At 48.5% G+C, this 57,671-nt stretch carries 54 protein-coding genes, 1 tRNA gene and 3 pseudogenes (1 of these 58 running past the window's edge); 20 read left to right on the top strand and 38 right to left on the bottom strand.

The genetic code is table 11. The annotated features are described in order from the left end of the window. Together B5F38_RS06785 and B5F38_RS06780 are read left to right on the top strand one after the other, a co-directional pair. Positions 1-1,212, top strand: partial view of an MATE family efflux transporter gene (locus B5F38_RS06785; protein WP_087408535.1) — the 3' portion only. The gene continues 153 nt to the left of window position 1, outside the view; 1,212 of the gene's 1,365 nt are visible here — the last part of the coding sequence; the start codon falls outside the window, past its left edge; the stop codon is at positions 1,210-1,212. Between the two features lie 12 nt (positions 1,213-1,224). Beyond that, positions 1,225-1,668, top strand: coding sequence for a methylglyoxal synthase (locus B5F38_RS06780; RefSeq protein WP_087408534.1), 444 nt, complete (start codon positions 1,225-1,227; stop codon positions 1,666-1,668). Positions 1,669-1,753: 85 nt separating this feature from the next. Here the strand turns inward: B5F38_RS06780 and B5F38_RS06775 are convergent, their stop codons facing one another. Next, positions 1,754-3,643, bottom strand: a complete 1,890-nt coding sequence (locus B5F38_RS06775; protein ID WP_087408533.1) for an ABC-F family ATP-binding cassette domain-containing protein — start codon at positions 3,641-3,643, stop codon at positions 1,754-1,756. Between the two features lie 179 nt (positions 3,644-3,822). Between B5F38_RS06775 and B5F38_RS06770 the strand changes: the two genes are divergently transcribed. The 3 genes from B5F38_RS06770 to B5F38_RS06760 all read left to right on the top strand — a co-directional run bounded on the left by B5F38_RS06770 (position 3,823) and on the right by B5F38_RS06760 (position 5,236). Continuing rightward, entirely contained in the window at positions 3,823-4,092 is a 270-nt protein-coding gene (locus tag B5F38_RS06770) for a hypothetical protein (protein ID WP_087408532.1), read from the top strand. A gap of 483 nt (positions 4,093-4,575) precedes the next feature. Then, entirely contained in the window at positions 4,576-5,046 is a 471-nt protein-coding gene (locus B5F38_RS06765; protein ID WP_087408531.1) for a hypothetical protein, read from the top strand. Next, positions 5,036-5,236, top strand: coding sequence for a helix-turn-helix transcriptional regulator (locus B5F38_RS06760; RefSeq protein WP_087408530.1), 201 nt, complete (start codon positions 5,036-5,038; stop codon positions 5,234-5,236). Before B5F38_RS06765 ends, B5F38_RS06760 begins: the two co-directional genes overlap by 11 nt. Positions 5,237-5,370: 134 nt before the next feature. Here B5F38_RS06760 and bioB read toward each other — a convergent pair whose 3' ends face one another. Continuing rightward, positions 5,371-6,330, bottom strand: coding sequence for a biotin synthase BioB (gene bioB, locus B5F38_RS06755; RefSeq protein WP_087408529.1), 960 nt, complete (start codon positions 6,328-6,330; stop codon positions 5,371-5,373). A 325-nt stretch (positions 6,331-6,655) separates the two neighbouring features. Here bioB and B5F38_RS06745 point away from each other — a divergent pair. From B5F38_RS06745 to B5F38_RS06685, 11 genes are all read left to right on the top strand, one after another. Beyond that, a tRNA-Thr gene (locus B5F38_RS06745) sits at positions 6,656-6,729 on the top strand. A 68-nt stretch (positions 6,730-6,797) separates the two neighbouring features. After that, positions 6,798-7,706, top strand: coding sequence for an AEC family transporter (locus B5F38_RS06740; protein WP_087408527.1), 909 nt, complete (start codon positions 6,798-6,800; stop codon positions 7,704-7,706). A gap of 57 nt (positions 7,707-7,763) precedes the next feature. After that, entirely contained in the window at positions 7,764-8,300 is a 537-nt protein-coding gene (locus tag B5F38_RS06735) for a TspO/MBR family protein (RefSeq protein ID WP_087408526.1), read from the top strand. Positions 8,301-9,222: 922 nt separating this feature from the next. Next, complete coding sequence (locus B5F38_RS06720; RefSeq protein WP_087408525.1) at positions 9,223-9,438, top strand: hypothetical protein; 216 nt, start codon at positions 9,223-9,225, stop codon at positions 9,436-9,438. A gap of 12 nt (positions 9,439-9,450) precedes the next feature. Further along, positions 9,451-9,672, top strand: coding sequence for a hypothetical protein (locus B5F38_RS06715; protein WP_087408524.1), 222 nt, complete (start codon positions 9,451-9,453; stop codon positions 9,670-9,672). Positions 9,673-9,684: 12 nt separating this feature from the next. Continuing rightward, positions 9,685-10,098: a PcfK-like family protein gene (locus B5F38_RS06710; protein ID WP_007840032.1), complete on the top strand. Its 414-nt coding sequence runs from the start codon at positions 9,685-9,687 to the stop codon at positions 10,096-10,098. 2 nt (positions 10,099-10,100) lie between these two features. Continuing rightward, on the top strand, positions 10,101-11,384 hold the full coding sequence (locus B5F38_RS06705; protein ID WP_087408523.1) for a PcfJ domain-containing protein: 1,284 nt from the start codon (positions 10,101-10,103) through the stop codon (positions 11,382-11,384). A 24-nt stretch (positions 11,385-11,408) separates the two neighbouring features. Next, positions 11,409-11,666: a hypothetical protein gene (locus B5F38_RS06700; protein WP_087408522.1), complete on the top strand. Its 258-nt coding sequence runs from the start codon at positions 11,409-11,411 to the stop codon at positions 11,664-11,666. A 19-nt stretch (positions 11,667-11,685) separates the two neighbouring features. Continuing rightward, the gene (locus B5F38_RS06695) at positions 11,686-11,916 is read left to right on the top strand and encodes a DUF3873 domain-containing protein (protein WP_072546546.1); all 231 of its coding nucleotides are present in this window, start codon (positions 11,686-11,688) and stop codon (positions 11,914-11,916) included. Beyond that, positions 11,856-12,161: a hypothetical protein gene (locus B5F38_RS06690; RefSeq protein WP_087408521.1), complete on the top strand. Its 306-nt coding sequence runs from the start codon at positions 11,856-11,858 to the stop codon at positions 12,159-12,161. Before B5F38_RS06695 ends, B5F38_RS06690 begins: the two co-directional genes overlap by 61 nt. Positions 12,162-12,214: 53 nt before the next feature. Further along, on the top strand, positions 12,215-12,523 hold the full coding sequence (locus B5F38_RS06685) for a hypothetical protein (RefSeq protein WP_072546548.1): 309 nt from the start codon (positions 12,215-12,217) through the stop codon (positions 12,521-12,523). Between the two features lie 102 nt (positions 12,524-12,625). Here the strand turns inward: B5F38_RS06685 and metK are convergent, their stop codons facing one another. The 22 genes and pseudogenes from metK to B5F38_RS06575 all read right to left on the bottom strand — a co-directional run bounded on the left by metK (position 12,626) and on the right by B5F38_RS06575 (position 30,836). Then, positions 12,626-13,684, bottom strand: coding sequence for a methionine adenosyltransferase (gene metK / locus B5F38_RS06680; protein WP_072546549.1), 1,059 nt, complete (start codon positions 13,682-13,684; stop codon positions 12,626-12,628). Continuing rightward, entirely contained in the window at positions 13,671-14,462 is a 792-nt protein-coding gene (locus tag B5F38_RS06675; protein ID WP_087408520.1) for a hypothetical protein, read from the bottom strand. The genes metK and B5F38_RS06675 overlap by 14 nt, the downstream gene beginning before the upstream one ends. A 161-nt stretch (positions 14,463-14,623) precedes the next feature. After that, entirely contained in the window at positions 14,624-15,151 is a 528-nt protein-coding gene (locus B5F38_RS06670; RefSeq protein ID WP_087408519.1) for a glycoside hydrolase family protein, read from the bottom strand. Continuing rightward, complete coding sequence (locus B5F38_RS06665) at positions 15,148-15,660, bottom strand: DUF3872 domain-containing protein (RefSeq protein ID WP_087408518.1); 513 nt, start codon at positions 15,658-15,660, stop codon at positions 15,148-15,150. Before B5F38_RS06665 ends, B5F38_RS06670 begins: the two co-directional genes overlap by 4 nt. Before the next feature lie 18 nt (positions 15,661-15,678). Then, complete coding sequence (locus B5F38_RS06660) at positions 15,679-16,557, bottom strand: toprim domain-containing protein (protein WP_087408517.1); 879 nt, start codon at positions 16,555-16,557, stop codon at positions 15,679-15,681. An 8-nt stretch (positions 16,558-16,565) separates the two neighbouring features. After that, positions 16,566-17,141, bottom strand: a complete 576-nt coding sequence (locus B5F38_RS06655; RefSeq protein ID WP_087408516.1) for a conjugal transfer protein TraO — start codon at positions 17,139-17,141, stop codon at positions 16,566-16,568. A gap of 2 nt (positions 17,142-17,143) precedes the next feature. Next, positions 17,144-18,130 (bottom strand): conjugative transposon protein TraN, encoded by a 987-nt coding sequence (traN, locus tag B5F38_RS06650; protein ID WP_087408515.1) that lies wholly within the window; start codon positions 18,128-18,130, stop codon positions 17,144-17,146. Positions 18,131-18,197: 67 nt separating this feature from the next. Then, positions 18,198-19,622 (bottom strand): conjugative transposon protein TraM, encoded by a 1,425-nt coding sequence (gene traM, locus B5F38_RS06645; RefSeq protein WP_087408514.1) that lies wholly within the window; start codon positions 19,620-19,622, stop codon positions 18,198-18,200. Further along, positions 19,603-19,911: a TraL conjugative transposon family protein gene (locus B5F38_RS06640; protein WP_087408513.1), complete on the bottom strand. Its 309-nt coding sequence runs from the start codon at positions 19,909-19,911 to the stop codon at positions 19,603-19,605. Before B5F38_RS06640 ends, traM begins: the two co-directional genes overlap by 20 nt. A gap of 5 nt (positions 19,912-19,916) precedes the next feature. After that, positions 19,917-20,540: a conjugative transposon protein TraK gene (gene traK, locus B5F38_RS06635; protein ID WP_004308925.1), complete on the bottom strand. Its 624-nt coding sequence runs from the start codon at positions 20,538-20,540 to the stop codon at positions 19,917-19,919. Between the two features lie 31 nt (positions 20,541-20,571). Next, complete coding sequence (gene traJ / locus B5F38_RS06630; protein WP_087408512.1) at positions 20,572-21,576, bottom strand: conjugative transposon protein TraJ; 1,005 nt, start codon at positions 21,574-21,576, stop codon at positions 20,572-20,574. Positions 21,577-21,579: 3 nt separating this feature from the next. After that, positions 21,580-22,209 (bottom strand): DUF4141 domain-containing protein, encoded by a 630-nt coding sequence (locus B5F38_RS06625; protein ID WP_036867171.1) that lies wholly within the window; start codon positions 22,207-22,209, stop codon positions 21,580-21,582. A gap of 26 nt (positions 22,210-22,235) precedes the next feature. Continuing rightward, entirely contained in the window at positions 22,236-22,619 is a 384-nt protein-coding gene (locus B5F38_RS06620; protein ID WP_206422482.1) for a DUF3876 domain-containing protein, read from the bottom strand. 44 nt (positions 22,620-22,663) lie between these two features. Next, positions 22,664-23,677 (bottom strand): annotated as a pseudogene (locus tag B5F38_RS06615) (TraG family conjugative transposon ATPase); the annotation flags it as partial. Positions 23,678-23,787: 110 nt separating this feature from the next. Continuing rightward, entirely contained in the window at positions 23,788-25,593 is a 1,806-nt protein-coding gene (locus tag B5F38_RS06610) for a reverse transcriptase domain-containing protein (protein ID WP_087408509.1), read from the bottom strand. Positions 25,594-26,160: 567 nt separating this feature from the next. Beyond that, positions 26,161-27,651 (bottom strand): annotated as a pseudogene (locus B5F38_RS06605) (TraG family conjugative transposon ATPase); the annotation flags it as partial. Beyond that, a complete protein-coding gene (locus B5F38_RS14495) occupies positions 27,648-27,980 on the bottom strand; it encodes a DUF4133 domain-containing protein (RefSeq protein ID WP_087408508.1) in 333 nt (110 codons plus the stop codon). The gene B5F38_RS14495 and the pseudogene B5F38_RS06605, both read right to left, overlap by 4 nt. 10 nt (positions 27,981-27,990) lie before the next feature. Beyond that, the gene (locus B5F38_RS06595; RefSeq protein ID WP_007656423.1) at positions 27,991-28,302 is read right to left on the bottom strand and encodes a DUF4134 domain-containing protein; all 312 of its coding nucleotides are present in this window, start codon (positions 28,300-28,302) and stop codon (positions 27,991-27,993) included. Between the two features lie 201 nt (positions 28,303-28,503). Then, the gene (locus B5F38_RS06590; protein ID WP_005867737.1) at positions 28,504-29,244 is read right to left on the bottom strand and encodes a hypothetical protein; all 741 of its coding nucleotides are present in this window, start codon (positions 29,242-29,244) and stop codon (positions 28,504-28,506) included. Then, positions 29,241-29,603, bottom strand: a complete 363-nt coding sequence (locus B5F38_RS06585; RefSeq protein ID WP_032596655.1) for a DUF3408 domain-containing protein — start codon at positions 29,601-29,603, stop codon at positions 29,241-29,243. Before B5F38_RS06585 ends, B5F38_RS06590 begins: the two co-directional genes overlap by 4 nt. 22 nt (positions 29,604-29,625) lie before the next feature. Next, positions 29,626-30,075, bottom strand: a complete 450-nt coding sequence (locus B5F38_RS06580; RefSeq protein WP_087408507.1) for a DUF3408 domain-containing protein — start codon at positions 30,073-30,075, stop codon at positions 29,626-29,628. A gap of 5 nt (positions 30,076-30,080) precedes the next feature. Continuing rightward, on the bottom strand, positions 30,081-30,836 hold the full coding sequence (locus B5F38_RS06575; RefSeq protein WP_032596657.1) for a ParA family protein: 756 nt from the start codon (positions 30,834-30,836) through the stop codon (positions 30,081-30,083). 232 nt (positions 30,837-31,068) lie between these two features. Between B5F38_RS06575 and B5F38_RS14585 the strand changes: the two genes are divergently transcribed. The 4 genes from B5F38_RS14585 (at position 31,069) to mobC (ending at position 35,216) form a co-directional block, all read left to right on the top strand. Beyond that, a complete protein-coding gene (locus B5F38_RS14585; RefSeq protein WP_087408658.1) occupies positions 31,069-31,248 on the top strand; it encodes a hypothetical protein in 180 nt (59 codons plus the stop codon). Positions 31,249-31,516: 268 nt separating this feature from the next. Further along, on the top strand, positions 31,517-31,945 hold the full coding sequence (mobA, locus tag B5F38_RS06560) for a conjugal transfer protein MobA (RefSeq protein ID WP_087408506.1): 429 nt from the start codon (positions 31,517-31,519) through the stop codon (positions 31,943-31,945). Beyond that, positions 31,924-33,174: a conjugal transfer protein MobB gene (gene mobB, locus B5F38_RS06555; RefSeq protein ID WP_087408505.1), complete on the top strand. Its 1,251-nt coding sequence runs from the start codon at positions 31,924-31,926 to the stop codon at positions 33,172-33,174. The genes mobA and mobB overlap by 22 nt, the downstream gene beginning before the upstream one ends. A gap of 32 nt (positions 33,175-33,206) precedes the next feature. After that, positions 33,207-35,216, top strand: a complete 2,010-nt coding sequence (mobC, locus tag B5F38_RS06550; protein ID WP_023056957.1) for a conjugal transfer protein MobC — start codon at positions 33,207-33,209, stop codon at positions 35,214-35,216. Positions 35,217-35,357: 141 nt separating this feature from the next. On the opposite strand, the gene B5F38_RS06545 is transcribed toward mobC, so the two are convergent. The 14 genes and pseudogenes from B5F38_RS06545 to B5F38_RS06480 form a co-directional block, all read right to left on the bottom strand. Beyond that, on the bottom strand, positions 35,358-37,139 hold the full coding sequence (locus B5F38_RS06545) for an ATP-dependent helicase (protein WP_087408504.1): 1,782 nt from the start codon (positions 37,137-37,139) through the stop codon (positions 35,358-35,360). A 4-nt stretch (positions 37,140-37,143) separates the two neighbouring features. Then, entirely contained in the window at positions 37,144-38,925 is a 1,782-nt protein-coding gene (locus B5F38_RS06540; protein ID WP_023056982.1) for an AAA family ATPase, read from the bottom strand. A gap of 20 nt (positions 38,926-38,945) precedes the next feature. Next, entirely contained in the window at positions 38,946-40,076 is a 1,131-nt protein-coding gene (locus B5F38_RS06535) for an ATP-binding protein (protein WP_023056866.1), read from the bottom strand. 296 nt (positions 40,077-40,372) lie between these two features. After that, complete coding sequence (locus B5F38_RS06530) at positions 40,373-40,990, bottom strand: RteC domain-containing protein (protein ID WP_087408503.1); 618 nt, start codon at positions 40,988-40,990, stop codon at positions 40,373-40,375. A gap of 239 nt (positions 40,991-41,229) precedes the next feature. Beyond that, positions 41,230-41,652, bottom strand: coding sequence for a dihydrofolate reductase family protein (locus B5F38_RS06525; RefSeq protein ID WP_087408657.1), 423 nt, complete (start codon positions 41,650-41,652; stop codon positions 41,230-41,232). A gap of 276 nt (positions 41,653-41,928) precedes the next feature. Further along, the gene (locus B5F38_RS06520; protein WP_087408502.1) at positions 41,929-43,251 is read right to left on the bottom strand and encodes a sigma-54 dependent transcriptional regulator; all 1,323 of its coding nucleotides are present in this window, start codon (positions 43,249-43,251) and stop codon (positions 41,929-41,931) included. After that, positions 43,244-45,553 (bottom strand): ATP-binding protein, encoded by a 2,310-nt coding sequence (locus B5F38_RS06515; protein WP_087408501.1) that lies wholly within the window; start codon positions 45,551-45,553, stop codon positions 43,244-43,246. The genes B5F38_RS06520 and B5F38_RS06515 overlap by 8 nt, the downstream gene beginning before the upstream one ends. Before the next feature lie 5 nt (positions 45,554-45,558). Then, a complete protein-coding gene (locus B5F38_RS06510; RefSeq protein WP_087408500.1) occupies positions 45,559-46,176 on the bottom strand; it encodes a CatB-related O-acetyltransferase in 618 nt (205 codons plus the stop codon). 12 nt (positions 46,177-46,188) lie between these two features. Then, positions 46,189-47,478: an MATE family efflux transporter gene (locus B5F38_RS06505; protein ID WP_087408499.1), complete on the bottom strand. Its 1,290-nt coding sequence runs from the start codon at positions 47,476-47,478 to the stop codon at positions 46,189-46,191. 250 nt (positions 47,479-47,728) lie between these two features. Next, positions 47,729-48,349, bottom strand: a complete 621-nt coding sequence (locus B5F38_RS06500; RefSeq protein ID WP_087408498.1) for a CatA-like O-acetyltransferase, family 2 — start codon at positions 48,347-48,349, stop codon at positions 47,729-47,731. 79 nt (positions 48,350-48,428) lie between these two features. Continuing rightward, positions 48,429-49,250 carry a helix-turn-helix transcriptional regulator gene (locus B5F38_RS06495; protein ID WP_087408497.1) on the bottom strand — a complete coding sequence of 274 codons (822 nt, stop codon included), beginning with the start codon at positions 49,248-49,250 and terminating at the stop codon, positions 48,429-48,431. A 101-nt stretch (positions 49,251-49,351) separates the two neighbouring features. Further along, positions 49,352-55,204: an N-6 DNA methylase gene (locus B5F38_RS06490; protein WP_087408496.1), complete on the bottom strand. Its 5,853-nt coding sequence runs from the start codon at positions 55,202-55,204 to the stop codon at positions 49,352-49,354. Beyond that, on the bottom strand, positions 55,194-55,646 hold the full coding sequence (locus tag B5F38_RS06485; RefSeq protein WP_162611675.1) for a DUF1896 domain-containing protein: 453 nt from the start codon (positions 55,644-55,646) through the stop codon (positions 55,194-55,196). Before B5F38_RS06485 ends, B5F38_RS06490 begins: the two co-directional genes overlap by 11 nt. Positions 55,647-55,812: 166 nt before the next feature. After that, positions 55,813-57,567 (bottom strand): annotated as a pseudogene (locus B5F38_RS06480) (DNA topoisomerase); the annotation flags it as partial. Between the last annotated feature and the right edge of the window lie 104 nt (positions 57,568-57,671).

Below are 57,671 nucleotides of genomic sequence, written 5' to 3'. Positions count from 1 at the left end.
GCTATCGCCGGTCTGGCCATTACCTTCCCGTTGATGAACCTGGTGGTTGCCTTTTGTACGCTGGTGGGTATAGGCGGTGCCACCATCAGCTCCATCTTCCTGGGGCAGGGCGACCAGGTGCGGGCTACCGAGGTAGTGCACAATGTGTTGTTCATGTGCATTGTCAATGCCATCTGCTTCGGTGGGTTGACCTTCCTGTTTCTCGATCCCATTCTGCTCTTCTTCGGTGCCAGTCACGACACGTTGCCCTACGCCCGCGACTTCATGCAGGTGATTCTGCTGGGTACCCCCATTACCTATGTCTTTATCGGTCTCAACAACGTGATGCGGGCCACGGGTTATCCCCGCAAGGCCATGCTCTCGTCGCTGCTTACGGTGGGGTGCAACGTGATATTGGCCCCTATCTTCATCTTCTCGCTGGGTTGGGGCATCCGGGGGGCTGCACTGGCCACGGTAGCTTCGCAAACGGTAGCCATGGTGTGGGTGCTGGTGCACTTTTCCAATAAAAACAGTTTCGTTCACTTCGACCGCCGTTATGCCCGGCTGAAGGCCCGGGTGGTAGGCAAGATTTTCTCGATAGGCATGTCGCCCTTCCTGATGAACGTGTGTGCCTGCGTGGTGGTGATCTTCATCAACAACGCGTTGCAGCGTACGGGCGGCGACCTGGCCATCGGTGCCTATGGTATCGTGAACCGCACGCTCATGCTCTTTGTGATGATTGTGATGGGTATTACCCAGGGCATGCAGCCTATCGTGGGTTACAACTTCGGTGCCAAGCAGTACGACCGGGTGCGCAAGGTGTTGCGCTACGGCATCACGGCTGGAGTGTCGGTAATGACCGTGGGCTTTATCTTGAGCGAGTTGTTTCCCCATGCCATCGTGGCCCTCTTTACTACGAGCGAAGAGTTGGTAGACTTGTCGGTGGTGGGGTTGCGCATCTGTTGTGCCATGTTCCCCTTTGTGGGTTGTCAAATTGTGATTTCCAACTTCTTCCAGTCGATAGGGCGGGCGCCGGTGTCGATATTTCTCTCCCTGTCGCGGCAGTTGCTTTTCCTGCTGCCGTTGCTGCTGATATTGCCCGATTACTGGTCGACCAACGGGGTGTGGTGGAGCATGCCCATATCCGATTTCATTGCATTCGTGATAGCCGTCGTGGTGCTGATGATACACCAGCGGTCTATCCACAGAAAATATCAAAGTGTTCAATCTTAAAAGTAAGGAGCTATGAAAAAGAGATTAACCATTGCGCTGGTTGCGCATGATAACCGCAAAGCCGATATGGTGGAGTGGGTGAAACACAATGCCGAGTTGCTGTCGCACCATCATCTGGTGTGTACGGGTACGACGGGACATTTGGTTAAGGAGGCTTTTGAGGAGTTGAATATCCCCGCCGATGTTACCTGCATGAACTCGGGCCCGTTGGGTGGCGATGCCGAGATTGCCGCACTGGTGGTACGCCATCAGGTCGACTTGGCCATCTTCCTTATCGACGATCTCAACCCGCAACCGCACGAGGCCGATATACAGATGCTGTTGCGTCAGTGTCGGGTGCACAATGTGCCTATTGCCTGCAACCGGTACAGCGCCGATTTGATGATTACGAGCACGCTGTGGGACGACGATAGCTATGTGCCCAGCGAACCGAAATACATCTATTTCAAACGATAAGAGGTTCTTTGGATATATACGTCAAGCGGGCACGGCCGTTCTCCAGTGAGACGGTGCCGTGCCCGCTTCGTGTATGTGTAGGTGGTTATCCCTCGATTTCGCTCAGTTCGAGCCAGCGCAGGGTCTTCTCGTCGAGCAGGTCGTTGACCTCGGGCAGCCGTTTCGATTTTTCGGTCAGCTCGTCTACCCCGAGGGTACCGCTGCAGAGGGCGGTCTCGATGCTCTTCTTCTCTTCCTCGAGTGCGGCAATCTCTGTTTCGAGTTGCTCGAGCTCCTTCTTCTCCTTGAACGAGAGGCGCCGGCGGCTGTTCTCGGCAGAGGTCCGTTTTTCGGGGGCCGCCTTTTTGCTCTCCTGGCGGGTGCGTTCGGCCTGTTCGTTGCGGGCCTTCTGCTCCTGAGCCTCGCGCCATTCGCGATAGTCGGTATAGTTGCCGGGAAAATCCTTTAGTACGCCATTTCCCCGGAATACCAGCAGGTGGTCGACCACCTTGTCCATGAAATAGCGGTCGTGCGAGACGACAATCACACACCCCTTGAAGTTGCGCAGATAGTCTTCGAGCACGTTGAGGGTGACGATGTCGAGGTCGTTGGTGGGCTCGTCGAGCACCAGAAAGTTGGGGTTGCTGATGAGTACCGTGCAGAGGTAGAGTCGCCGCCGCTCGCCGCCGCTCAGTTTGTAGATGTAGTTGTGCTGGGTCTCGGGGGTGAAGAGGAAGTGTTGCAGGAACTGCGAGGCCGAGAGCTTGCGGCCGTCGCCCAGTGAAATCTCCTCGGCGATGTCGCGCACGGCGTCGATTACCTTCATCTGGTCGTTGAACTGCATGCCCTCCTGGCTGTAATAGCCGAACTTGACCGTCTCGCCGATGTCGAACCGGCCCCGGTCGGGCTGTACCTGGCCTATAAGCATCTTGATAAAGGTCGACTTGCCCGTACCGTTATTGCCCACGATACCCATCTTTTCGTAACGGGTGAAGGTGTAGTCGAAGTCCTCGATAATCTTCAGGTCGCCGAAGCTCTTGGTGATACCCTTGGCCTCGAAAATCTTGGAGCCGATGTACGACGATTTCACCTCGAGCCGCACCTGCCCGGCGGCTTTTTCGCGGCGGGCCTTCTCCTGCAGGTCGGCAAAGGCGTCGATGCGGTATTTGGCTTTGGTGCCCCGGGCCTGAGGCTGCCGGCGTATCCACTCCAGTTCGGTACGCATGAGGTTGCGGGCGCGGTCTATCTCGGCATTGTGTATCTCGATGCGCTCCTCGCGCTTCTCGAGGTAGTAGCTGTAATTGCCCTTGTAGTTGTAGAGGGTGCGGTCGTCGATTTCGACAATCTGGTTGCACACTCGGTCGAGGAAGTAGCGGTCGTGGGTGACCATGAGCAGTGTGGTGTTGGAGCGTCGCAGAAACTCCTCGAGCCACTCGGTCATATCGATGTCGAGGTGGTTGGTAGGCTCGTCGAGAATCAGCAGGTCGGGTTCGGTAATAAGCACGTTGGCCAGCGCCAGACGCTTCAACTGCCCGCCCGAAAGCTCCCGTACCGGTTGGTCGAAGTGGGTGATCTTGAGTTGCGAGAGTATCTGTTTGGCCCGTTGTTCGTAGTCCCAGGCCTTAGCGTGCTCCATGCGGTCGAGCAGCTCTTGCAGCCGGTCGGGGTCGTTGGCCTGCAGGGCCCGTTCGTAGTCGGCGATGAGGCGCACCGTCTCGTTGTCGGACTGGAAGCAGGCTTCGATGACTGTCAGCTCGGGAGCGTACGAGGGCGACTGTTCCAGATAGCCTACCCGCAATCCGTTGCGGCAGGTGATTTGCCCGTTGTCGTAATCCTCCTTCCCGGCCAGTATATTGAGCAGAGTGGTTTTGCCCGCTCCGTTTTTGGCAATGAGTCCCACGCGGTCGCCCTCGCCGATACCCAACGATATGTTTTCGAACAAGATGCGGTCGCCAAACGATTTGGTAAGATTCTCTATCTGTAAGTAACTGATCATAGTCTGATGTTAAACGGACTCAAATTTACGACAAAAGTAGCGATTGGGCAAATGACTCTGTCGGTCGGTGGTGAAAAAGGGGAGGGTGGGGCATGGTCTCGTGTGTTTGGGTTGTGCGGTATGTTTGGTAAAATCGTCATGGAATCCATTCTGTCATTGAGTCTGAAGATAAAAACCGAATGAAAAATCTTTTTTTTGCAAAAAAAATAACGATAAAAATAGTTGCAATTAAGAATAAAGTCCTATCTTTGCAAAGTTTGATTGTGCTCAGTGACGCAATCGTCGTGAGTGCTACCAATCTTGTTATCCTATCTATCTACCTGAAACACAAAAAAACACACACAACGCCGACATTATCCGTTATTGCAAGACTGTTAAGCATTTGGTCGGAAGTGCAAGGTCTTGCGGGAAATCCTTCTCGCCTTTATCTTTTTTCATGGGAACAGTAAAAATCAGCGGGGAAATAGACAAAAGAATATTTTTCCGTTCACTACCAGACTCTCATAAGAATAATAAATGGATAGTTTTAAGTTTCTCCTCTATGTCGCATCGGCAATAGAGGAGAGGTGCCACGCCGCGAGGGGGTGAAAAAAGGAATGAAAAAGGAGGCTGACAGGGAATATATTAAAACTCCTCCCCCTGTATTTTCTGCAAGAAAATACAGGGGGAGAGTTTAAATGTAACTTCTTGGCATTTACAGGAAGCGCAGAAGAGGAAACCCTTCGTTACTGCGTGCCACCACCCCTATATTTTCTTGCAGAATATACAGGGGGAGAGGTGAATTTCCCTTTACATCACCCGCACAGGAACTATTCCGGGTTAAATTTTTTAATAATAATTTTGTCGTGTAAGTTTGTCAAAATGTAAAATAAACTTTACATTTGTGGCGTGAGAGAAATCCATCTATTTACAAACCGAAATCAGTCATGCTTATGAAAAAGATTTTTCTGTTGCCCCACAGCTTTAAGAAAGTCGGTTGGGCTATTCTCATTCCCACCTTTATTATCGGGCTTATGATGTTTGTCGACGGTTGCAACGGTTTCCCCACCTATTTGCTGAAGGGGATAGACCCCGCCAGCGGGTTGTATCGGGTATTGACATCGAATGTGATGATCGGTCTCCTCAACAACATAGCCATCATAGGCATCAGCGTGGGCAGTCTGTTTGTGGTCTGTTCGCGCGAGCCGATTGAGGACGAGCTCATCACTCAGGTGCGGCTCAACTCGTTGCTGGTTGCGCTTTATTTGAATACGGCCTTTGTGGTCGTGTCGGCTCTCTGTTTCTATGAACTCGACTATCTGTATGTCATGATCGGGAATATATTCACGGTCTTGCTGGTCTTTTTGGTAGTGTATGAGGTGAAGTTGTGGCGCCTTAAAAAATCGTTGAGCCATGAAGAATAGGATACGGGCCGAACGGGCCGAACTTCGCATGACCCAGCAGGCACTGGCCGAAGCTACCGGTGTGAGCCGGCAGACCATCAATGCCATCGAGACGGGGCGGTTTGTCCCCTCGACCATCTTGGCTTTGAAGATTGCCCAGGTATTCCAGAAACCGGTCGAGCAGATTTTCCAGCTGGAACCGGGCGACTGAACGGCGGGGGAATACCCCGAGAGATTGAATTTGAATAAACGGCAAAAGGCTGCTGCCTCGCGAGGGGCAACAGCCTTTTTATGCAGTGTGGGGCAGAGTGGGGAGCCCCGGTTGTTATGACCGTCTGTCGCTTTTTACAGCGGGTCGTATCCGGCCTCGGCAATCAGGGCCTTGTCGTCGTTGACGCCCGACCCCAGAGTGGTGAGCATGTCGCCCATGAGCAGACCGTTGAGTCCGGCCTGCAGGGCCTGTTTCTGAGTGTCGCGCGAGAGGCGTGCCCGGCCACCGGCAAAGCGGATGAAGGCGCGGGGCAGCACGAAGCGGAAGATGGCGATGGTCACCAGTATATCTTCGTCGCTGATGGGGGCCGTGTGTTCGAGCGGGGTGCCCGGTATGGGGCTGAGGATGTTCATGGGTACGGAGCAGACGCCCAGCTCCTTCAGTTCGAAGGCCAGCTCGATGCGTTGCTGCAGAGTCTCGCCCATGCCGATGATACCGCCCGAGCAGATTTCGAGCCCCACCTCCTGGGCTGCGCGGATGGTCTCCTTTTTCTGTTCCGAGGTGTGCGTGGTGCAGAGTTCGGGGAAGTAGGACGAGGCGGTCTCGAGGTTGCAGTGGTAGCGCTTCACGCCGGCCTCTTTCAGCTTTTGCAGCTCCTCCCGCTTGAGCAGACCCATCGAGGCACACAGCTGCAGGTGGGTTTCGCGACCCATGCGGCGGTACAGGTTGCAGAAGTAGTCGAGGTCGGAGCCCTGCACGCTGCGGCCGCTGGTCACGAGCGAGAGCCGCTTGATGCCCTGCGACTCGTGGAGCCGGGCCATCGTCATGGCCTCCTCTTCGGGTATGGCGTCGTAGGTTTCGATGTGGGTGTTGTAGTGAGCCGACTGGGCACACCACTTGCAGTTTTCGGGGCAGTGACCCGAGCGGGCATTGATAATGGAGCAACTGTCGAGGGTGCGGTTGCAGAACTTCCGGCGAATCTCGTCGGCCGCGGCGTAGAGCTCGGCGCGGTCGGCATGCAGAGCCAGGTCGATGGCCTCGTCGGGAGTAATCTCTCCGCCGGCCAATATACGGTTTTTAATCTCTTGTAGCATGGTTTTCGGTTTTATGTCCCGAATCACAATCGGGTTTCGGGAGTACAAATGTAGATTTTTTTGTTGAACAATCGGAGTAAATGTCCTCGATAAAATGGACTGTGGAAAAATGTGAGAGACTTAGGCCTAAGTTAAATGTTTTGTTCTTAGGAAGATACGAGAAAGTGGTAAATTTTTTTGTACAATACTATTGCTATCTGCGAAAAAATATCTACTTTTGTGCCCGGGTAAGTCCTATACGGCCAGCTCCTTGTGAATCCCCCAGGGCTTGACCGCAGCAAGGGTAGCCGGTTGTAGCGGCGCGATGTAGATAGCTTACCCACCTGCCTCTTTAGCTCAGTTGGCCAGAGCACGTGATTTGTAATCTCGGGGTCGTTGGTTCGAATCCGACAAGAGGCTCAAAAGATAAGGCACCAGAAACGGGTGCCTTTTTCTTTTATAGGGTATTTTTTAAGGTAGAGTATACGATGGAGGCTATAATCACACAGATGATTATCCTGTTCATCCTGGTAATCGTCGGTTATGCTTTGAGCAAGATGAATATGATGGATGCGGATTTTGACCGCAAGTTGTCCAACTTGGTAATCAATGTCACTTGTCCCTGTCTGATACTCTCGTCGGTGATGGGCGACACGCTTCCCGACAAGACCCTGATTCTGCCTCTGCTCGTTGTCGGTTTTGCCACCTATATTCTCTTGATTGGGGCGGCGTTTCTGTTGCCGCACTATATGCCGGTCAAGCCTATGGAACGGGGCATATACAGTTTCATGCTGGCCTTTGGCAATGTGGGTTTCATCGGGTACCCCATCGTGGCCTCGATTTTTGGTCCCAGTGCCGTATTTTATGCCTGTATACTCAATTTCCCCAGTACGTTGCTGATTTTTGTTTTCGGAACCCTTTTCATTTCGGGCGACCAGGGAAAGATGCGCTTCGACTGGAGTACGCTGTACAGTCCGGCCATGATTGCGTCGTATCTTTCGATTCTGATAGTGGTGACCGGCTGGATTCCTTCGCGGGTCATTACCACACCTTGTCTTCTGTTGGGCAATATCACGGTCCCGGCTGCGCTGCTCATTATTGGTTCGTCGATTGCGCAAGTCCCCATCCGCCGGATGTTCGGCAACCCCTCGATTTATCTGATGTCGGCTTTGCGTCTGATGTTGATACCGTTGCTCATCCTGTGCCTCTCGCGTGTATTCCGTGTCGATGAAACCATAGCCGACATCAATGTGGTACTGTCGGCTATGCCTGTAGCCTCGTATGGCACGCTGTTCTGCATCAAATACAAGCGGGGCGAGGTGATTATGGCCGAAGGCACCTTCATCACCACGCTGCTCTCGGTGGTGAGCATTCCGCTGCTGACGATGTTTCTGTAACCAAACTTTACGCCCGCCGGTTTGTTGAAGAGATAAACTCTTTAACAACAAGCAAAGATGAAAAGAATCGTCTATTATCTGCTCCCGGTACTGGTGTGTCTGGGGGTAGGATTTGCGGGCAGTCTGTTTCAGGCCCGGTCGATGGTCGAGTGGTATCCGTGGCTCGACAAGTCGGTGCTTACCCCTCCCGGTGTGGCCTTTCCCATAGCCTGGACGTTGCTGTATGTGTGTATGGGCGTCTCGTTGGGACGCTTGATCGATCGGGCCCGCGACCGCATGCTCTTCACGATATGGGGTGTGCAGTTGGTGCTCAACTTCTTGTGGAGTCTCTGTTTCTTTACCTTCAGGTATCCGTTGCTGGGGCTGGTCGATATTCTGCTGCTCGATGTGCTCGCGCTAATCTATATCGTGGGGGCCTATCCGCGCGACAAGGCGGCATCGTGGCTCTTTGTCCCCTATTTTTTGTGGCTCTTGTTTGCGACTTATCTCAACGGGTATATATATTTGTATAACGAAGTTACGAAAAGAGTGTATTTTATTGGGAATGAGCGTATGTTAATCGCTCATGATAGTAATAGGTTACGATTTAGTTAGTTATCTGCTGCATTATTCTTCTGCGCGTTGCGTAACCTTCAAAGAACTCTTCGTATGCAAAAGTAACAATAAAACGGGAGATTTTGATATGAATCTCCCTGATTTTTTCTATCTCATACAAGTTTTTCCGTAAAAGCGGCTTTATTCGTCGGCACACCATCGTACAAAAGGATTTTGAACGAACGTCTGCCGACTATCGCATAAGCGGAGAAAAGGGCTTTGCCTCACGCCTAAACAATAGTTTAGACTGATGAGGCAAGGCCCATTTCTTTTATGCTTATGCCAAAGAGGTGCTTTTACGGCTTTTCAGATGATTTTTCATTTTCGTTGTTCTTTTGAGCCGGAAGCGGAAAGCCGTGTATGACCGCTTGTCCATAAATGTAACAAGCCGTCACCCACAGCAGGCAAACCGGGAAGAAAAATTTTATCTGCCCACCCCGACACGTCTGACCGGACAGATAAAACCATACTTCCTTACAGGTGGTTTGCCCGGTTTCACGTTGCCGGCTATGTTCTTTTTTTGTTGGGAGCTTCCTGTTTTCACGGATTTCTCTTTTGAAGTTTTCTGTCTAATCTGCCTCTACTTCCGTTTACCTCCATTTTCGCGCCTTTCAGTGAGCCGCATCAGGCTGTCATTTCCGTTCTGGGCGCAAAGGTAACTCCGGGATTTGACGGGAAAGCAAGGTCAAGCCTCCTGTTTTCTGGAAAAATCTCCAGCCCTCTGGGTAGTATTTTTCCCGAAAAACTTTGCATTCCCTAATCCCTACCTTTTTAAGCACCCGAAACGAAAACGACCGATGCGACAGAAAGACGCATTAAAAAAAATGTCGGATAAACGAGAGGCAGATAAAATAGTTTGAAACTCAACTCCCTCAGCTCTTGAATCCGCATTAAAAAACAAAAAATCAAAAACAGCAAAGATATGACAGCAACAGCAGATTTCAGACAAATGGCGCAATACATTGGGCTTGCGATGTGCAGCTTAATCATGCGCACCGCCTTTTGGGTGTTCGGCATCATTTGGGATATCGTCAGAGAGATAGTAAACGGAGTGTTCCGAGTGGCGATAGGTGTAATAGTGGCTATCCTTTCCACAATCGTCTTTTTCGGATTCATCCTTTGGTTATTCACCCTTTAATCCTTAATCGACATGGCAAAGAGAAGAAGCAAGACAGTAGAGCAACAATGCAGATACTATGAGGTGGACAACATATTCGAGTACATGGTGGAAACATACATCAACGGCAATATATCCGTGTTCCGTGAACTCTACCACGAACTGAACAGGGACGCACGGAAGGACTTTACAGACTTCCTTTTGAGCGAGGTTGAGCCGACATATTGGAGAGAGATACTGAAACAGACAATCTAAAGCGACAGCGATATGAAAACGACAGACCATTTCAAGAGAACGATACAGATGTATTTGGAGCAACGTGCAGCGGAAGATGCGCTCTTTGCGAAGAACTACCGCAACCCTGCCAAGAACATAGACGATTGTGTGACCTACATTCTGAACTATGTGCAGAAAAGCGGTTGCAACGGCTTCACGGACGGCGAGATATACGGACAAGCCGTACACTACTATGACGAGAACGAGATAGAGGTGGGCAAGCCTATCCAATGCCACATAGCCGTGAACCATGTGGTGGAACTCACCGCAGAGGAAAAGGCGGAGGCACGGCAGAACGCTATCCGACAATACCAAGAGGAGGAAGTCCGCAAGTTGCAAAACCGCAACAAGCCTAAGACCGCCAAACAGACAACCCAAGTTCAACAATCCTTATTCGACTTTTGATTATGAAACCGAGAACACGCATACAGCAGGAAGTCGCACGTTTGAGCAAGCGGCTACCGAGATTGAACGCCACACAAAAGGCATACGCTTTCCGCCATTGCTTCAAGCATTATGCAATCAAGAGAGCGGACGGCACGAACATCTGCACCGAGTGCGGACATTCGTGGAAGAGCGACCACGACCTTGCAGACACCCTTTGCGGATGTATCTGCCCACATTGCGGTATGCAGTTGGAAGCGTTGCGCACCCGAAAGAGTGTTTTCAGCGAGAACGAGTACTTCTCCATCGTCACCACCAGCAAGCAGTACCAAGTGATACGCTTCTTCTTCGTGAAGTCCCGATACAAGGCAGGGCAAGCAGCCGAGTATTCCATTTATGAAGTGGTGCAAAGGTGGATTTCACCCAAAGGCACAACCACCACCGTTGCCCGACTGCGAGGTATGTCAATGTTGTATTACGACCAATGGGCGGAATACAGCGACATGGAGGTACGCAAGAACAACAGACTTCACGCATACGATATAGCACCTATGTGTACCTATCCCCGACAGCGTTTCATCCCCGAACTGAAACGCAACGGCTTCAAGGGGGATTATCACAACACACTGCCGTATGACCTTTTCACGGCTATCCTTTCCGACAGCCGAGCCGAAACACTCTTGAAGGCAGTACAATACCCCATGTTGCGCCACTACATCCGCAGTTCCTTCGACATGGAGAGGTATTGGGCATCCGTGAAGATATGTATCCGCAACGGCTATACCATTTCGGACGGCTCAATGTGGCGTGACACCATAGACCTGCTCCGTCATTTCGGCAAGGACACGAACAGCCCGAAATACGTCTGCCCTGCCGACCTCAAAGCCGAACACGACATATTGGTGGCAAAGCGTAACCGACAAAGGGAGCGCGAGCGGACGGAACAGCAACGGCAAAAGGCGATTGAGGACGAGAAGAACTATCTGAAAGCCAAAGGCATCTTCTTCGGACTTGTGTTCTCTGGCAGCCTTATCTGCATCAAGGTCATAGAAAGCGTTGAGGAAATGGTAGAGGAAGGGCGGATGATGCACCATTGTGTGGGCGGTTATCACAACAAGGCAAACTCTCTTATCCTATCCGCCACCATTGACGGCAAACGGATTGAAACGATAGAAGTCAGTTTGAAAACGCTGAAAGTGGTACAGAGCAGAGGGGTATGCAATTCCAATACCGAGTACCACGACCGCATCATCCGACTTGTGGAGGACAATGCCGGACTTATCCGTCAGCGTATGAACGCAGCATAATATCAACCTATAATACAGAATAATATGGAAGTAAGATTTGAAAGCATGGTTTGCTTGTGGGACGATAAAATTCCCACGATGTTCCTTGAATTTATGAACCTCCTCACTTTTTGTCAGAGTGAGGAGCAGTTAAGGGCAAGCGTAAAGGACTTTTCCGAGAAACACGAACTTGACAAGTTCTTCCTTTACGGCTTCGGCTCACATCATTTCTACCTGCACCAACGCTATACGAGTAACCCCGAAATGGTTATGCGGAACAGAGTGTTGTCAGTACATTTCTAACCATCTAAAAACAACGATTATGAGTACACGGATGACCATCAACGGAGTAAGCACCTGCACGAAAGCAGGGACAGAGAAATACGAGAAGTTCCAAACGGGTATCGGCAGACGCAAGCGGACACTTGTGCAGTACGACTACCGCCACACGGACGGGGAATTATTCTCTTGTGTGAAACCCACTTTGGACGAGTGCCGAGCCGCACGGGACAAGTGGCTGACGGCAAAAAGAGGAAAGGAGGACAAGCGATGAACGAATCAGGCTACCAAACGCTGATAGTCAAGTTCAGCAAGCCCATCACGGAATTGGACGGCATCTTTGACGATGCCGAAGCGTGGGGAGTTGAAACCCTTAAAGGATGGGTAGAGGACTATGAGAGTAGTCGGTTTACCACCATTGACAGCCATACGGCAGTCATAACGAGCGAGTACAATATGGAGTGTGTGAAAACATGGTTGGAAAGGAACACCCCCATAGCCGAGAAAACAGAATTTTGAACATTCGGGCGGTGTCCGCACCGCCCGAACATAGCACCCAAAGAAGAATGAATATGATAGCAAAGACAATTTTGGAGCAGATAGGTGGCAGACGCTTTGCCGCCATGACGGGAAGCAAAGACTTCATAGACATGGGCAACGGCTTACGCATGAGCCTTGCGAGGAACAAGACGAGTGCCAACCGCCTTGACATCATCTATGACGGAGGGGCAGACCTCTACAATATGCGCTTCTACCGCAGGACGTTCAGCAAAAAGACATTCGAGTGCAGGACGAAGGACATTGAAACGCACGAGGGGATATATTGCGATATGCTGGAGGAAATGTTCACGATGGTAACGGGACTTTACACCCGTTTTTGAGTGGGTGGGCGGCAAAAGCCGCCTACTTTCTTTCAGTGAGCAGGATGGCGGACAAAGAAAGTAGCAAAGAAACCTCTGTGCCAATCTTCGATAAAACCAGTCTTATAAAGATATGATTTGTTCCCAATTGTAATTAGGATTAGAGAAATGTCCGTATATAGAAGTTGGTTGATATATAGTATTCTTTAATTTTAACAACTCAATTATTGCATTAGGTCTAAAATCGAATTTTGATAGAATAAATTGTTTCAATTTTGTAGAATTGGATTCTTTGTCTGTGGAAACATTTAGCATGGTAGGCTGTTCTTCTCCAAACAAATAAGCCACTGCTATTTTGCATTCTTTTTCTAATCCGTTTGCGACTATGTTTTTTGCAACAAATCGAGCCATGTAAGCAGCACTTCTATCTATTTTGCTCGGATCCTTTCCAGAAAAAGCACCTCCGCCATGTGTTACCAAACCGCCATAAGTGTCTATCATTATTTTACGACCAGTTAATCCTGTATCGTTAACAAACCCACCTTTATAAAATTTTGATTTCCTATTTATCTGAATATCTACATTTATACAATCAATCAGTTGAGTTAAAACCTTCTGTTTTATTTCATTTTCAATGAAATCGGGATGAACATTCTCCTTATGCTGTACATTGATTATCAATTGTTCAAGATTATTTTCGCTAATTGTAACTTGTACTTTCCCATCAGGGAGGAGATAATCTACGCTCTTTCTATACGTATCAATCTCTTTGGCTATTAAATTAGATAAATATACACCATACGGAAGATAATTATATTGATTGTTTATAGCATAACCATACACAATACCTTGGTCGCCAGCTCCACCGTTCATAACAGCATCATTTAGTTGTCTTGATTGTGAAGTCAAAAAGTTCAGTATGTTTAATTTTTCACAATAGCCTATGGATTGATATACATCATTGACAATTTTCTCAATATCAACCCTTTTATTTTGAGTACTAATTTCTCCAGCAACAATTAAATTATTACCACTTCCCAAGCATTCTATTGCTGTATGGGCATTACAATCTTGCATCAAGAAAGCATCCAAAAGAGCATCACTTATTTGGTCGCATATTTTATCGGGATGTCCTTGTAATACACTTTCTGTTGTATATTTGTCTAATTTATCGAATATCATAATTCTGTTTTATACAGCTCCATTCTTCTGTTAATTTATTGTTTAGTTTTTTGTACACAGAATTGCTATTTGGAGATTTATTATATGCCAATGTCGTTTCATATTCAAGTACCATATAGATAGCATTCTGAATAGTTTTATTTTTAGTTGATTTAGGTGTGCTAAAAATTTGTTTGAATTTATCACACAAATTCTTTAATCTAAAAAAGAATGCTATGTGGTATATCAGTTCTATTAAGAACAATGACGATAAAAATAGTTGCAAGAATGGTATGGCAACGACGTTATCTTTTATTCCGTAGTATGCAAATATCAAAAGCAAACCAAATAGTATTGTGTTCTTTATTGCCATTTTAGGCAACATCACTTTAATGATATTATATGTAAAAAAACAATTCTCATAACAATTAACCAACATTTTATATGGTCCTTTCTCAATAGAATCATTATCGTAATAATTCAAAACTGGCTTTTCCAGCAATTTCGTGCCTAATGAATTGTCGATAAATCCTTTCCGTCTTTCATTAGCAGCCATAGGTTGCATTATAATTTCTACGATTATATATAATAAACCATACCCTATAATAGAAATATAATTCAAAACATTAAATAAATTAGCAATCCATTTTATAGAATCTAATGAATGGCTTATACAATTTATTTGGAACGTTTGGAGTAATATTGAACATATGAATGTACTCCAGAGGAATCCATTTTCGATATTGCGCCAAAAAGCAATCGTCTTGTAGCTTATCTCATACGGTAATTGTCTATCCATATCCTTTATTTTTTTGCAAAGTTACATGAAAAAAGCGAAACTACTTGAATGAGTCACTTGTAAAATCAAGTACTGACCATCAATTAAAATATTGATATAACATAAACTCCGATAAAGCATCCCCAACTTCATCGGAGTTTATGTTGTCGGACACTTACTTTTTATGGTACATACAGTAGCGCAAACTCCGCCTTTCTCCGTTTGAGCAGCATGGCATGACGTTTACCCTTGTAGTTGCAGAAAGCGATATACTCCCGATAGATGTTCCTATCGCCTGCCTCCAACTTTCGGATCAGCGTGCTTTTGGGTATCTTTCCGCCTCCCAACAGACGGTACGGACCGACATTGTAGGCGAGCGTGGCAAGCAAGAGCGAATCCTTCCCGAACTGCCGGAACATCGCGCAGAACTTCCGCAGGTCTTTACGAAGAAGCGCGTCCGCCTGCCGTTTCGTCATTGTGCGTGCCGAATACCTTTCACCCGGCTGCAACCGATGACCGTACCCTACATACGGGTAATGCTTTTCTGAGTGCCAGCCCTCAAAGAATTTCGTGCAGCGCACCGCCCTCTCGAAAAGCGGCAGCCGGTAGATTGCCGCCTGCCTGTCCGTTCCCTCATGGCGTCTGTTCCGTGCGGACACGGAACAGACCGCCAGAAGCGAACAGTGAATAGCCATGAATACACGCATCATCGTGTAAGGGGCTTGAAGTTGCCGATTGGGACAACAGAAATAACCCCGTCATCCTTCACGTTGCGGTTGTTGAAATCAAATTCCAACTCGTAGGAGTTGTTAAAATTATCTTCCACCACCACAATGAAATTGTGCGCCTCGTCGCCCTCTGCCGTGTAGTACAGCCGGAACTTTTCGTTTTCGAGCAGGTAGCGGTCGTTGGGCAGGAACGTGATTCCGTTGTCCATTTTCAGCGTACCTTCTCCCTCGAACTGGAAATACCGGATGGTATAGAGTGTGTTGGCGAAGTCACCCGTCTTTTTCAATTCACAGCGGATTTCCACCGTCTGCCCCTTTGTCACCTTGTTCGGCACGGGCATGGTTTCCACCGTGAAGGGATAGGATTGCTTGATGTCCATGTCATCGTCACACGACACGAGCGTGAGCGACACAGCGGCGAACAGGCAGAGTGCCAACGCCTTGAAGATTGATGTTCTCTTGTTCTTGTTTTTGTTGTTCAGTATGTTCATTGTCCTTTGATTTTTAAGTTATTGTTCTTTTTGGGTTGTCAGTTGCAGATACTCGTTCAAGTCCTTGCAACCGTCATAGAGAGCGGAACGGTCATAGATACGTTCCCCATAATGTCCTTTCAGCGTTTTCAACGTGCGCCGTCCGGCTGCGTCATGGTCGAGATAACAGTCTATGCACCCGTAGCCGTCCAAATGCTTCATTGCCTTTTCCACGTTGGCAACAGAGTTCAATACGAGGCAGTCACCCTTTTCCAATCCGAGCGTGGCAGCGGAAAGGAAGTCCATGAATCCCTCAAACACGCTGCACACGTCAGCCGGAGAACTTTCCATTTTGACCAGCGACACATCCTTCGGCGGCACGCATCCCTTGAAGAAGCGGCTGCGGATTTCAAAACCACCCGCCACGTTCGGGAAGCCGACGGCAAAATACCGCTTGCCACGCACACCATAATTCAGTCGGCAGCAGTAACGTGATGCGACAGCGTAAGGAATGCCCCGTTCCGCCAGATAGTCCGTCAGTGGAGAACGAATCAAAGGGACGGCTTCCACTCCCTCAAAGGCAGGTTCTGACGGTTTAGGCAGGAAAGTCGGTTTACTCACTTCGGGAACAGGCATAAGCATATTGGCGTTTTCCGCTATGAATTTCACTTGTTCCATGAAGTCGTTGCTTCCGATAAACTCCCCGGCAAGCGTGAAGATGTCGCCACCTTTGCCCAGTCCGAAGTCGTACCAAAGCTGTTTCGTCACGTTCACACGGAAAGAGGGCGTGCGTTCGCTCCTGTACGGGGTGAGATACCACAATTCGTTGCCGCTTCTTCGGACAGGCTCATGTCCCAGCCGTGCGAGAAAATCCGCAATTGGCATTTGTCTGATGATGTCTATTTCCGTCCGTTCCATGTGGCGTGTCAGTTAATGATGAACTTGATGCCCACGCCCCACTGCGTATGAAACTTCCTTGTGTCGCCACCCCACAGGCAACGCTCCCGGAGGTTGGCGAGCAGGGCGATACGGTCAGCCACATAAAACTCCATATCGAGCGTCACGGCACCGCCGTAGATGAAGGCGTCCCGGTCATGGAGCGTGGAGCCGTCATGCAGCACCTTTTCGCCCCAGTTCACCGATTCATATCCGGCAAGAGCCGAAGCACCTGCATAGACGAACACGATTTTACGGGCATCGGAGAGTATCTTGAAGTAGTAGCCGCCCTCCGCCGTAAACTGCGCCACGGGTATCTTCCCGTCCTTGTAAGGGTTGTTCTTCAACAGGTATTCGCCGCCGAACACCCATTTGTTCCCCTTTTTCGTGTAGGTGGAAAGAGCCGCCCCGAAGCTGTACCCGCCGTCGTTGCCGCCGGGATTGAAGCCGTCCGCCATGTTCGCCCTGACCTCGATGCCCTGCATCTTCGGCAGGCATCGCTGGGCGTGCGCTTGCCCCGTACACAGGGCAAGCGACGCGATGATTATTGCAATGTACTTTCTCATGGTCAGCGCACTTGAAGTTCGTTGATGGTATTGGCACGTACCAAGTCCTCGTTCTCAATTACAAAAGACTGGTGGCGACCTCCGTTCTTCTCGTTGAGTTCCACCACGAGGCACTTGCCATCGGGGATGGTGAACTTCGCCATCGTGAACACCGTGCGCTCGCTTTTCTTGCCCGGCACGAGCGTAGCGTAATTCTGCGCACGGAGCGGCAAGATAATCTGCTCCTGTACGGCGGTACGCTTCGCCACCTTCTTGTCCACGATTTTCCATGTGATATAGTCCACATCGAAAGGCACATTGCTCTGGTTCTTTATCTCCGTGTGGAAATAGAGCAAACCATTATGCGTGTAGATACCTTTCAGCAGATACTGGATGCCGAATCGCTTGCAGCCGATATGCTTCACCTCACGCTTGTTCTGCTTGTGGATGGACTTCATGATAAGGCGCACCAGCATCGGGCTTTCGCTGCCCAGTTCCTTCAGGTAGATTTCCTGCGCGTTGTTCGGGCGGTTCACCTTCTCGCCGTCATGGATGAAGTCGCACATCTCCACGTTGAGCAGCAGCGGTTCAGCGGCATATTTCACGTTGAAAGTATAGAAACTCCCGTCCTCCGTTATCACGGACATATTGGTTTCATTCGGGAAGTTCCTCACGGTAGCCTTCACGCGGATGACGTTCTCCGCTCCGTCGGCTTTACCCGCAATCAGGTCGGGCGAGCCTAAATCGACGTAGCGCACTTCCGAGGGGAAAATGACGTGGACGGTCTTGTCGTAGGTCACTTCCAAGCCGTGCGGAGGAACCATGCGGTCGAAGGTCAGTTTCTTTGTCAGCCCGTGATACAGGTCGCCGTCCGCCTCTTTCTGCGGATAGACCTCCTTTGTCAAGGTCGGTTGTTCACTTCCGTTGTCCGATCCAACGGTTACGTTCTCCTGCGCGTTGGCAGTTACGATGCCCATAGCGAGGGCAAACATGATGATTACTTTTCTCATTACTTTGGATTTTAGTGGTAAATAAAATTTGGTTGTTGTTTTTGTTAGTCGTTGATTGTTATTGTTTTCAATCTCTGTCCTGATAAAGCATGACCTTGTATCCGGCTTTCAGATGTACCTTGACGGTACGCATCTTCTTGGCGATATACTGGCTCGTGCCTTGTATCAGCCCCTTGCCCAAGTCGGAGGCGAGCTGCGCCCCTGCGTTGGTGGAGATATTGATGCTGCTGCCCAGCGAGCCGCCCATGTTGGCGGCAACCTCCCTGACAGCGTTCATTTCCATCGAGTTGGGAATAAAGATACCGGGTTGCCCGTCCGTGTCATACACCGCCAGCTCTACCGGGATAATCGTACCAGCATATTCCAGCGACGTGATTTCAATATCAAGCCGTTCGCCCTGAATCTTTGCCGTGCCTACCACCACCGCATTACGGGGGATGATTTTGTCCGCTACCGCCATCGGCTCCAACAGACGGAGCTTGACAGCCTGCCCGTCCGTCACACTCTGCGCCCCATAAACGCACGCCGATATGGTGTTTTTGTCCGATACGGTCGTGCCCCCCACCGCCGTATTGAAACTGCGGTTACGTTCCTGCGAGAAGGAGGCGACAAACTCGGCGTTGCTCATCGGCTGTGAGAGCGAGGACACCACCTGATGCGCCACCTGCCTGACAGGTGCAGCCGTGTTCTTTCCGGCTTTCTGCACGGGGCAAGGCTCTGCCGCCTGTCCGACAGGTGGCTGTGTGCCGTTCTGTCCGCCCATGTACTTTGCCGCCAGTTCATAGGACTTCTCCATGAGTGCCACTTGGTCATCCATAGCGGACGCCTTGCCTTTCTCGCTTTCCAATTCCGATTCCAGCGAGGCGATACGCTCCAGCAGTTCGTTCATCTCCGCGTTGTCGTTTTTCGGCTGCTCGTAGAAGTTGCCGAGCGTGGTATTGAGGTCGCGGTAGGCGGCTGCGGAGGATTGGATGGTTTTCGGAGCGGATGATGTTGCTGTTGCATCTTCCGCATTTCCGGGATTGGCAAGGTTGAAGTCCCTGCCGCCGTCCGTTTCCGCCACCTCGCGGTCGAACATATCGCCCAGTTCCTGCATGGCGCGGCTGCGGTTCTCCTGCCGTTCTTCCATCGCCCCCTGTTCGTAGGCTTTCGCCTTGTCGCCGATGATCTGGCGGTTCGCCTTGTCCGCGTCGGGCATTTCGATATTGTAACCACCCGTTCCCGGTTGCTGCTCCTTGTCGGAGGACGGGGCGAATATCAGCCACATCGCCCCGATAAACACCAGCACCATAGCGGGCAGCACTATCATTTTCTGACGTTTCAGCCTTTGGGCTTCGGTCAGCGGCTTGCGCTCCTTGGCTTTGCCTTCCTCCTTCGCGCCTTGGCCATTCAAGCAGGCTTGATGGCTCTCGGCTTGGCGTCGGTTCTTCGGTTTCCCGTTGTCGGGAACCGCCTTGTTCTCATTTTTAGGTTCATTCTTCGTCTGTTCCATATAAATAAGGTATTACATTATGATTGTTTTCCGGTTTTACGGACAGTTCCACCTGTCCGGCATGGTCTGTTACTATCCGGCTGCCGTCATTCCTGCCGATGTCATAGACGGCTTTGCCGAAGGTGTAAAGGGCAAGCACCGCGAAGGCGGCGAGCATCGCCAGCACGATGCGTTTGCGTGTCTTCAGGGGCAAACCGTCCAGATAGCCTTTGAGCCTTGCCACCAGCATTTTCTTTTTGTCGTGGAGCTTCCAGTACGCACGCCAAAATGATTTCCTGATTTTCTTCATGTCCGTTACCTTTTGATGGTTTGTAAATCCTTGTTCTCGATAATGGTGAATCCCTCGATGGTGAAACCGTTGGGATTATCGTCCGAACGGGACGAGTTCAAGAGGCGGCACGTCGTCACGAGGCTGCGCTCGGTGACGTTGCTTTGCCGGATGATCTTCTGCGTGGCGTAGGTCACGGCACGGTAGGGATAGCCGTTGAAGTCGCACACCACGCTGTCCACTTTCAGCACTTGGTTGATGTTCCCGGCGATGATGCGGTTGTAGTACCCCTTCTCGGCGAAGTCCGAATAGTAGTTGTACACGCTTTTGTCCGCCAGCAGCAGGGCGCGTTTCACGTTATGCTCTATCGCGCTCTTTTCGGGTGAGAGTGTGAAGAAAAGCTCGTGGAAGCGGCGCACGTGTTCCCTTGCCTCCGCCGGACGGTTCTGCGACAAGTCCTGCGAGAGAGCCAGCATCAGCGACTTGCCGTTGTCCAGCACGTAAATCTTTTCCCGTTGCCGCTCCGCGAAGCGGTAGGAACTCCAGACGCTCCATACCGTTATCACGGCGCACAGCGAGAGGAAGACGATACCGAACAGGCGTATCTGCCTGAACGATGATTCGATGTTTTTGAGTGACTTAAATTCCATTGTTGTTTATTCGTTTTTAATTGTCAGTTGATTATTTCAGCAGTTTTCCGGCACGTCCGACCATGTTGCCTGCGGCTGCACCCGCCACGCTGCCCGCCATGCTTCCGGCTCGTCCTGCCGTCTGGTTCACGTTGCGACCGTAGCTTCCCATGCCACCGGCTTGGATAATCCAGCCTGCCACCGTCGGGATGGTGAAGTAGCCTATGATGCCGATTATCATGAAGACGATGTACACCCCGTCGCTCGAATCCAGCGAGAAGTTCGGGTCAGCCTGCATACGCTCGATGTCGCTTTGCAGCATCAGCACTTGGATTTTCGCCAGTATGGTGCTGAACATATCCGACACGGGCTGCCACAGATAGACCTGAATGTATCGGCATATCCACTGCGTGAGCGTGCTTTGGAAGCCGTCCCACACCGATATGGCGAAGGCTATCGGACCGAGTATCGCCAGCACCACGAGGAAGAACGTGCGGATGGTGTCTATCACGAGGGCGGCGGCTTGGAACATCAGTTCCAGTATCTCGCGGAAGAAGTCGCGGATGCCCTTCTTCATGTTGTACATCCCGCGTTCGATGTACATTCCCGCCATCGTCACCATGTCGCCGGGCGACCAGCCCAGTTCCTCCAGCTGTTTGTCAAACTCCTCGTTCGACACAAGGTAGGCGGTTTCGGGATTGCGCATCATCGCCTCGTATTCCAGCTTGTCCTTCTGCTCACGGTATCGGTTCATGTCCAGCGTTTCCGTCTCCAGCATCTTCGCCGTACCTTGCACTACGGGCGACATAATGCTGTTTATCGTGCCTAATACCACCGTCGGAAAGGACATGATGCACAAGCCTATCGCAAAGGGGCGGAGCATGGGGAACACGTCTATCGGTTCGGCTCTCGCCAGCGACTGCCACACCCGGTAGGCGACGTAGAACAGCGCACCCAGCCCGGCGATGCCTTTCGCCACGCCCGCCATGTCCCCGCATAGCGGCATCATCTGCTCGTAGAGCGAGCGCAGAATCTGGTGAAGGTTGTCGAAATTCATAGGCTACCAGTATCTTTCGTTCATGTTCCCGTACAGCCCCATGATGCGGTCAAGGTCGTTTTTCTTCTTTGCCCGCAGGTAACTCACGCTGATGTTCTTGTTGGTGTAGTAGCTCACGAGGTTGCGGTAACGCTTCATCTTGGAGTAGCAGCGTTCCACCACATCCATGCGCTCCTTGTCCGTCATGGAGAGCGTAGTGATGTTCACCACGTTCTTCAGCTCCGTCAGTACGTCGTTGGATTCCTCCAATAGCTTGGTGTAGCCGAAGGCGATGGCTCCCAGTTCCTCTACCGTGAAGTTGTCGTCACGCATCATCCTCTGGAAGCTGGTCACATAGGTGTCGGTGATGTCACCCACCATCAGGATGGTCTGCTGCACCTTCCGGGCGTCCTTTACCAGATTGTTCACGGATTTGAGTGCGTCGTAATACTTCTTTCCCTGCTCGTAAATCTTCACCGTCTCTTGAAAATTTTTTATCATATTCTGGGCGGTCGTGGAAGTGTGTACCACGTTCTTGGAGGTGTTCACGATGCTCTGCGCGATGTTGGACGGGTCTATCACCGCCCACTGTGCGCTTGCCCTGCCGACTGCAAACAGGCACAGGCAGATAATAAGTGTTATTCTTGTTCTCATGTTACTTTGGATTTTAGTGGTTATCGTTATTGCTCGCTTATCGGATGGTCTGGTTTCGGGTTCACACGCACGTAGTCCCCGTTGGGCGAGAAGGTCAGGATGTCCGTCGCCTCGTTGTAGGATACGTCGATACGGAAGCCGGTGTTCATGAACAGGTTGCCGTTCTCCTCCTGCAAGAGATAGGTTTCCGGCTTCAGTTTGCGGCGCAGCCCGCTCCGCTTGAACACCGTCACCTTGTAGGCTTCGCCCTCCTTGTAGATAAGCACGTCAGGCTTCCCCTCCACGCTCTCCCAATTCCCGCAAAGCAGGTCGCGGCGGTTGTCCGCTACATCGCAGGATTGCAGCACCATGACCGCCAGCCCGATTAAATACTTGCTGACTTGCAGCATTTTCGTTCTTGATATACTCATACGCATTTTCTTTTTTAGTTGATGAATCTGTTTTTACTTATTGCCTATTCCTTGTTTCTCCGTCTTTCGGCAAGCTGCCGGATGGCGGCTTCGATGTCACCGCCCAGCTGTTCCGCCAGACGGTACACCTCTACTTTTTCCGTTTCTTCGGTGGTGTATGCCAGATACTCTTCAGCACTAACTTCGGTGGCATAAACCGCCGACTGTGTGCCACCCAGTCCGATCCAGACTTCCTTATAGAGCCTTGAAGGATTGTTTGCCATGTTAATGGAGAGTATCTGCGACTTCTCCTTCTCCGTCAGACCTAAAAGGGACTGTATGGCATCAAACTTGTTCATGTACTTCCGCTGGTCAAGGAGTATCTTGCAGTCGGAGTTATTGATGATGCTCTCCTTGACCACAGGCGAGGAAATGATGTCGTCCACCTCCTGCGTCACTACGATTGCCTCCCCGTAATACTTGCGCACGGTTTTGTACATATAGCGCAGGTACTCAGCCATATTCGCCGAAGAGAGAGCCTTCCAAGCCTCTTCCACTATCAGCTGTTTGCGTACGCCTTTCAGACGGCGCATCTTGTTAATAAAGGCTTCCATGATGATGATGGTCACCACAGGGAAAAGTTCGCGATTTTCCTTTATCGAATCAATCTCGAAGACAATGAATCGCTTGCCGAGCAGGTCGATGTTCTCCGTGGAGTTGAGCAGGAAGTCGTAGCGTCCGCCCCGGTAATACTGCCGCATGGTGGTGAGCATATTGTCGATGTTGAAATCGGACTTCTCCACCTTTATCTCACGTTCCGCCAGTTCGCGGCGGTAGTCGTCGCGCATATACTCGTAGAAAGTGTTGAACGAGGGGACGATGCTCCGGTCAGCCCTGATACGCTTGATATAGGCGTTCACCGCACTGCCCAGTTCGCCGCTCTCCGTCTTCGTCACTTTGTCGTCCTCCGACTTCCAGAGCGTCAGCAGCAATGTCTTGATGCTGTCCTTCTTCTCCACGTCGAACACGTAATCATCGGTGTAGAACGGGTTGAATGAAATCGGTTTCTCCTCCGTGTGTAGGCTAAGCACCCAACGCCTTGTCATATTTCTATGATAGGTTTTCGTGTACTCGCCCCCGAACCGTACGTACACGTCTCCGCGTATACGGCTCTCCATTAAAGAGTCAGTCATATCTTTCCAGCGTGAACTTTTAAGTGACAACTTCGACATAAGGCAATGGTTTTTCTCTGCCTTGCAATCATCATTTTATCCAAGAACTTCTTACCATCCAAATCTTTTAATTTTCGGATATGATGCATCTCTAAATTTTCGGTTGCTCCACAATTCTCACATATCGTGGCTTTTAGCCTGTCTATCAGACTTGTGCCTGTAATGTAATTTATTGTGATAATGTCATCAAGTTGTTCACTTACAATTGGTTTACACCTTTTGAAGCTTTTGTTGTAAAAGGTTTGAGCTTTCGTTTCTCCCTTTTTATTCGTATAATGAATAGTAAACAATTTGTTCTTCTTATATTTACGAAGAATCTTTTTTACGCTGGTTCTATATTTACCGGCGAAAGTCTTATACATACTATATTCCATTATGTACTTAAAAGAGTTCAATAGAGCACTGTTGTTTGCAATAGCGTAATAATTGTGGAATCCTTGTATTTGATAATTATATATTTTAAGAATTTCCAAATCATCATTATTGATTAATCTTCCTCTTTCTCTTGGTTTCCATATTTCTTTCCCATTGGGACATTTTATCTCTAAAACTCCTAGTTCAATGAGTTTTTTCTTAATGGTATCCATTAAGATATGAAGTCGCACTTTCTTGTTGTACACCCTGCTTAGTCTGCCCAAAGTGTCACGTCGGGCTAGGTTGGATTTGTTTATAAAAATCTCATAACCAAGAAATTTTGCTTTCTTTTCGGTATGTGTGATGAGAGTCTTTTCATCTGAAAGCTCCAACTTCAATTTAGATGCAAGAAAATTCTTTATATCTTCTTTGATTCGTTTGCTATCTTCTTTGCTGCCAATGACACCTACAAGGAAATCATCAGCGTATCTCTCATACTGGATTCTTTTAAAACTATCGTCCATTTCGTCATCACTGGCTATACTGTGACGTGCTTTGTCAATAATTTTAATTTGTTTTACAATATCAGCTCTTGCATTTTTGTCTTTCACAATTTCTAAGCTTCTCATAGCCCTCATTTTCTGTTTTTCTAACTGAGCTCTCACTTTGTTCGGCTTATGCTTCCTCCCTTTATTGAATTTTTGAGCATATTCCATCATAAACTTATCAAGCTTGTCTAGATATATATTAGCCAGTATGGGGCTAATAATTCCACCTTGAGGTGTTCCGCTGTAAGTATTGTGAAATGTCCAATTTTCAATGTAACCTGCATTTAGAAATTTCCTTATCAATCGGATGAAACGTTCATCTGAGATTCTTTCTTTGAGTATGCCAATCAGTATCTCATGATTGATGTTATCAAAGAAACCTTTAATGTCTCCTTCGATGAACCATTTTGCACCAGTGAATCTCTTTTGAATCTGTGTTAATGCAGTATGGCAGCTACGTTTTGGTCTGAACCCATGTGAACAATTTTCAAATTGTCCTTCATAAATTGCTTCCAAAATCATCCGTAATACTTCTTGTACTAATTTATCATCAAAAGATGGTATTCCTAAAGGGCGCATTTTCCCGTTTTTCTTTGGTATACATACCCTTTTTGCAGGTTTTGGTTTGTACGCTTCCGTACGCAACGAGTCAATTAGGTCGGTTATCCGTGTTAGGCTCATACCGTCTATTGTTTTTCCGTCAGACCCTTTCGTCATATTACCCTCTTTCGCATAAATGCGTTGATAGGCAACGTAGAACATCTCTTCGTTAAACAGTATTCGGTATAACCTTTCATACTTGTAATCGACTTGCGGACTATGTTTTGATAGACCGTTTAATACGTTTACTGAATTTCTCATAATGTCTCTCACATTTTTCTTTAATTGTATTAAACCTTTAACTGCTTCCCTTCGCTATGTACAAGATATTACCTTGCTCGAACTACTATGGAAGCTCCGTTACCGTGTCGGATATTCAGAGGCTGGAACCTCATAGCCTTACAACCGGCTTTCCGATTTAGGTAATCCCCGTTTGTGATATAATAACTTAGCTTGATAGATTGTCGGATATGGTTTCCACCCTTTACCACTTACTGTGGTTGTGCTATGATAATTTCCTGCTTACATTGTTCACCTACACCAGTGTAAGTATCATAGTATGGTGAGTATAGCTATCACTAACACCAAAGTCTCTACAGCGACCACTTGGATTGCCATTCAATCAATCAGGATTTTATCCTTATATCTATCTTTTCATCTCGCCATTCAGTCCCAGACTTGATAGCCGTCCAGCTAATGGTTTTTCCGATATGCTACACTCCCCACCGTCTTTCGTTGGTGGATAAATCGGATGATGATAGGCTGTTGGAAAACTCGCCTAACGTCTTGCTATTGACATATTTATTATATCGCCTTGACGGGCGCACAGGTGAAGTACACGCCGTCCGCCCCGTTTGTCTTGCGCCGGATCATCTCGCACAAGCCCTGATAGGAGTTTCCTGTGTCCACCAATACCACGTGCGTACCCTGTTCGTAGTATTGCCTCACGAGGTGGTTCATGAAAAACGACTTGCCACTGCCCGAAGGACCCAACACGAACTTGTTGCGGTTGGTGGTGATGCCCCGCTTCATCGGCAGGTCGCTGATGTCGAGGTGCAACGGTTTTCCCGTGAGCCTGTCCACCATCTTGATGCCGAAGGGCGAGAGCGAATTGCGGTAGTTGGTTTCCTCCGTGAAGAGGCACACCGCCTGCTCGATGAAGGTGTGGAAACTCTCTTCCGCCGGGAAGTCCGCCGCATTGCCGGGCATCGCCGCCCAGTAGAGTGTCGGGCAGTCGATGGTGTTGTGGCGCGGTACACACTCCATGCTCGCCAGCTGGCTGCCCACGTCGTTCTTGATGTGCTTCAGTTCCTCCGCGTCATCGCTCCACGCCATGACGTTGAAGTGCGCCCGCACCGATGTCAGCCCGTAGGAATGGGCTTCGTTCAGGTACTGGTCTATCCACTCGCGGTTGATGCTGTTGCTCCGGCTGTATCGGGAGAGCGACTGCATATTCCTCGCAGACTTCTCGAATTTTTGAAGGTTCTCTTCACTGTTGTCGATAATCACATACTGGTTGTAGATGTGGTTGCAAGAGAGCAACAGCCCCACGGGAGAGGCAAAGGAGAGGCGGCAGTCGCTTCGATCCGTGGAGAGTTTCTCGTAGCGGATGTCGGTAGCCACCTTTCCGGGCAAATCCTCCGTGTCAGAGAGGGTGTGCAGGCACAGGCGGTTGTCGCCGATACGCATTTCCCTTGCCGATAGGTCGATGTCCTGCAAGGTCGTGTCGCCTTCGGGCATGAGCGAGAAGTAACGCTCTATCAGCCCGGCGGACTTCTCCGTCCCGACAATCTCATCGGTGGAGAGGCGGCGCAGCCTGACAAAGCCGCTGTCGTTCATGATGCGCTCGAACTGTTCGGCGGCTTCCATGAACTTCCCGGCGGTTTCCCTGTCCAGTTCCTTCGGGATGATATGTCCTCGGCACAGCGTGCTGAAGTTACTCTGCATCCGGTTACGCTCCTTTGTCGTCTTGGTCAGGTAGAGGTAGCAGGAGTGTTTCAGGTACGGACGCTCGTTGAAGTGGCGTTCAAAGGAGCGGCTCAAGAAACTCATGTCGTCTTTCTGTAACTCCGGCTTATAGCGTTCCTTGATGAACCAGTCCTGCTTATGCACGACGCAGAAGTCCGGCAGCACCTTGATAGCCTTGCACCAGCAGCCGTGTATCGCCTCGTACTCCGCGCCCGTCACGGTATAAAGCTCCGGCAGTTCCACCTCGAAAGCCACCGTGATGTCGGCGTCTTTGGAAATGATGCAGCCATGCTCCACAGCCAGCAGGGGGAACTTGTTTTCCAGTGTCGTCATTTTGGATGTATTTCTCATGTCGTTTCTTCCTTTCGTTGTCGTTTGAATAATCGGGTGATCCGCCGCCGGTTGATAAGGTATCGGGGATGGCTCCTTGCTGCTCCCAACTTCATCAGCCCATGTTCGCCGTACCGGGCGTTCAGCGCGAAGGTCTGCCATACGAGGACGGAAGACGATGACGCGCCGAAGCCGATACATATCCACTGGTCGATGCCGACCATGTAGAGGATGACGAACAGGACGAAGAGAGCCAGCAGACCTCCGCAGAAGATGAAGAGGTACTGGGCCTTCAAACCCTTGAACTCGACCGGACGACCGATACCCTTGTTTATCGGGTATTCAGCCATACATTGTGTATTAAAGGAAGAATGAGCGCAGGATAGTGGCGGCGACAATCAGGAAGATACAAGCCCCGAACCACGAGGCGGCGGTCTTCGAAGTGTCCGGGTCACCGGACGAAAACTTGCCATAGACTTTTACGCCTCCGATAAGACCGACCACCGCACCGATGGCATAGATAAGTTTCGTACCGGGGTCGAAATACGAACTCACCATAGAGGTGGCTTCGTTGATGCCTGCCAGACCGTTTCCCTGCGCAAATGCGGAAGCGGTGGCGGCAATCATGAGTGCCGCAGAGATGATGAACTTTTGTCTGATGTTCTTATTCATAAACTGTTCTTTTTTTGTGCCGTCCAAAGGGTGGATAGTCCTTTTTCGGGCGGTTGATACTTGATTACTTTACTTTGGTTTAGTGGTTGCCCGTTTGTTTCTACGGACTTGGGTATGTCCGTTGCGGATTGGCTGTACCTTGTACCGCCGTGCGCATGGGTGTCGTCATTTTACGTTTTCATTTCCATTCTTTTTTAGCTGTTATACATAGTTTCGGAAGTCGAACTCCTCGATGTTGTCGGGAATCACGAACACCTTTTCCTTTTGTTGTGTCACGGTCATGTTCACCGTGTCCACGAAAACTGCCATCGCCTTTGCAAGCCTCTCGCTCATTGCTTCATCGGTCAGGCGTTCCGTTATCCTTGTATAAAGCTCTGTCCCGTCCAGTTCCGTCATGACCTTTCCGGCGTGTCGCATTTCCTCATCGGACGGTGAATCCTTCTTTATGGTGCGTACAGCCCTGTCAATATCCTCGAAACTGTTTCCCGAAGCCTGCTTTTTGTCAGGTTCCTCGTCCTCCGGATCATCCTCTCCGTACTCCAGTTCCGAAGGCGGGATGCTCGTGAAGGTTTCATCGAGTTTTTCCTCCGGAACTTGTGCCGGGCGTGAGACGGTTTCCGTGTTTCCGTCGTCAAAAGTAGCCTCTTCCTCAGACAGCTCAATGCCTTTTTCCGAAGTGGCGGCTTCTTGCGTCGGTATGGCAGCGGTTGTCCGGGTCGATGCCATCTTGAAACGGCTCTTGCCAATGATGTCCGAGGTGTCTGCGTGAGGTATTTCCTTATCCTTTCCTTGCTCTGCCACCGTACTGTCCAATGACCGCCATAGCCCGGCAATGTGTCTGAAGAAACGGATGAGCTTCGTGTCCATGATGCGGTCATAGAACAGCAGGAACAGGAACCACACGTTGCAAGCAACCGATACGATTAAAAACGCCTTTGTCATAATCTTACTTTTTGGGCGTTTTCAATCTGTTCCATGTACTGCTGCCCGTACTCCCGGAAATGGTCGCGGAGGATGTTATCCACAAACTTACCGATGCTCAAACCGTTTCCCATCCGACTGGCAACGATAGCGACTTTCTCATGAATTTCTCGGCTGATGTATATACATTGCCGCGTTTTGATTTCCGATGCTTGCAGGAAAGTCGAGAGCGGCTTGTCTCTGCCTTTATCCTTGCGGAAGTCAACGCCGGTATTTTCCTGCCCGTAGTCGGTTACACACTTTGCTGCACGGGCAGCGGCTCTTTCACTCTTTCCTGTTTGCAGGCAGTCTGCCTGACGGTTTTTCTTTGTTCTTTTCATACTTCTTTGTTGTTTATTGTTTTTATAGATTATAGGATTCCATGTGCCGTTTGAACGATTCGGCTATCTCGTCTTGGAACAGTGTGAAATGGTGTGTCAGCACGTTGTCAAGAAAAGCCGCAATAGTCACCTCATTGCCTCCGATTACATGAAGCATCTTCTGTATGCGGTCGTGGTACTCCTTGCGGATATATACCTGTTTGCCGAGCCTTGCCGTGACATTGGACCCGCACATGAACACGGTTTCATAATCCGGCTTTTCCGGCTTGCCGTTCCTGCGCCTGCGTTCCGGTTCCTCTCTGGGGCGCGGGACAGGCAAGGGGACGGTTTCCTGCACCGTTTCTTTCGGAGGTGGGGAAAGCGCGTTCCCGTCCGTGCTTCTCGCTTCCGGCGGAATGCTTGTATCGTCCAGTCGAAACGAGTTGATTACGGCTTCGCTGTCGATGTCCTCGATTCTTGTTTTCTTTGCCATGCCGTTCAGTTTTTGATGATGCCGAGAATCTCATCGACGAGTTTGTCGAGGTTGCTGCCGCGTACCAGTATTTTGTCCGCCGGAAACGCCGTGGAGCGGAATACCGCCTTGCGTTCTGCCGCCGTCTCCTTGCGGAAACGCTTGCTGTCCGGCAGATGTGTTTCCAGAATGGGCAGGGCGAACTCGGCACAGACCTTGTCGTATGCCTTGTAAAGTTCCGTCTTTTCGCGCCCGTCCACCATGTTCCACACGAGGTAAATCCCTTTGATGCCAGACTTGCCCGTGCTTATCATCTGTTCGTTGATAACGGTGGCGAACTTGATGGAACTCTCCATCACCACACGGTCGGCGATGATGGGCGTGAAGATGTAGTCCATTTTGGAAATGGTCTGCACCACATCGGCATTGTTGATGGTTCCCGGCAGGTCGAAGAACACGAAATCAAGGTCGGGCTGCGTTGCCACCAGATTTTCGGCGGTCTTTACCGCATCTTCCGCACGGCTGCATCTGATGGTGTACGGGTTCTTCTTCAGCCGTTTGAGCTGCTCATACGCCATCACCTTGTAATGCCCGTCCTCCATGACGGCTTTCATGTCGCGCTTGCGCATATCATGGATACTGTACTGCGGAAAATCGCAGTCCACCACGGCTACGTTGTAGCCTTTCACATAGTGCAGGTAGCTTGCTACAAGCACCGTCAGGGTTGTCTTACCCGCTCCACCTTTCTGCGTGGAGATTGCCACATAAGTTGCTTCTTTCATTTGTCTGATAATTTATTTGGTTATACATTTGTCCGGTGGCGGTAGCGTATTGCCATTAGTACGTACGCACGCGCTCCCATTCATTTATTTATTCACTCCTTAATCCGGCTGTGCCTATGGGTAATCATCGGTTTGTCCAACCGCCCATGCTTTTATCCGTCCGCATGGACGTGTGCTTGGAAAACTGTCTGAATACATACACCTGTTTTCAACCGTTTGGATTGATGTCCGGATTACTGTCCGAACATCCGGCGGAAGGAGTGTATTTTCAGTCCCACATCCGAATCACACTGCAAATAAACAAGGATATTTTGGAACTTGTATCACTTCTCCGGCAAGTGGCAGCACGTTGCGCCGGTTGGCATTGATTATCCGGGTCAAGCCTCTGTCCGATACCGCGTTAAGGGCGTAACTTTGCACCCGAACGGCAGGGTTCGCCGCAGGTGGCGCAGCCCGGAGTTTGAAGGGCATTCCCCCAATCCGTCCCCGACGGATTTTTATGTTCACCTGAACATAGCAAGGTATGTTTTCAGCCGCTCAAAACATTTTGAGCAGCCACGAAAACGCCTTGCCCTTGCAGGGGGCGGGCTTACCCTCCGAAGTCGGAAAGCCTCTCAAACCTGCGGTGCTGTGCCTCGAAACGGCGGCTTATACCGTCAAACCGCTAAATCCAAAGTAATATGAGTGAAAAAAGAAGAAACAAAGGTGGGAGAAATCCCAAACTCGATCCGGCGATGTTCCGTTACACCGTCCGTTTCAACGAGGAGGAACACAACCGTTTCCTCTCCATGTTTGAGAAATCGGGCGTTTACGCCAAATCAGTTTTCCTGAAGGCGCACTTCTTCGGACAGCCGTTCAAAGTGCTGAAAGTGGACAAGACGCTGGTGGATTATTACACCAAACTGTCCGATTTTCACGCGCAGTTCCGCGCGATAGGTACAAATTACAACCAAGTCGTGAAGGAACTGAGGCTGCATTTTTCCGAGAAAAAGGCGATGGCGTTACTCTACAAGCTGGAGCAACAGACCGTCGAACTCGTGAAACTGAGCCGTAAGATTGTGGAACTTTCAAGGGAGATGCAGGAAAAATGGTCGCAAAAATCAGTATAGGAAACTCGTTGTACGGCGCACTTGCCTACAACGGGGAGAAGATCAACGAGGCGAAAGGGCGACTTCTGACGACCAACCGCATCTACAATGACGGTACGGGAACGATGGACATCCACCGGGCAATGGAGGACTTTCTCGGCATGATGCCCGTGCGGTCGAAGGTAGAGAAACCGGTGGTACATATCTCGCTCAATCCGCATCCCGACGATATTTTGACGGATACAGAACTTCAGGACATCGCACGGGAGTATCTGGAGAAGATGGGGTTCGGCAACCAGCCGTATCTCGTTTTCAAGCATGAGGACATCGACCGCCACCATCTGCATATCGTGACGGTCAGGGTGGACGAGAACGGCAGGAGCATAGACACCCGGAATAACTTTTACCGGAGCAAGCAGATAACACGCGAACTGGAACGGAAATACGGGCTGCACGACGCGGAACGCAAGAACCGCCGTCTTGACACGCCGCTGCGCAAAGTGGACGCTTCTGCGGGCGACGTGAAGAAGCAGGCGGGGAATGTGATTAAGGAACTGAACCACAAGTACAAGTTTCAGACGATGGGCGAATACCGCGCACTTCTTTCCTTATATAATATGACGGTGGAGGAAGCGCATGGCAATGTGCGCGGACGCGAATATCACGGACTGGTGTATTCCGCCACGGACAATAAGGGCAACAAGGTCGGCAATCCGTTCAAGTCCTCGTTGTTCGGGAAGTCTGTGGGCTATGAAGCCGTGCAAAAGAAGTTTGCCCGTTCCAAGCAGGAGATTAAGGACAGGAAACTTGCTGACATGACGAAACGCACCGTCCTTTCCGTGCTGGAAGGCACGTATGACAAGGAGAAGTTTGTAGCCGTGCTCAAAGGGAAGGGCATCGACACCGTACTGCGCTACACAGAGGAAGGGCGCATCTACGGAGCCACGTTCATCGACCACCGCACGGGCTGCGTGCTGAACGGCTCACGCATGGGCAAGGAGCTTTCCGCTAATGCCTTGCAGGAACACTTCACGCTGCCTTACGCCGGACAGCCGCCGATTCCGCTTTCCGTTCCGGTGGAGGAACCGGAAAACAGGCAAGGATATTCCGGAGGGGAATACGAGAGCCATTCCGGTGGCATGAACTTGTTTGCCCCCGAAGGTCCGGCAGTGGACGCTGAAGAGGAAGCCTTCATCCGGGCGATGCAGCGCAAGAAGAAAAAGAAGAAGCGCAAGGGCTTGGGGATGTAATCAGGAGTATCAACAATCAAAAAAATCAATGTATGTCACAGCAAGAAGACGATTTGAGGGCATTGGCGAAAATCATGGATTTTCTGCGTGCCGTGAGTATTATTTTAGTGGTCATGAACGTGTATTGGTTCTGCTATGAAGCCATCCGGCTTTGGGGTGTGGACATCGGCGTGGTGGACAGAATACTGATGAACTTCAACCGCACGGCGGGGCTGTTCCGTTCCATCCTGTACACTAAACTGTTTGCCGTTCTCCTGCTTGCCCTGTCCTGTCTGGGGACAAAGGGCGTGAAGGGTGAGAAAATCACTTGGGGACGAATTTGGACGGCTCTTGCCGTTGGCTTCGTGCTGTTCTTCCTCAACTGGTGGATACTGGCGTTGCCGCTGCCGATAGAGGCGGTGACGGGACTGTATATCCTGACCGTTGGCGCAGGCTATGTCTGCCTGCTGATGGGCGGTCTGTGGATGAGCCGCCTGTTGAAGCACAATCTCATGGACGATGTGTTTAACAACGAGAATGAGAGCTTCATGCAGGAAACACGGCTCATAGAAAGTGAGTATTCGGTCAATCTGCCGACACGGTTTTACTACAAAAAGCGTTGGAATAACGGCTGGATCAATGTCGTGAATCCCTTTAGGGCTTCCATTGTATTGGGTACGCCGGGCAGCGGCAAATCCTACGCAGTGGTAAATAATTTCATCAAGCAGCAGATTGAAAAGGGCTTCTCGATGTATGTGTACGACTTCAAATTCAGTGACTTGTCCACGATAGCCTACAATCATCTGCTGAACCACCCGGAGGGCTACAAGGTGAAACCGAAGTTCTATGTGATAAACTTCGACGACCCGAGACGCTCACACCGTTGCAATCCCATCCACCCGGATTTCATGGAGGACATTACGGACGCTTACGAGAGTGCGTACACCATTATGCTCAACTTAAATAAAAGTTGGGTGCAAAAGCAGGGCGACTTTTTTGTGGAATCGCCCATCATCCTCTTCGCGGCTATCATCTGGTATCTCAAAATTTTCCGGAATGGCAAGTATTGCACGTTCCCCCATGCCATTGAGTTTTTGAACCGCCGCTATGAGGATATTTTCCCGATTCTGACCTCTTACCCGGAACTGGAAAACTACCTTTCTCCGTTCATGGACGCATGGCTCGGAGGTGCTGCGGAGCAGTTGATGGGACAGATTGCGTCGGCTAAGATTCCGCTCTCGCGCATGATTTCCCCGCAACTCTATTGGGTAATGTCGGACAGCGAGTTTACGCTGGACATAAACAATCCCGAAGAGCCGAAAATCCTGTGCGTGGGTAACAATCCCGACCGTCAGAATATTTACGGTGCGGCTCTCGGTCTGTATAACTCCCGTATCGTAAAGCTCATCAACAAGAAGGGGATGCTGAAGTCGTCGGTTATTATAGATGAACTACCGACGATATATTTCAAGGGGCTGGACAACCTTATCGCCACCGCACGAAGCAACAAGGTTGCCGTGTGTCTGGGCTTTCAGGATTTCAGCCAGTTGGTACGCGACTATGGCGATAAGGAAGCCAAAGTCGTGATGAACACCGTCGGCAATATCTTCTCCGGGCAGGTGGTAGGCGAAACTGCCAAGACGCTATCCGAACGCTTCGGAAAGGTCTTGCAGAAACGGCAGTCCATATCCATCAACCGGCAGGATGTTTCCACCTCCATCAATACGCAGATGGACGCGCTTATCCCGCCAAGCAAGATTTCCGGCTTGACGCAGGGTATGTTTGTCGGTTCTGTGTCCGATAACTTCAACGAGCGTATCGAACAGAAGATTTTTCACTGCGAGATTGTCGTGGATGCAGAGAAGGTGAAACGCGAGGAAAAAGCCTACAAGAAGATACCCGTCATTACCGACTTCACGGACGAAAACGGTAACGACCGCATGAAGGAAACGGTGCAGGAGAATTACAGGCGAATCAAGGAGGAAGTCAAGCAGATTGTTCAGGAGGAACTGGAACGGATTGCCAACGACGAGAATCTGAAACATCTGTTACAGCAGAAATAACATAGCTGACGGGGTACAATGAAAACGGGCGGAGCAAAGTGTCAAACTTGTTCCGCCCAATATTAAGTAGATTATTACCAAGTCGCTAAATATAAAGCAAAAACAGATGATGCGATATTGTTTGTCAGCAACTGTTTTTGCTTAGAACAATTTATTTCTCCAACAATCAATATCGTCTGATGGAACGGCTATCCATAACAATTTCTTAGGTCGTGTACATGCAACATACACAATGCGGAGTTCTTCATTATTGTCAACAGAATACTTTGCAGGATTATTCAAAATCGTTGTATAGTTCGTGTGGACAGCTTTTTTAGACAGAAATACTAAAATAGCCTCTAATGTCATACCTTTTACCGAATGAATTGTTTTCAGGTAAGGTCGTTCTTGCCGAAATTGATGATTTACTGTTCTAAAAAGGGATTCAATACGGACATTAGCCTTTCCCAAATCAACAGTTAGATTTATGCCCATTTGTTGAAGTTTCGTAATCCAATTAGACAGTGTATCATTCGTTGAAGGTAATTTTTGAATAAAATCAAACATCTCTGCTCTATGTCTTCTAAACCCTACTTCCGCTATTTCTCTTCGCATAGTACTTGCGGGAACATACCGAACTCGCTTTGTGATTTTATAGCAGCCTTTTTCTATAAGAGATAGTCCGTCAGTATATTTCCCATGATCAATCAAATATTTTCCATATACAATATCTCTAACGCCGTAATGCCCGTTTATCCACGGACTATTCTGTCTTGATGAATTATCATTGTTTACTAATCCAAAGTTTGTCTCGCCAAACTTTTGTCCTCGAAATACAACTGCATATTCAGATTCATCCAATCCCATCTCATTGCATTTTTCGATGAAATGATTCGTAATTTGATTGACTGATTCTGGAGTGTCGAGATGACCTTTAATACATGGCTCGTCTGTGTAATCTTTGTCGCTTGCTATTGAACACATTTCATTTCCAGAGAAATGATTAGCTAATTGACATATTTTTTCGGAGCTACGTCTATTTTCCGACAGATCTAATGAATGCCAATCTGGACTATTGTATTTCTCCATAAATAAATGTGGATTGGCAGTATTCCATTCAAAAATAGCTTGGTCAGGATCCCCAATCAACATAATAGATTCTGCTCCGCACTGAGATAATTTATCAATTATAGCCATTTGCAACTCTGTTGTGTCTTGAGCTTCATCAATTATTAAAATCGGGAATCGACGAACAATATTTTGTGCTATTGAAGGATATTTATCTAATATTCTGAATGTAAAATATATTGCATCTGCCTGATTGACCTTGCCTGCATTGAAATGTTTCCATTTCATTTCTTTCAATTCAGATATAACCTTTTTGGGTGAACCATCTTTCTTATTGGGATTATCCCAATCTGCTTTTCCGAAATGATATGCCTGATATGGGGCCAATCGCAATAATTGATCATTAAGCCCAAACGATATGAGATCGAAATAGTAGTTGGCATCACGAGATGTAATTATTCGTTCACCGAGCTTACCTCTAATATATCTTGTTTGGGTCGGATCATAATCGAACCATTTGTTAAACGTGGTTCCTACTATTTCAGGACGATAATTGCATCCCATGACTAAATGAGCATAAGGCAAAAATATGTACGTATTTATAAAACTATCAATCGTCCCTATAAATGAAGGATAATCTATATTTCGACAACCGAATGTCTCTTTAAGTTCTTTTTGTATAACCTCACATGCGGTGTTGGTAAAAGATATGGCTGCAATTCCTTGATGTCTCGATAGATTATTCTCTTGTAAAAGTTTTGCCATACGCGCAGCCACAGAGAAAGTCTTTCCACTTCCCGGACAAGCTTTCACGACAATTCTCGGCTCGTTACAATCAACAACAGCTTGTTGTTGTGCTGATAATTGAATATCCATACTTTTATTCTGAGGGTGCTACAAACAAAATAGCATCCTTTATATAATCAGGTACATCGAACGCTACTTCAGTTTCTAATCTATCACAGAGTTGTAAGGCAAATTCCGCTTTATCCTTATTAGATTTGAGTTTTTTCATTAAAGTAGAGGCATTAAAATCACCTCTTAAATCATTTGTTTGAGCGTGCATTTTTCGATATACATCTCGCATTATACTCTTGTTGTGTTCCGATTGCTCAAACAAGTCATATTCAAGGGTATGTGGAGCCAAACATACTTTCAGGTTTTGTCCCTCTAAATCTTTAGCTTTTTGCGCTCTGTCGGATTTGTCTTTATCTTCTTCGGGATCGCTGTCTGTAATAATCGCACATTTTGACAAAAGTCGCTTGCTCTCATCATCATTGTTGAATAATAACCCAAAATGATTGAATGCGACCCCTCCAATATTAACTAATTCGATTCCACTTTTACACAAGTCTATTTTCTCAGAGAGAAATTTTTTAGCAAGAATTGGTATAATAATCGCTTCTGCGACACCTTCTACCAATAATACACCGTTAGCAAAAAATAACTGTGCTTTTGTTGTATCTAAAAACTTTCGCAAATGCCGTTTGCTCTCAGCCGGATAATCACTTTCCGTTAATTTACCAAATGAAAATGATTGTACGATGTTTTGTTTTCGTTGTAAAACCGAAATATTATTAACATCCGATTTCGCCGTAATCGTCGGAGAGTGCGATGTTACAAATACTTGAAGTCCTTTGCTTTGTAGTTCATTCAGATATTCAAAAAACGTATTCTGATATTGTGGATGCAAATGTGCTTCGGGTTCTTCTACCAGCAATGCATTATAGATTTCCAGCGCATTATCTTCGCATCTATTGATAAGGTCACCTAACACCACAGACGTAAAAATAAGATTATTTTCGCCCAATCCATTTTGATACAATTCAAAATATTTTTGTTCTTGACCATCCTCGATCGTTTTGTACACCGGACATTTTAATTCGACACCTCGTACCACATCGGAAAATTTCCGCCCAACATAACGCATTTCTATATTAGGATGTTTGCGAGTTATTCCCGTCCCTTCAAGATGGGCGTTGACCTTACTTTTTCCTGTTGTTAGAATATGTTTCCAATCCGAAGCGTCATCTTCAAAAACATGGTACAAGTTTTTAGCGAGCAAATCTTTTCTTTCTTCATTTAACTCAATCTCTTCCTCTCCTTTATTGTATTTTGTAAGTTGATTAAATAATTGAGATGTCTTATTGTCGTAAGAATAAGGACGTAGACAGCTTACAGCATCTCTTAGTGGACTTAAATATGTATAAAAGATTTCTTGCAAAGATTCGTAAGGAACCTGCTGTCCTTCATTATCTCCACCCCATATCATCCGTTTGAAATATTTTTTCTTCCCATTATTTTCTTGGATGAATTTCAAATGTAATTGTATTGTTTGCTTGGCTGGATCTTCTTTATCTTGCGATATGAAATCATAGAAACATTCTCTTTCAATCAGAGCATCTCCAAATTCAAATGTCAAGTCAAATTGTATTGTCGTATTGTTTTCAGTTGGAACTGTGGAATTGACGTGCAAATCGCTTTCTTGAATATAGATATAATTGTCTGGTTTTCCACATCCGAGACATATGCGCAGAGCATCTATAATTGCAGTCTTACCTGAATTATTTTCTCCTATCAGAATATTTATTCCATTCTTGAAATAGAGAGTAATATCATCAAATACTCTAAACTGTCTGATATGCAAACTACTCAAATACATGTTTCTATATTTTTTTGTTTTTATACAAACTCCAAATAATTCTCCCTGTTTACAACATGGAACTCGGCATGGGGATATGCTTCTTGAAACACTTTCGGAGCATTGGGCATCTTGTTTCCCCATTTGAACTCCAAAGCCGTCAAACTGTCTGCACACTCTTCGATCAAGTCTATTTCTTGCTTATCGTAAGTGCGCCAGAAATAGAACTCCTTATGCAGTCCTTCGTTGAAATTCGCCTTACGACGCTCTCCGATGATGTAGTTCTCCCACAATGCACCGACGTCCTGTCGAATGGCCAATGGTGAAAAAGCACCTATAATCGCATTTCGAATGCCATTATCGTAGAAATACCACTTTCCGGCTTTTGTCACCTCCTTGCGAAGGTTACGCGAGTAAGCCCCAAGACGATATATAACGAATACTTTTTCCAAGAGGTCAAGATATTTTTCAACCGTCGTTTTGCTCATACCGAGCTGTTTACCTAACTCATCGTAAGAAACTTCGCTGCCCAACTGAAAAGCTATCAATCGTAGCAAATCGCGCATCTTACTCGAATTTTTTAGGCCGTCAATTGCTAAGATATCTTTAAGCAGGTATGCACCAACAATATCGCGTAGGTAGTCTGTTTTTCGTTCATAGTTCTCCATCATTACTACTTCAGGATATGAACCGTAAATTAAACGGGCTTCGAGATTCTGACGAGTTTCAAATGGGGTTTCTATTTGCGCTATTTCCCGTTGCGAAAAAGGGGTAAGTAGAAATTGCGTACTGCGACCAACCAACGGTTCACCAGTCTTATTCAGTAAATCGAATGACGAAGAGCCACTTGCCAAGACACTTATTCCCGGTATTTCATCAACTATCAACTTCAGAATACTACCGATTTGTGGTATATTCTGTGCCTCATCAATAGCCAGCAAATCGATACCATCCAATAAATGCCGATAATTGGCAATTGAGCGATTCTCCAACAGTGCTAATGTATCGTAGTCTTCGCCGTTGAGCATCATCGTCCTACCTGAATAGTTGTCCACAATTTTACGCATCATTACCGTTTTACCAACACGGCGAGCACCAAAAATCAATACTGCTTTATTAGGCGCGATTCGTGCTGTAATCTTCTCTTGAAGTATTCTATTTACTGTCTCCATACCTTGATAAATTATAGTGCAAAGATAATCATATTTTTTTAATTGGCGAATTTTATATAAAAAACAGACTATGAAATGGCGATTTTTACAACTCCAATCTTAAAGCGCTTCTTTCACCGTTCGTAGTAATTATTAATTTTGATAGCACGAATGGTTCTATTATTTACCAGACATAATACTTTACAATATATCATTAGCAGGTTGAAAGGTTTCATATCGAACTAATTAGCATGTAATCAAATGTAAACGAAAAAGACAGGAATGCTCCATCCTGTCTTTTCGTATATGTATACTTGCTATCTTCTCATGCGCTCCATCTCTTCGTCACGGAGCATCTTCTCATTCAGTTTTTCCTGCATTTTGTCAAGGAAGTAGGTGCGGCTCTCGTTCTTTCGGCGTTTGATGTCGATATAGAAACGGTAGCAGTCCTTTGATTCCACGCCGAATATCTTGTACAGGAGTGGAGCAAGCTGTTTGAGCGGCATATTGCCGTTGTTGATACAGCCCATCTCGTTGATGCCGTATATCAGCTCCACGAGGTCGATGGCGTTGCCCGTCCATTGCAATGGCGAGGCGGTATTTTCGTTTGTGTTGTCGGTGGATGTTTGGATGGGGATTAGTGGCGGCACTTGGGGAGCGGCAAGAAACTTCTGCATCTTCCTTACGAAAGAGAGAGCCTTGCTGACATAGTTGGCTATTTCCTTCTTTTCTTCGGGAAGATTACGCACGGGATGATGCTGTAATTCGATTTCGATGTAAGCCAACGCGATGATGGTCCGGTTCGTGTCCGGGCTGCCGATACACAGTTCGATCACTTGGGTGGCGAAAGCCGTGTATGCTTTTTCCATATTGCAGTCCCCGGCTTCGTTTATCCGGCGGAAGAAATCGGTTTCCGCCAATAAAAAATAATTCATGTCCTGTCAATTTTGAAATTTTACACTCTGTTTTCGGTATGCGCACATGAATAGTATTGGCAAAAATCGCGACCAAAAAGCAAAATATCCGGCACGGTTTTTACAACGTACTGGATTTCAGTGCAATAAAAATTGATATTTTTTATCCGACATGAATTATAATCTTCTGAAAATGTTCTTTTTCAGAACATTGCTTTATTAAACGGATTATAAAAGTGTTCTTCTATGGAACATCCTGGCTATTTCATAGTTTCCATGCGTATGTAGATGCTCCGGCATACTCCGTTGGAATAACTCTTTTGTGAGGAGAGTGTCCAGCGTGCTTCGGGTAGTGCCGACTTGAAGAAATGCCGTCCCGTTCCCGATATGAAAGGCACGGTATATAGGATAATCTCATCCACCACCCGCATACGCAACAGTCCGTTGATATAGTCCGAATTGTCGGGAGTGGCTTCTGCAAGATAACAGGTGTTTGTATTGTCTTTCCGCCATTCGTCCAGCATGGAGATGGAGTAGTCCGGCGTGATATGGTAAAGCGCGTTTTCCCTTATTTTGTCAATATCGCAGCGGTCAAGGCGTAAATCCGCATACGCTTTGCCATATAATTCTGAAGAATGACACCCGTCCATCGTGAGGACGGCAAGAATCTGAACTTTACCCATAGCCTTTTCCTTTCGTTGGGCAAGGAGCAAAAAGTAGCGTGCAATCCACACTACTTCTAATGGAGGCTCTGGTAAAGCCTTTACGGAGAGTACGTGAATGCACGCTATGCGTAGGCATAGCATAAGCATCACGCAATCGTCTCCGTAGTGTAAATTTACCAGATTTCCATTAGGACGCCTTGCGGTCTTATGTTATATATTGGCGGCGAAAGGCTCCCCAATCGCCGTTTACCTTCAAATGTTATGCAAAGATAGCAAAATTCCGCGAATTTTCGGCTATGGTTGCTGAAATTTATACTTCAATCCATACTCTTTCAGCTTGCTGTACAGCGTTGTACGCCCGATTCCGAGCAGTTCGGCGGCAACCTTGCGGTTACCGTTCGCCTGCTTCAACGCACGTAAAATCCGTTCCTTGTCTTCCGCGTCATTCCGCAGTGCGAAACTGACGGGTGAGGTCGGTTTTGTCACGGCAAGTTCCAGATGTTCTTTCGTGACAAGTCCAGTTTGCGCCTGCAACACCGCACCCATGATTTTCTGCCGAAGCTCACGGACATTGCCCGGCCAAACATGGGTCAACAATGTTTTACGGGCTTCTCCGTCAAATCCGATAACGTCGCATTCCAGTTCTTTGTTCGCTGCCTCACGGAAGAACTCAGCCAACGGCATGATGTCCTCCTGACAGTCACGCAATGGAGGGACGGTTATCTCGAAGTCATGCAGACGATATAACAGGTCTTGCCGGAATCGCTTTTCATTCACAGCTGTCTCCAAATCTTCGTTGGTGGCGGCGATGATACGGACATTGAAACTTTTATCCGTCTTATCACCTATCGGGCGGTATCTCCGTTCCTGTATGGCTCGGAGTAACATCTGCTGAGTTTCCATTGCGAGATTGCCAACCTCATCCAAGAACAGCGTGCCGCCTTCCGCTTCATGAAAATAACCTTTCTTGCTATTGTCCGCACCCGTAAACGCTCCTTTGACGTGTCCGAAGAATGCCGACGGCGCAAGCTCTTTGGAGAGTGAACCGCAATCCACCGCTACAAACGGTTTTCCTGCCCGTTTGCTCTTGTCGTGCAACAAGTGTGCGATATGCTCCTTACCAGTCCCGTTCTCTCCGAATATCAGCACGCTCATATCAGTAGGAGCCACCAGCCTAATTCGTTTCATGATGACTTGGAACGCCGAACCGTCACGTGAGAACACAGGCATACGGTTTCGTCCGATATTCCGTTCTTTCAATATGTTCCTTAGCAGAGGGACAAGTTTGTCCTCAACAAGCTGCTTGGGTATGTAGTCCAGCGAGCCGAGTTTCATGCTTTCAACCGCCGTATGCACTTCGGCATAGTCGGTCATGATGATGAAAGGCTGCATCATCCCCTCCTTGCGCATCCAACGCAGCAGGTCGATACCGTCGCCTTCAGGCAGACGCAGGTCGGAAACCACGATGTCCCCGTCTGAGGCCTGTTGCAGATATTTCTTCGCGGTCGAGAGGTGGAAAGCCTGCACGGTGCGGAATCCCTCGCGTGCCAGCAGGTTACAGACAAACTCGCAATATACGATATTGTCCTCCACCACGATGATTTTTGTCTTATCCATAATTATATTTTCTCCTTTCCTCTTTTGCCAATCGGATAATATCCGCGCCCATATCCAATACGGCAGTCACTGCATCGGTCAGTGCTTTATGATCTGTATCGGTACTCCCATGAAGCAGTTTATAAAGTTCCCTTAATGGCTGGTCGGCACGGAGTATCTCCCACGAGCTGCGCAAGTGGTGTGTCAGGGCGTCCAGTTCCTGAAGGTCTTTCCGTAGTTCCGCCTCCCTGACCGCCTGCATTTCCTTTTCAGTTTCCGCTATCAGTTTCTCCAGCATGACGGCTTCATTACCGTATGACAGCAGGGAGGTGAAATCCGGCTTTTCATTCTGGTTGCTTTTTATGGCGCATTTGTCTGAAATCTCCATCAGTTCCGATATGGAGAACGGTTTGAGCAGGCTACCGGTAAAACCACGATCCATAAGTTCTTCCTTGCTGCAACTGCCCGAAGCGGTTGTCACCACCACCGGGATATCCCTTGAATTGCCAACGTTGGAAGTGCGCAACAGTTCCAACAACTCGAAACCGTTTATATCCGGCATATTTAGATCAGTCAGAAGAAGGCTGTATTCCTTTTTTCGTATCAGTTCTATCAGCTCCGCAGCATCGGTGCAGGTGTCACAGTGTATTCCTTCCTGTGCATACATTTCTTTCAGCATCGGGAGCAGCACTGCGTCATTATCAATGGCGATTACCTCATGATATGCCTCATTTTGGCGGACATATCCTTGACGGGATTGTTCCGGCTGTTCCTCGGCTGTCTGCATGGGGATTTCCACAGTGAAACAGCTGCCTTTGCCTTTCTCACTTTCCAGCCGTACTACACCACCAAGCATTGCCACGATACGTTGCACGATGGACAATCCCAGTCCGAAACCGTCTTTTGTGGCGGCATTTGACAGACGTTCAAACGCACCGAATACCCGTCGCTGTTCCTCTTCGGTCATGCCCGTACCCGTATCTTCGACGATAAGTTTCAGCAGACCGTCATCATAATCCGTTATCAGGGATACGCTGCCGCTCTCGGTAAACTTGATGGCATTTGACAGAAGATTATTCCCGATTTGCAAGATGCGTTCCTTATCGGTCAAAACAACGGCATCCGTGTGGCAATTTATCGTAAGAGCCAGACCATTGCTTATTGCAACAGGCATAAACTCAGTTTCAAGTGTGTGGGTGATTGTTGAAATTCTGCACGGGGCAAAGTTCGGCTGTTCCTTTCCGTTGTCCAGACGGAAGAAACTTAGCAACGTGTTGAGCATTTCACGCATCCGATTGGATGATTGTTGAATGTTTTGGATATATGACCCGATTTTATCAACATCGCAATCTTTTTGCATTAGTCCGGCATAACCCGTTATCGCTGTCAGCGGCGTGCGCAGTTCATGCGTGATAGTATGCACGGCTTTCTTGCGAGAGGCTATCAGAGCCTCGTTTTGCTCTACCGACTGTTGCAACTGTCCTATTAAATCAGTCGTTTTCTGTTTGTACCGTTTGATTCGGTTGGCATTACGGTGTATGATGATATATGAGATTACCAGCAGGAGGAGGACGAATCCTGTCAGGCTACCTATCTGCATAAACGACTGTTCCCTCATGGCGGTTATCTCGGCTTCCCGTTTTTGCAGATCGGCTTGCACCTTTTTATCCATCTGGCGTATAAATCCGTGCAGTTGCCGGTTAAGTTCCGCGTTTCGTGCCGCAAGGCTGTCGGTGTGTTCCGACAGACGGCGGCTTTGTGCCCGCTGCTCGGCTATTATGTCCCGGTTGAGGGAACGGAGCATTGTTGTAGTCACGGTTGGCTTTGGCTTTTCTTTCTTGCCGAATATGCCGAGAAATCCTTTCCGTTTCGGTTTTTGCGGTTGTTCCTGCACACTTTTCTGTACGATTATGGGTACTTGACGAGTGATCTTATAATTGATGGCTTGTTGCTGCTCAAATACCTGCACGATTTGACGCATTTGTCGTTCCTTATCTTCGAGAAGATGGCGTACACTGTCTATGCGATCTGTCGGATAAATCGTTTTGAAACGGCATAGCATACTGTCCATTGCCATGCGTTGATAATGGTAATGTTCCAAATCTGTATATTCCCATTCCAATACAGTCTCGCCTGATAAAGAAAGTTCAATAAGAAGAACTAATATTTCGTGCGATTCTTGGCGAAAAGTATCTATATGACGATTCTGAACTTCCAATTTCTCTAATTCGTACCATTCTTTACGCCAAATATACATTATGCCGATAACCAATAGTACCATCAGCAAATAGCCGAGTGAAATTAGATTCTTGATTGATTTCATGTTGCCTATAATTTATCCCAACGTCCATCTTTCAGATAAGGCATAAGCTCCCGTATCTTATCTACCGGCCAATTCCACCATTTCAAAGCCTGCATCCGATTTATTATATCAGGATTGAACCGCTTTCGTATCTCCTTTGCGGGGATACCACCTACAATGGTATAGGGCGGCACATCTTTCGTCACAACCGCCCTTGTGCCAACAATAGCCCCGTCACCGATATGGACACCAGCCATAATAACGGCTTCATAGCCTATCCATACATCATTGCCTATTACGATGTCGCCTTTGTTGTCCCAAGCGGAAGCCACATCTGCCTTATCCAATTCCCAATCTTCATAAAACAGCGGGAACGTGTAAGTCGATAGTGATTTCAGGGTATGATTGGCGCAGTTGAACAGAAATTTTGCACCGCAAGCAATAGAACAGAACTTTCCAATTATCAGCCGTTCATGGTTAATGGGATAATGATACAATACGTTGTTTTGCTCAAACAGACACGGGTCTGAAACAAAATCATTGTAAATGGTATAGTCACCTATTTCGATAGAAGGGTCTTTTACGACAGCATTCAAATAAACGGTTTGCGTGTCACCTTTACGGGGATATATCTTGTTCATCATAACTTTCAGTTCTTAGTATTGTTTATATTTAAGATAAATGACGGATTGTGTACCAAGCAGTATCACATATAAGTATTCCACTGCCCAATATGCCGCTAACGGGACGTTACAATAACCGAATCCCCACAAACAGAACAGATAAGCAATAGTAGTTGTCACCTGAAAAATGAATACCGTCCGTGTCGCTCCCGTTCCGGTTGTAGCATTCAGATAAACGTAACCGGGTAGTGCAAAAAAGTAATTTAATAGCATGACAAGAAAAGGCGACCATGCAAGCTGTACGATAGCAGGATTTTCCGTATAAGCCCCTATAATGGGCTGGTGAAAGCACAACGCAAAAGCAATCAATGGAATGCCTGTCGCATATCCTAAACGGATAATCTTATGGCAAAGCGGAAATACTTTTTTCTTTTCACCTGCTCCAATCAGGTTACTCACTAAAGAACCGGTGACACCTGCCAACGCATTGACGATAACGGAAAACAGTGCGGAAACACTTCTTACAATGTTCGATACTGCCAATTCCGTTTCTCCCAAACGTTCGATAGCCACGAAGAACAGAAACCAAATGGCTACACTTGTAAAGAACTGGAGCATACTCCATACCGAGATAGAAAATACCTTTTTCAATATCGTTATATCAATACGCCAGTATAAGCCATACGCTTTTTTATCAATGTGCCGAAACATATATGCAGCCAATACAGCCAGCGAACACATTTCGGCAAATGAAGATGCGATAGCCGCTCCCGATATACCCATATCGAAACCGAATATCAGGAGCCAGTTCAGCGGAATGTTTACCAGTACGGCTGTGAAAGCCGCCATGTTCAGGGATTTTGTCTGTGTAATGCCTACCAAAAACGAACGTAAGGCAAGGAACGGGAAAGAGAACAACAATCCCCAAATACGCCAATCCAAATAGCGGATAACCGCATTATAGACATCATCCGAAGTTATCAGATGTTTCAACAGAACGGGAGAAAATATCTTGGATAGCAGACAGAGGAGTACCGCCAGTATCAGCAAGAAAAACAATCCCTGAAAGAACGTTTTTCCCGTTTCCGCATACTGCTGTTCTCCGTTACGGCGGGCAATTACCACTTGCAACCCCAAACTGAACCCGAAGCCGAGCATATAAATTGCCAAGAACCATATTCCGGCAAGGGCAGATGCGCCCAGTTCCACATCACCCACGTGCCCCAAGAATAAGGCATCAGTAATGTTTATCAGTTGTTCGATAAGGATGCTCATCATTACAGGGAAAGCGATGAGCCAGATTTTCTTATAGGTGTAATTCATTTGTTCAAACCAATATGAAACGACAAGCCACACTGCCGGTAGCAGCGTAACGAGTGCTTTAGTAACTATATAAGGGAATTATTGGCAATGCAACATATGACAGACTTGATATAAGCCCGTCAGTTGCTCAATAGCAAGCTTTTAGAGTGCTATTCGTTGAGCGTAGCTATATGCACAACTGCCATTTCATATTGTTGAACAACTATTTCTTTTTCTGTTAGTTCTGCAAAGATAGCGTTTTTTCCTGAACTTATATTCTCAATTTATTAATTTCTTTCTGAACCCCGTCTAAAAATCGGGAAGCGTGTGCCCCGTCCATTTGCGTGTGGTGGAACTGGAAAGAAATGGTGAGCGTCGTTTTCAGCAGGCGGCGTTTGTATTTGCCCCAAATAAGAAACGGATTATTAAAAATGCCGCTATACATCCCGACAGCACCGTCTATTTCATATTGTGCCAATGCGGAAGTTCCGATAACCATGCTTTCCGTCAAGTCGTGATTAACGCAACTTTCAACCACTTGTTTGGTAAGTTGCAGATAGTGTTGGTTAAACAAAGATAAATCATCGCAGAAAGGAATATCACATGAACTTACCTTGCCCTCTCTGTTGGCGACAATGGTGTTTACTGCAATGGTATCGTACTGCATCAGTTTACCGCCAACGGGCAGCAGATAAAATTCTTTCACGTTTCTTGCGGCTTTGCCGATACACCAGCACATTAACATATTAAACTTCATGCCCGATTTCCGGCTGATTTTCACAAGGCGTGACACGTTGAGTGTCTTAAAGAACGTCACCATCGGCATGGGTGCGTTCATCCACATTTCAAAGGCGTATGCCCGGCTGGTTTCTTGGGGATTTACTTCTTTCATACTTAATGCTATTTTCTTTAATGAATCAGGCGGCAAAAGTAGGATAAGCGTTTGACCCCGGATAGAACAAACGGGACATTTACACGGGATTGGTGAACAAATCGGAATATGGATTTGATACTTTCAGCAAAGACATGGGCGTATATCCGCAGAATTTCTTGAACTCCCGGATAAAGTGCGACTGGTCGGCATAACCGCTGGCGTATGCTATTTGTGCCTGATTGATTTCTTTGCCCGCTTGATGCTGCATCTGCGCCAAAGCTTTTTGGAAGCGGACGATACGGGTATATTCCTTGGGATTGATGCCTACAAATGAATGAAACAACCGCTCAAACTGTTTTTTACTTAGGCAGGCAATAGAAGATAATTCGTTTACAGAGATTTGCGGAGTGATATATATTTGCTGTATGGCGGCATCTATTCTTTTAATTCTGTATGCGGTATCAGCTAAATTATCGGCAATTTGTGACACCAGCCATTTTTCTATATAGCTTATGCAAATAGAATTATTCTCACAGTCGAATATTCGTGTAGCCAGTTCATTCAAACTTTTGTTTTCAAGGCTGTAACCGGACACTTCTTGATTGTAAAAGAGCGATGTCGGCATGTTCAGAAACATACTCATAGCGTGAGGGTGGAATACAACCACTATCATTTCTGTATTGCCGTCAGCATATAGGTGTGACGAGAAATTAACTTGTCCGCTGATGGTGATTTTTTCTTGTGTAACATTCAGTTCAGGGATATATAACGGTACTTGTTTATGGAAGATGATCTGAGGGCAACCGATAGGAAAAGTCAGGGTATTCAAAAACTGGTTACTTTTGAATACCCAATAATATCTCACGTAAGGTTGCAATAGCTTACATGGCTTGTAAAATTTGAACTTCTCTTGAATCATTTTACAAAAGTAGTAATTTTGTGCTGGTTACGAAGTAAAAAGAGGTAAATGAAACATAGAAACGACTGCGCATAATGACAAAGTCGTTTCTATGATAAGAATTATATTTTCAATCCTTTCGGTCGGTTTTCATCTTTTGCATACAATCCCGGATGTCCAATGATGACACGGTCAGTAATGAAGTTGCCTGACGGACTGCGTATCTGTGGGGATTCCCCAGTGTGTTGTAACGGCACATTCCGTACACCTTCCGAAACGGGCTTGATCTTCTGCCCGTCCTTCTCTTTTTCGGCCGCTTCCGGAGTAGGTGGAGCAAGTTCCAGCTGTATCTTTCGGTCGAGCGCAGCAAGTTCGGATTTCAACTGTTTCAGTTCGTCCTCCTTCTTCCACACCTTGCCCGCTATTTCCTGCAACTGCGGAATCTCTTTTTCCAGCACCTCGTTCTTCGCCTTGTACTGGTCGATGATGGACGGAATCCTCTCCAATGCGTTTAGGAAGTTTCGTGCGGCGGCTATAGGATCAGCCATCGCCAAATGCCCGTTGTTGTAGGTGTACTTGTAGTTTCCTTCAACCACGAAGCGGTTGTCGGTAAATTCCAGTCCCTCTTTGAGAATACGCTCGCTGACCACTTTTATCGGGAAGCCGTAAAGTTCTCCGACATCCTTGTATAGTCCGCCCGTCGTGGCGTTCTTGGCGATCTCTTGCAAACGCTTTCCGATAACTTTCTCATCCGTTGAATCCACGCCGTCCACTTTGACAAGATTAAGGCGGCTGCCTTCTTTATCCGTCTGCACAACAGAAAGAAAACGGTTCCAGTCTTCCGTCATAGCTTCGATGAAAGCCGTGTTGTTACGCAGTTCTCCCGTCTTGGATTCCAGCTTGAACTCCGAATCGCGCTTACCCTTGTTGAACGACTTGCGTTCCCCTTCGAGCGAGGCGATACGCTTCTCTAATTTCGCTTTGTCAAGCAGGTCGGTATTGCCGGAGAGCAACGCCATATACTCCGAGAAGTTCATACCCGATTTCTCGTCCATCGCTCCCTCGTCGATGGTACGTGCTCCCATCGCTCCGCTTTTGAGCTGCGAAATGAACGTCTGCTTGCAGTGCAGCAGGTTGAACTTGTAGCTGTCCAACGATTTCTCCACCGCGTAGATGATGACATCCACGTTGTTTCCGGCAAAATGCTTGGCAATCTCGTTTCCGGCTCTAACTCCCCGTCCGTCACGCTGTTGCAGGTCGGACGGTCGCCACGGCGTATCAAGATGATGGATAGCCACGCACCGTTTCTGCGCGTTTACGCCCGTTCCGAGCATGGAGGTAGAGCCAAACAACACGCGCACCGTTCCGGCGTTCATGGCATCTATTACCGCCTTGCGTGCCTTGTCGGTCTTGCACTCCTGAATGAAGCGCACCTCGCTTGCCGGTATGCCGTAATCCTCCGTCAGTTTCCGCTTTATCTCGCTGTACACGTTCCACCCGTCGCCCGGCTGGTATGTACCCAAATCCGAGAAGACGAACTGCGTTCCCTTGTGCGCGTCGTATTTATGGTAATACTCCGCTATCATCTTGGCACAGTGGCTCGCCTTGTTGTCGGGATGGTCTTCATAATTGGGGTCTATCATGCGCATATCCAAAGCCATCTTCCGCGCGTAGTCGGTAGCGATGAGCATCTTCGCCTTTTCCTCCGTTTCAGACAGCGGCAACCTGCCCAACAGCGTGGCGTCGCCCGTCTTGGCAAATTCCATCAGTTGTTTGATGAAATACTCTTGGTCGGGTGTGGGCGGGATGTGGTGCAATATCTCATTCTTGTGCGGACGGTCCACACCCACGTCCTCTGCCGTGCGGTAGTCGGTGATTTCGTTGTAGAAGGCGGCAAGCTCCGGCACTTTGATGAAGTAGCGAAAACGCTCCTTCTGCACCACGTTGTTCGTCACGTTGAACTCGAAGTCGGTCGTCTTCTTGGCGAAAATCGCCGCCCATGCGTCGAAGCATCGAATATCCTGCCGTTCCAGTTCCTTCGGACGTAAGTATTTGAAGAGCAGGTACAATTCCGTCAAGCTGTTGGATATGGTCGTGCCGGAAAGAAATGTCGCCCCCAAGTCCTTGCCAGTACGCTCCTGTATGGTGCGTATGGCAAAGAGCATATTCAGGGCTTTCTGGCTTCCTTCCGAGTTCCCCAACCCCGCCACACGGTCATGCCGTGTGTTGAAGGTCAAGTTCTTGAATTGGTGGCTCTCGTCTATGAAAATGTGGTCGATGCCCATCTGCTTGAAGTCCACCACGTCGTCCGTGCGCGACTTGATGGCGTGTTCCACTTTCTCCAGCTTCGCTTCAAGGTTGTGCTTGCGTTTTTCCAGCCCTTTCAGCATCGCACGCGACACGTTCTTGCCCTGCTGCCGCAAGACTTCGAGGTTTTCCTCCACCGTGTCAAGCTCCGCCTGCAGGATGCGTTGCTGCAACTCCGGTGACTGTGGTATCTTGCCGAACTGGTCATGCGACATGATGACGCAATCATAGTCATTGTTTTTGATGTTGTTGAAGAAACGCACACGGTTGGCGGTCGAGAAATCCTTTTCCGAAGCGTAGAGGATGCGGGCATTCGGATAGGCAGCTTGATAAGTGGCGGCAATCTCCGCGACATTGGCTTTCAGACCAATAATCATCGGCTTATGCGCCAAGTTCAGACGCTTCATTTCATGCGCTGCAATGCATATTATCAGCGTTTTACCTGTTCCGACTTCATGGTCGCATATCCCGCCGCCGTTCTGTTTTATCATCCAGACGCAATCCTTCTGCGACGGATAAACGCTTTGAATACCACGGCTTGCCAATCCTTTCAGATTGAGGTCGGGGAAGGTCTGGTGCGAGCCGTCATACTTCGGGCGCACGAAACAGTTGAACTTGCGGTTATACATCGTCACAAGCCGCTCCTTGAACTGTGGCGACTGCTCTTCCAACCATTCCGAGAACCCGTTACGGATTTCGTCAATCTTGGCGTTGGCAAGCTGTATGCCCTCGCTGTCGCGCACCTTGATGTCATTGCCGTTCTCATCCTTGCCGATAGACTTCATCATGTCAGGACAGGTGTTGTGCAAAGCGTGTTTCAACAGGTGCATACCGTCATAGTTCCGGTAATAGCCCTTTACCAGAAACTCGTCCGTGATCTTCATGGTGCGGTAGCCGCACGCCACGGAAAACTCGTCCATGCTGGCGGAATAGGCGATTTTCACGTCCGTGTCGAAAAGATGGCTCATGTAGGCGGCATACACGCCCGTGGGAATCCAACGTTCACCGAAGTTGAAGTCGAGGTCTTCAAAGGCGATACGCTGCGGTTCGGCTTCCTTCAAAGCCTCCAAAGCCTGTTTCACTTCTGGCAATCTTTCGCTTTCGGGATTGCCGTCTATCCATGCCTCTATGCGCTCCGCTTTCTCTATCACGTTTCCCGCGATGAAGCGGTCTTTAATCTCGTAACCGGTTACGAGCGGATTGTAGAAGATACGTCCTTTGAGGGCATTGAGCAGTTCCTCTTCCGTACTGTCTGTTATCCCCCGCATATAGTCGAGATTGACCGTACCGTACTTGTTGAGCGATGCGGACAAGGCTTCTTCGGGAGAACCAACGTTGGCGTGGTTCTCCACCGAGAAGGAAACGGGACGGTCGAAGATGTCCGCCTTGACGAACTTGCCGTCTTCCGCACGTTCCAGCGAAAGGATGTCGCGCCCTCCGGCATCCATCATCACTAACTTCACATTCTGTTTGGCGTTGAGGTTGCCATAACGCATGACAAACTCGTCGTAACAGGTGTTCAGGTGTTCACGCCAAGGTACATTTTCCTCATGTCTGTTCGATTCATAGCGGTACAACCGCTCGTATGCGTCACGGAGCGATACATACAGCAACGCTTTCTCTTTCTGATAACCTGTCAGTCCAAGCGGCTGGAAGGTCGCGCCGTAGGGAGTGATGTCCTTCAGGTAACCGATGTCGCGTGCCCTGTTTGCCACCAGCGACCCTTCGCGCAGGTGCATTTCCGGCGTGCGGTGATAGGGACGCGGCGTAAGGTCGGGGGCTTCCTCCTTCGGCTTTTCCGTTTCAAATTCAGGGAATAGTGAAGTGGTTGCCTTCTCACTTGGGCTATTGTCCGTAACAGTAACGGGAGTTGCCTCCGGCTGTGCTTCGGGTTGTTTTGCTACTTCCTTTTGCTCCGGTTTGTTATCTGGCGAAGGCACAAAGGCAGGCTTCATCGTGTCCTTGACACCCGACTTTTTCAGTTGTTCCTGTCTGTGTCGTTCCGCTTCAAGCCGTAGAGCCTTGCGCCGTTCCGGTGTCAGGCTCATCATCGTTTCGTAGAAGCCGTTGATGGGCGGATTGGTTTCCCAATCCAAAGTGGCATAAATATCTTCAGGGTCGCTTTGCTTCCCGGTATCTTCCGGCTTTATCTCCCTGTTTTCGGTTGTAGGCTTGACGGATTCAACAGGAGGAACTGCCGTAATCAGCGGTTTCGGTTTGGGAATGGTACGCTTTGCCGTCTTTTCCTTTTTAGCCGTCTTTTTCTTCTTTGCGGATACGTCCTGCTTATTGACTTCTTCGGTCATGCCCCAGAGATCGAGCAGGGAGAGTTGCACGCCAGCCGAATACTGCGGGCGACGTGGCTCTATCTCCTGCTTTTCTGCTATTGGTTGCGGTTTTTCTGCTTGGGCTTCTTCCGTCCGTACCGTAATTATCGCTTCCGGCTTCATGGCAGGCTGTTCCGGTTTGACTTCAACGGCAACCGCTTTTTGCTCCCTCGCTTGCCCGATTGCGCCCGAATACAAGCGCATGACAAGCCTCATATGGCAGTCTTCGTCAAGCATACGTCGCAAGTCCTCCGCGATACCTGCGGTTTTCCCCTCGTGCAGATAAACCATAGCGGGCTTGCCGTAAGGGTCGGTATCGAGTTTTGCGTTCGTATGCACGATACGTTCGGGATGATGGATGAAATAGGCGTTGTCCGTCAGATTTGTCTTCGTATCCGTCTGTATCACGGTCAGCAGCCGTTCATCCTGCGACAGTTCCGTCTTGTGCAGGTTCTTTTGCAGGATTATCAGGTCGCTGCCCACCTCTGTCCCCGCGTTGTCCGAAAACAGGTTGTTGGGCAGGCGGATTGCCGATACCAGATTCGCCTGACTGAAAAGTTCGTTGCGCACGGAAGTCTTGGCACTGTTCAGCACTCCCTGCGACGTGATGAAAGCCACGATGCCGCCGTCGCGCACCATGTCCAGTCCTTTTAGGAAAAAATAGTTGTGGATGGCTTTCTGTGCCGAGCGTCTGCCGAAAGATTCGCTCCTTTGAAATTCAGCGTCAAACACGGCTATGTCACCAAACGGGATGTTGGACATCGCCAAGTCGAAATAGTTGTTGAACGGCTTTTCGATTTTCTCGAAACCGTCTATGCGCATCTTTTTGTCGGGGTGAAGCTGTCGCAAGATAGTACCCGTGAGGAGGTCTTTTTCAAATGCCATCACATCCGCGTCAGGATTGTGCCGCAGCACGGCGTCCACGAAAACGCCGACACCGGCCGACGGCTCCAGCACACGCGACGGGCGGACACTGTAATCCGCCAGCACATCGGTTATGGTGTCTGTTATCTCTTTCGGAGTGTAGAAGGCTGTCAGCACGGACGCTTTCAGCGAATCCACAAACCGCTTGTACTCCATGTCGTTCCGGCTGTTCTCCCGTATCAGCCTGTGCAGTTCCACGGTAGGGGCAAACAGTTCGAGGTCGGATTTCGCCCAATGGACGGCATCCGTCAGTTCCTTTGCAGGGTTCAGAATACATTTCAGGCCGCCAAAACCGCAATACTTCCGGAGTATCGCCTGTTCCTCGGTTGTTGCCGTTCTCTGTTCCCTGTAAAGGATAAATGCCGTCCGTATCGCCTCGATGTTGTCCCGCAGCCTTTGTTTGCGGTTAAACGCCATATTCCTCAATGTAGAGGACGACAGCCCCCGTCAGCTCCGTGTAGAGCAGGTCATAATCGGGCGACAGGGCGAAATTATCGTCCGAGAGGTTATAAATGTAGAATACGTTTCCGACAAGTGGCAGCAGTTTTCGGGTAAAAGATTCACGCTTCGCTTCCGGCACGTCATCGGAAAACTCGTTCTCTACGACTTCGCGGAGGATGGCGTACTTGGAGTAGTGAAGCCCCTCCAGCAGCGTGCGCATCGCCAGTTCCTGCGCACCATCGGCGGGATAGCCTTCAAGCCTTGCCCATTCATACGTTCCGGCGGCACGGTCGGCGCGTTCACGGATGAAGGCTTCGTCGGTCGCTTGTTCAAATTTGTTCGTTCTGAGATAGTCCAGCAGGTACAGACCGTAGTAGGAAAAGTCGGTTTGCCCCTCGTTTTTCTTCTTGTTGTTCATTACTTTGGAATTTAGTGGATTGGTAAATCATGATCGGGATAATTGTCTGAAAGGAGAAAGAAAAGGCACTCGGTATCCCTCCGAGTGCCACCACTAAGTCCAAAGTATGAGTGTAATCCGGTATCGAAGAACAGTTCATTACTCTGAATCAGTGGCAAAGTTAATACTATTTCTTCCGTCCTGAAAATTTCTTGGCCGTTTTCCTTTCGGGGAACACGAAAGTCGTGTTGTAGTCCCCGTCAAAGGCAACCACGGCATCGAAGCTCTTGCCCTGCTTGCTCTTGAAGCCTTTGAGCAGTTTCGTGTGTCCGTCGGTGAGCAGGTCTTTGATCTCGTCATCGGTGAGGGTACGGTTTGCCTTCAGGCGGAACACGGGCAGCCCGCACTCCGCATTGTTGCAGCGGACGACCTTGCCGTAGAACTGCATACTGCCCGTTCCGCACTTGGGACACTTGCAGCCGGAATCTCTGCGGGCGAACAGCTTGTCGCACGAGAGCAGTTCGGATGTAATCTCCCGCGTGTACGCCTCTATCTCCTTGCGGAAGGTGTCGGCGGGCAGTTCCCCGCGCTCGATGCGTGCCAGTTCCTTCTCCCATTCGCCCGTCATGGCGACGTCGGCGATGCGCATCATTTTTACGACTGAGTAGAGGGCAAGCCCCTTTTCGGTGGGCACGAGCGACTTCTTGCAACGTTCCATGTAACCCCGTTTGAAGAGCGTTTCGATGATGGCGGCACGGGTGGCGGGTGTGCCGATGCCGCAGTCCTTCAAAGCCTGCCGCAGTGCGTCGTCCTCTATCTCCTTGCCAGCCGTTTCCATAGCGGACAGCAGGGTCGCTTCGGTATGCAGCGGTTTGGGCTTGGTCTTGCCCTCCGTGATGGAGGCAGCTTTCAGTGTCAGCGTATTGCCTTCCTGCCAGCCGGGGATGATGGTTTCCTCTTTTTCTTCCTCGCCATAGACGGCACGCCACCCGGCTTGTTTGATGATGCTGCCTTTTGCCACGAACTCCGCTCCGGCACACTCCGCCGTAACAGTAGCGGTGTCTTTGACGCATTTTTCAGAAAAAGCCTCAATCATGCGTCCGGCTATCATCTGATAGATGATGTTGTCCTCTTTGGATAGAAACAGAGGTTTCTCGCCCGTGACGAGCAGGGCATGGTGGTCTGTTACCTTGCCGCCGTCCACGCTGCGGCGTGTAGGCATGGCTTTCGGATTGACGTTGCCTTTCCATTCGGGCAGATTGCCGATGAAGGCAAGCAGCTTGGGGATTTCCGTGAACACGTCTTCGGGGATGTAGCGGCTGCCGGTTCTCGGATATGTGATGAGCTTCTTCTCGTAGAGCCTCTGCGCGATTTCAAGCGTCTGTTCTGCCGTGAAGCCGTACTTGGCGTTGGCTTCCTTTTGGAGCGTGGTCAGGTCGTACAGAAGCGGAGTGTCCTCCGTCTTCTCCTTGCGTTCTGCTTTCGTGACAATAAAAAAGCCAGCTTCCTTCACCTTATTATATAGCGTTGTGGCAGGCTCTTTCTCTTTCCATTTCTCAGAAGAAGAGAATTTCACCACTTCGCCGTTGCCATTGTCAGTGGCAATATGGAGTTGCCAGAACGGTTCCACCGTGAAGCGGCGGTTCTCCCAATAGCGTGCGCACACCATCGCCAGCGTTGGTGTCTGCACCCGTCCGACGGAATATGTGCCGTGTCCGGCAGCGATGGAGAGTGCCTGCGTGCCGTTGATGCCCACAAGCCAGTCGGATTCGCTCCGTGCTTTGGCGGCAAGATAGAGGTTGTCATACTTGCTTCCCGCTTCAAGGTTGCGCAGTCCCTCGCGGATAGCCTTGTCGGTGAGCGAGCTTATCCACAGGCGTACGAAAGGCGTAGTACATCCGATATAATGGTAGAGGTATCGGAAGATAAGCTCACCTTCACGCTTATCACAACTTTAGATAATCGCGATTATCCAAAGTAAAAGATTATCCAAAGTAGAATTCTATTCGTATTTGATTATGAGATAGTTATATTTAATACTTACAA

This window comes from Barnesiella sp. An22 (assembly GCF_002159975.1).
GTDB lineage: Bacteria > Bacteroidota > Bacteroidia > Bacteroidales > Barnesiellaceae > Barnesiella > Barnesiella merdigallinarum.
This window is presented reverse-complemented; position numbering and strand designations above follow the sequence as displayed.

Bases quoted from the DNA above. Each gene is read 5' to 3' on its own strand.
- metK (WP_072546549.1), bottom strand. From the start codon at position 13,684: ATGATATTCGATAAATTAGACAAATATACAACAGAAAGTGTATTACAA.
- B5F38_RS06740 (WP_087408527.1), top strand. From the start codon at position 6,798: ATGGAGGCTATAATCACACAGATGATTATCCTGTTCATCCTGGTAATC.
- B5F38_RS06585 (WP_032596655.1), bottom strand. From the start codon at position 29,603: ATGAAAAGAACAAAGAAAAACCGTCAGGCAGACTGCCTGCAAACAGGA.
- B5F38_RS06695 (WP_072546546.1), top strand. From the start codon at position 11,686: ATGAGTACACGGATGACCATCAACGGAGTAAGCACCTGCACGAAAGCA.
- B5F38_RS06530 (WP_087408503.1), bottom strand. From the start codon at position 40,990: ATGAATTATTTTTTATTGGCGGAAACCGATTTCTTCCGCCGGATAAAC.
- B5F38_RS06525 (WP_087408657.1), bottom strand. From the start codon at position 41,652: ATGGGTAAAGTTCAGATTCTTGCCGTCCTCACGATGGACGGGTGTCAT.
- B5F38_RS06710 (WP_007840032.1), top strand. From the start codon at position 9,685: ATGAAAACGACAGACCATTTCAAGAGAACGATACAGATGTATTTGGAG.
- traM (WP_087408514.1), bottom strand. From the start codon at position 19,622: ATGGAACAGACGAAGAATGAACCTAAAAATGAGAACAAGGCGGTTCCC.
- B5F38_RS06620 (WP_206422482.1), bottom strand. From the start codon at position 22,619: ATGAGTATATCAAGAACGAAAATGCTGCAAGTCAGCAAGTATTTAATC.
- B5F38_RS06685 (WP_072546548.1), top strand. From the start codon at position 12,215: ATGATAGCAAAGACAATTTTGGAGCAGATAGGTGGCAGACGCTTTGCC.
- mobA (WP_087408506.1), top strand. From the start codon at position 31,517: ATGAGTGAAAAAAGAAGAAACAAAGGTGGGAGAAATCCCAAACTCGAT.
- traJ (WP_087408512.1), bottom strand. From the start codon at position 21,576: ATGAATTTCGACAACCTTCACCAGATTCTGCGCTCGCTCTACGAGCAG.
- traK (WP_004308925.1), bottom strand. From the start codon at position 20,540: ATGGAATTTAAGTCACTCAAAAACATCGAATCATCGTTCAGGCAGATA.
- B5F38_RS06540 (WP_023056982.1), bottom strand. From the start codon at position 38,925: ATGTATTTGAGTAGTTTGCATATCAGACAGTTTAGAGTATTTGATGAT.
- B5F38_RS06700 (WP_087408522.1), top strand. From the start codon at position 11,409: ATGGAAGTAAGATTTGAAAGCATGGTTTGCTTGTGGGACGATAAAATT.
- B5F38_RS06580 (WP_087408507.1), bottom strand. From the start codon at position 30,075: ATGGCAAAGAAAACAAGAATCGAGGACATCGACAGCGAAGCCGTAATC.
- B5F38_RS06670 (WP_087408519.1), bottom strand. From the start codon at position 15,151: ATGATGCGTGTATTCATGGCTATTCACTGTTCGCTTCTGGCGGTCTGT.
- B5F38_RS06495 (WP_087408497.1), bottom strand. From the start codon at position 49,250: ATGATTCAAGAGAAGTTCAAATTTTACAAGCCATGTAAGCTATTGCAA.
- B5F38_RS06665 (WP_087408518.1), bottom strand. From the start codon at position 15,660: ATGAACATACTGAACAACAAAAACAAGAACAAGAGAACATCAATCTTC.
- B5F38_RS06675 (WP_087408520.1), bottom strand. From the start codon at position 14,462: ATGGATAGACAATTACCGTATGAGATAAGCTACAAGACGATTGCTTTT.
- B5F38_RS06545 (WP_087408504.1), bottom strand. From the start codon at position 37,139: ATGGATATTCAATTATCAGCACAACAACAAGCTGTTGTTGATTGTAAC.
- mobC (WP_023056957.1), top strand. From the start codon at position 33,207: ATGTCACAGCAAGAAGACGATTTGAGGGCATTGGCGAAAATCATGGAT.
- B5F38_RS06735 (WP_087408526.1), top strand. From the start codon at position 7,764: ATGAAAAGAATCGTCTATTATCTGCTCCCGGTACTGGTGTGTCTGGGG.
- B5F38_RS06705 (WP_087408523.1), top strand. From the start codon at position 10,101: ATGAAACCGAGAACACGCATACAGCAGGAAGTCGCACGTTTGAGCAAG.
- B5F38_RS06715 (WP_087408524.1), top strand. From the start codon at position 9,451: ATGGCAAAGAGAAGAAGCAAGACAGTAGAGCAACAATGCAGATACTAT.
- B5F38_RS06590 (WP_005867737.1), bottom strand. From the start codon at position 29,244: ATGACAAAGGCGTTTTTAATCGTATCGGTTGCTTGCAACGTGTGGTTC.
- B5F38_RS06520 (WP_087408502.1), bottom strand. From the start codon at position 43,251: ATGGATAAGACAAAAATCATCGTGGTGGAGGACAATATCGTATATTGC.
- B5F38_RS06490 (WP_087408496.1), bottom strand. From the start codon at position 55,204: ATGGCGTTTAACCGCAAACAAAGGCTGCGGGACAACATCGAGGCGATA.
- B5F38_RS06610 (WP_087408509.1), bottom strand. From the start codon at position 25,593: ATGAGAAATTCAGTAAACGTATTAAACGGTCTATCAAAACATAGTCCG.
- traN (WP_087408515.1), bottom strand. From the start codon at position 18,130: ATGAGAAAAGTAATCATCATGTTTGCCCTCGCTATGGGCATCGTAACT.
- B5F38_RS06775 (WP_087408533.1), bottom strand. From the start codon at position 3,643: ATGATCAGTTACTTACAGATAGAGAATCTTACCAAATCGTTTGGCGAC.
- B5F38_RS06640 (WP_087408513.1), bottom strand. From the start codon at position 19,911: ATGAAGAAAATCAGGAAATCATTTTGGCGTGCGTACTGGAAGCTCCAC.
- B5F38_RS14495 (WP_087408508.1), bottom strand. From the start codon at position 27,980: ATGGCTGAATACCCGATAAACAAGGGTATCGGTCGTCCGGTCGAGTTC.
- bioB (WP_087408529.1), bottom strand. From the start codon at position 6,330: ATGCTACAAGAGATTAAAAACCGTATATTGGCCGGCGGAGAGATTACT.
- B5F38_RS06510 (WP_087408500.1), bottom strand. From the start codon at position 46,176: ATGATGAACAAGATATATCCCCGTAAAGGTGACACGCAAACCGTTTAT.
- B5F38_RS06500 (WP_087408498.1), bottom strand. From the start codon at position 48,349: ATGAAAGAAGTAAATCCCCAAGAAACCAGCCGGGCATACGCCTTTGAA.
- B5F38_RS06535 (WP_023056866.1), bottom strand. From the start codon at position 40,076: ATGGAGACAGTAAATAGAATACTTCAAGAGAAGATTACAGCACGAATC.
- B5F38_RS06765 (WP_087408531.1), top strand. From the start codon at position 4,576: ATGAAAAAGATTTTTCTGTTGCCCCACAGCTTTAAGAAAGTCGGTTGG.
- mobB (WP_087408505.1), top strand. From the start codon at position 31,924: ATGGTCGCAAAAATCAGTATAGGAAACTCGTTGTACGGCGCACTTGCC.
- B5F38_RS06660 (WP_087408517.1), bottom strand. From the start codon at position 16,557: ATGGAACGGACGGAAATAGACATCATCAGACAAATGCCAATTGCGGAT.
- B5F38_RS06485 (WP_162611675.1), bottom strand. From the start codon at position 55,646: ATGAACAACAAGAAGAAAAACGAGGGGCAAACCGACTTTTCCTACTAC.
- B5F38_RS06760 (WP_087408530.1), top strand. From the start codon at position 5,036: ATGAAGAATAGGATACGGGCCGAACGGGCCGAACTTCGCATGACCCAG.
- B5F38_RS06770 (WP_087408532.1), top strand. From the start codon at position 3,823: ATGAAAAATCTTTTTTTTGCAAAAAAAATAACGATAAAAATAGTTGCA.
- B5F38_RS06720 (WP_087408525.1), top strand. From the start codon at position 9,223: ATGACAGCAACAGCAGATTTCAGACAAATGGCGCAATACATTGGGCTT.
- B5F38_RS06780 (WP_087408534.1), top strand. From the start codon at position 1,225: ATGAAAAAGAGATTAACCATTGCGCTGGTTGCGCATGATAACCGCAAA.
- B5F38_RS06595 (WP_007656423.1), bottom strand. From the start codon at position 28,302: ATGAATAAGAACATCAGACAAAAGTTCATCATCTCTGCGGCACTCATG.
- B5F38_RS06575 (WP_032596657.1), bottom strand. From the start codon at position 30,836: ATGAAAGAAGCAACTTATGTGGCAATCTCCACGCAGAAAGGTGGAGCG.
- B5F38_RS06655 (WP_087408516.1), bottom strand. From the start codon at position 17,141: ATGAGAAAGTACATTGCAATAATCATCGCGTCGCTTGCCCTGTGTACG.
- B5F38_RS06625 (WP_036867171.1), bottom strand. From the start codon at position 22,209: ATGAGAACAAGAATAACACTTATTATCTGCCTGTGCCTGTTTGCAGTC.
- B5F38_RS06505 (WP_087408499.1), bottom strand. From the start codon at position 47,478: ATGAATTACACCTATAAGAAAATCTGGCTCATCGCTTTCCCTGTAATG.
- B5F38_RS06515 (WP_087408501.1), bottom strand. From the start codon at position 45,553: ATGAAATCAATCAAGAATCTAATTTCACTCGGCTATTTGCTGATGGTA.